Source organism: Oceanisphaera sp., assembly GCF_048268965.1.
In the GTDB taxonomy this organism is placed as follows: Bacteria; Pseudomonadota; Gammaproteobacteria; order Enterobacterales; family Aeromonadaceae; genus Oceanimonas.
Genome location: NZ_JBLWUK010000013.1, coordinates 1 through 57671 on the forward strand (window position 1 = coordinate 1; position 57671 = coordinate 57671).

The following is a 57671-nucleotide window of genomic DNA, read 5'->3' on the forward strand; positions in this document are numbered from 1 at the left end:
GGGATGTCATTTCCCGAGCCCCCAGGGATGGGTTTATGGCGTGTCGTGGGAGCTGACTCTGTTTCCTCTGGTACTCAACTTTAAAATAGATCATGTTTTTACTTAGATTGTTATCACTCCTCCTCACGGCCTAACCAGGCAAAAAAAAGCCCCAGCGGTTGGGCTGGGGCTATTTATTAGGTTACCAACATCAAGAGGTCGCGGTGAGCGGCGGTTTGCTCTCTTGAGCCGGTTGGCGGCGGCGTTGCAGCCACACCACCAGCATCAGTACCAGAAAGCCGGGGATCCACATCAGCTCTTTAAGCCAGCGCTCCGTCGGGGCTCTGACCAGCATGATCTCCTGGTCAAAGTCGAGGCCGGCATCGGCAGCCGGGCTGTTGAAGGCCACGCTGTCGATTAAGACCTTGCCGTCTTCTTCATAGAGCATCAGGCCCAGTTTCTGCAGGCGTTCGGCACCGCTGTCACCCGCGGGAACCGGCAGTAACATACTGAACTCCTTGGCGTCACCGACCGCGTCTATTCCCTTGATGCGCAGGCGCAGCTGACTTTCCGCGGCCACCTCGCCCATTACCTGCTCTATTTGCGTGGGTGGTACGTCACGATAGGGGTCGTGCAGCATATCCATCCAGAATCCGGGGCGGAACAGGGTAAAGGCCACCAGCAGCAGCAGTATGCCTTCGTACCAGCGACTGCGCACCAGGAAGTAGCCCTGAGTGCCTGCGGCGAAGATCAACATGGCGGCGGTGGAGATGATAAAGATTAATACCCCATGCCAGAAGCCCACATCAATCAGCAACAAGTCGGTGTTGAAGATGAACAGGAAAGGTAGGGCGGCGGTCCGCAAGCTGTAATAAAAGGCGGTAATACCGGTTTTTATCGGATCGCCTTTAGACACGGCCGCGGCTGCAAACGAAGCCAGCCCCACCGGCGGTGTCACGTCCGCCATAATGCCAAAGTAAAACACAAACAGGTGCACGGCGATCAGGGGCACGATCAGGCCGTTTTGCTGGCCCAGGGTCACCACGACGGGAGCCAACAGGCTGGAGACCACTATGTAGTTAGCGGTGGTGGGTAAGCCCATGCCCAAAATAAGGCTGAACACGGCAATCAGCACCAGCATCAGCAGCAAGTTGCCCATCGACAGCAGTTCCACCAGGTCGGCCAATACCAGGCCGACACCGGTTTGTGAGACCGCACCGACAATCAGGCCGGCGGCTGCGGTGGCAATACCGATACCAATCATGTTGCGGGCACCGGCCAGCAAGCCTTCACGCAAGTCGACCAGGCCGTCCACGAAGTTACCGTGATCGTGCTGACCGTCGGTGCGCATCCAGCTGAGCAGCGGGCGTTGAGTCAGCAGAATAAATACCAGCATCACGCTGCCCCAAAAGGCAGACAGGCCAGGGGATAACCGCTCCACCATCAAACACCAGACCAGCACTACCACGGGGAGCAGGAAGTGCAAGCCGGACAAGAGCACGGCACGGGGCTGGGGTAGTGAATCGAGCGGGGCATTCGGATCTTCCGGTGGCAGCGGTGCCACACTGGCGGCTATTTTCAACAGCCCCAGATAGGCTATTGCCAGCAATACGCCGACGCCTTCCAGCACATAGTCGCCCAGCACGGGTTTGAGCCAGCCCAGCCCGTAATACACCGCCAGTGACAACCCACTGATCAGGGCTGCCCCAAAGGCAAAACCGGTCAGGCGGCGCAGCCAGGGTTTGGGCTGATAACCGCCAATGGGCTGTAAACCCAATTTAAGCGACTCCAGGTGCACAATATAGAGCAGGGCAATATAGGAAATGGCGGCCGGCAAAAAGGCATGCTTGATGATTTCAACATAAGGCATGCCGATGTATTCAACCATCAAGAAGGCGGCGGCGCCCATGACCGGCGGCATGATCTGGCCGTTCACCGAGGAGGCCACTTCGACTGCGCCGGCCTTTTCGGCAGAAAACCCGGTGCGCTTCATCATGGGAATGGTAAAGGTACCCGTGGTGACCACGTTGGCAATGGACGAGCCCGAGATCATGCCGGTCAGGCCGGAGGCCACCACGGCTGCCTTGGCAGGGCCACCCCGAAAGTGCCCCAGTAAACTGAAGGCCAGTTGTATGAAGTAATGACCGGCACCGGCACGTTCCAGCAGGGCACCAAACAATACAAACAAAAACACGAAGCTGGTGGATACCCCTAGCGCAATGCCGAACACGCCTTCGGTGGTAATCCACTGGTGGTTGGCCAGGGCGCTGAAGGAGACGCCACGGTGCGCCAGCAGGCTGGGCATATAAGGGCCGGCCAGGCTATAGGCCAGAAACACCAGGGCGATAATGGCCAGCGGAGGGCCCAGCGCACGTCGGGTCGCTTCCAGCAACAGGGTAATGCCAATGCAGGCGGTGACCAGATCGGCCGTGGTTAAATTGCCAGGGCGCTGGGACAGCTCCTGGTAAAAAATAAACAAGTAGGCGGCACTGGCTGCGGCTATCAAGCCAAGGGCAATATCGAGCAAGGGGACGCGATGGCGTGGTGACGATTTAAAGGCAGGAAACACCAGAAAAGCCAGCATGAGTGCAAAGGCCAGGTGAATGGAGCGGGTTTCCGTGCTGTTGAGTACCCCAACCCCAAACAGGAAGGGCAGGGGAGAAGCAATCCAGAGTTGGAATAATGACCATAACAGAGCCAGGCCGGCGCTCACCTTGGCCATAATGCCACCGGGAGTACGGGCCCCCACATCCTGGGCAATCAGCTCTTCTACGGAGAGTTTTTTTTCTGACATAGGGTGATACCTGTCTTGATGTTGCAATAGAGAAGAGCAAACCTCTTCCGGGGTAACAGAAGAGGTTTGCTTTATGATAAGGATACATCAATTAGGCAGAAAGCCTGAAAGTGATTGTCTCATTTGTCTCTGCTATAAGCAGGAGACGGTTATAGCCAGCCTTTTTCTTGGTAGTAACGCTTGGCGCCTTCATGCAGAGGTGCGGTAATACCGGCACTGATCATGTCTTCGGCTTTTAAATCGGCAAAGGCGGGGTGCAGACGCTTGAAGCGATCCAGGTTATCAAACACGGATTTCACCAGCTGATAAACGACTTCAGGATCGGTTTCTTCGGTCGTGGCCAGTACCGCTTTGCCACCCATGGAAGAAATCGGCTGGTCGACACCCGGGTATAAACCGGCAGGAATGTCGGCACGAGTGAAGTAGGTGGCTTCAGCCAGCAGCTTGTCAACACCTGGGCCGGTCACGGGGATCAGCTTGGCATCGGCGGTGGTCAGCGCTTCTTGAATGGCACCACTGGGGTGGCCTACTACATAGGTGATGGCATCCAGGTTGTTATCACCCAGAGCGGCTGCCATTTCGGCAGGTTTCAGCTCGGCGGCAAGAGAGAAAGTGTCTTTATCCCAACCGTTGGCCTGCATCAGCTCTTCAAAGGTATCACGGCTGCCAGAGCCGGGTACGCCTATGTTGACGCGCTTGCCTTCCAGATCAGCCAGGGCATCGATCTTGCTGTCGTTACGGACCACGATAGTCAAAATTTCGCTTTGCAACGAGAACACGGCACGCAGGTTTTCTACCGGTTTCTTGTCAAACGGAGCCTGACCTTCCAGGGCCTTGAACTGGTGATCCGACTGAATAAAACCAAAGTCGTAATCCTTGTTTTGCAAGGCAACGATGTTGCCTACGCTACCCGCGGATGAAGGAGCGTTACACTTGATGTCATGCTCTTCTGCGCCACGGTTCAAGAAGCGGCACACGGATTGTCCCGCAGTATAGTAAACGCCGGTTTGACCACCGGTACCAATGGTAACATAGCGGGCTTCGGCACTGACTTGCGTGCTGAGCAAGAGGGCGGTCATGGCGCCGGTCATTAGTTTGATCATCTTATGATTCTCCATTTCGGATCTTTGGGTTATCTTCCAAATAACATCGACATTCTTCCTATGACCAGCACATTGTTTAATGTGTAGCCATATGAGCCGAATACGTTAATGTAATCCTGAACCTTTTGCTAATCAAATATCGTCAGGCGAGAAATTGCGCCTGAAAAACGATCAGTGAGGCAGCTGTAATCCGGTTAATGTAATCTCTGCTGGCTCCTGGCTAATTAAATGGGCCAGGCTGGAAGCGCTGCCACAAGCCAGGGTAAAGCCCAGACTGCCATGGCCAAGATTCAGCCACAGGTTCTTGATGCCGCTCCTGCCCAGCAAAGGGGTGCCCTGGGGAGTCGTGGGCCGCAGCCCGGCCCAGGCCTGAGCCTGCTGATAATCCCCCGCCCTGGGAAAGCTTAGCTGAGCCTGGCGGCGTAGCGAGGCAATTCTGTCGGCATCCAGTTCAGTACTGGCGTTACCAATGTCGACCATGGCGGCCACGCGCAACTGATCATCGAGGCGTGCATACACGATTTTTCGGTCATAATCGGTGACATTGGTTTGCGGTATAGTGGCGTGATCCTGAACCGGCAGGGTCAGGCTATAGCCCTTCAAGGGGTACAACGGCACCTTGACGCCCACCGACTTCAGCAGGCCGACGCTGCCCATGCCGGCGGCCATCACCAGGTGATCGACCGCCACCTCGTCATTGTTTAGTCGCAAGCCGCGAATTTGTCCATTTTCCACCACGAGTTTCTGCACCGTTTGGCCGGTGTGCAACCTGAAGTTCGGGTGGGCGCTCAGCTGTTGCAATAGCTGCCGACAAAACCGATGACAGTCACCCACTTCATCACCAGGCGAAAAAATGCCTCCCTGTAACTGCGGCGCCAAATCGACGAGTGACGGCTCAGTCTCGACACACTCTTGGGGAGTCAGCACTTGCTGCATGGATGACTCGACTACTTTGCCGGCGGCATGACTGAAATGGTGGCTATCGCGATAAATCACCAGTTTGCCATTGGCGCGCCAGGCGAAGTCCGTCAGCCCAAACTGTGCCTGCCAGTCATGGAGTACCGCCTGACTGTGCAGTGCCAGGCGCAACAGATGAGCGGTATTGGCTTGATTGACGCTGGTACGACAGGCGAGCAAAAAGTCCAGACACCAGCGCCATTGGCTTATGCTCATGCGGGGCCGAAAACGCAGCGGCGAGTCTTTTTTGAACATCCAGCCCAATGCCTGCCAGGGAACGCCGGCATCGGCCAGTGGAGACACATAGCGATAGCTAAGCTGGCCGCCATTGGCAAAGCTGGTGGCCATGCCGACGGCATCATGCTGCTCGAATAAATCAACACTATGTCCTTTGTTGATGAGGGCATAGGCGGTGGTCAAGCCGATTACCCCACCGCCAATAATTGCAACGCGCATGCCGGTCTCCTGTAAAACGCAATGGCCTCAGCATAGGTATTGTGGTGTCAAACGAACAATGAAAAGATAAGTCGCGGGTATAACCATAGGTTATACCCGCTTTCATGGGGGAGATAATGCGGTTACGTCATATAGAGTTGTTTCAAGCCATTTTACAAACCGGCAGCCTGACGGCAGCGGCCGAGCTGTTGCATATTTCACAACCGGCGGTCAGCAAAAGTCTGCAGCATGCGGAGCAGCAGCTGGGGTTTGCCCTGTTCCATCGCGTACGCGGCAAGCTGCAGCCGACCGCCGAGGCCTTGATGTTGCAGGCGCCGACCGAACAACTTTCGTCGGACTTGCAAAGTCTCAGGCGACTGGCCGCCAATCTGCGCCACGCCAATGCCGCCAAGCTACGCCTGATGTGTACGCCGACCCTGGCGCAAAGTTTGTTACCCCGGGCGCTGGGGCAATGGCGCCGGCAGTATCCGGACATCGAATGTGAGCTGGCCACCCAGCATACGCGGGAAATGGTACAGGCCTTGTTGCTGCAAGAGGCAGATCTGGGGCTGACTCTGATGCGTGTTGAGCATCCCAGCTTGCAGGTAGATACGCTGGCGCACAGCCGCTTGATGGCGATAGCACCGGCCGGTTGGTGGTCTGACGCGCAATGCCGTACCCCATTGCGGCTGCAACACCTGGCAGGGCTCAGCCTGATAGGACTGGATAGCCGGGATGGTCTGGGGGCCTTGCTGCAAGGTCACTTGCAGGAGCTGAAGCCTGCGGTAAGGATGATGACGCGGGTACAAACCTATCAACTGGCGCGGCTGATGGTGGCCGCGGGGCAGGGGCTGGCGTTGGTGGATCCCTTTACCGCCTTGATGGACGCCTCGGGCGAAGTACAAGTCCGCCCGCTGGAGCCCAAGCTCGGCGTCACGCTGTATGTGTTACGCCGAGCCGGTGAAACACCGGTGGCGGCACAGCAATATCTGCTGGAGCAGATACAAAACACCGCCACCGAATTATTACAAACCGCAGGGGACTAGCGGTATTACCACCACGTATTACCACCACAAGGTGGTCACGCCCAGAGTGAGAAAGAGCAGGGCGCTGGCACCGTGTACCCAGGCCATGGGAAGGCGCTCGGCGCCTTTTTTGCCAAGCAGCACCACGGGCACGTTGGCGGCCATCATGCCCAGGGTGGTGCCTAGCACGACCCACCAGAACTCTTCAACAAAGCGAGCGGCCAGCAGCACGGTGGCCAGTTGGGTTTTGTCGCCCATCTCTGCAATAAAAAACAACACAAAGGTGGTTAAAAAAGGTCCGTAGCGGCGGAACCCGCTGCTTTCATCATCCAGCTTATCGGGAATAAGCATCCAAATGGCCATGGCGAAAAAAGATGCGGCCAGCAGGTAGCGTAGCCACAGGGGGTCGAGCCAGTGTTGCAGCCAGACTCCTAGCCAGGCAGCCAGGCCGTGGTTGAGCAGGGTGGCAAGGAGAATGGCGGTAATGATAGGCAGTGGTTTTCTGAAACGACAGCTTAACAGCAGAGCAAGCAGTTGGGTTTTATCGCCTATCTCGGCAATAGCGACCGCCAGGGTCGAGGTAGTTAATGCTTCCACAGAGTGTACCGGGGGACGAGAATTTATTAACCGATGAGCAGACCGCACCAACCCGTCCCCGGTTTTGGCAGCAGCCTGTCAAAGGTCTCGTCAAATTCGGGTTATTTTGTATTGAATAACAAAATAACCCGAATCACGGCCACCATGGTGATTGCACCAAGCATGTTGATGACCGTCTCGTGAGAGAGACTACTCCCCCTTGCGCAGGAAAAGCCATTTTAAAGCCGGTATTGATAAATGCAAGCCGGGTTAGCCACCTACCTGCTTTACCTTCAAGCCGGCCTTGCCGAGCAGTGTCTGGATTTGTGCCAGACGATCACCCTGGATCTCGATCACTCCTTTCTTGACTGCGCCGCCGGTACCCAGCTGCTTTTTCAGCTGCTTGGCCAGGGCTCCCACGTCTTTGGCGGGCACCCCATAAATACAAATGACCCCTGCGCCTTTGCGACCTTTGGTTTCGCGGCGCAGCCTGATCACCCCATCGTCGGGAAACAGACTGTCTTGCGCAGCCGGTGACGTTGCCGGATCCTGCCAATCGGGATCCGTGCTATAAACCAATTTATTCATAACGCTAACCTGTTCGCATGATTAAGATGACGGTTTTTTTACTTTTACTCGGTAAACTGCCCGTTTACCAAGGTATTTTTAACGGATAAATCTTCGTTTAATACCACTAAATTAGCGACTTTCCCCACGGAAATCGAGCCCAGATCCTGATCTTTACCCATGGCGCGGGCCGGATACAGGCTGGCCATGCGCAGCGCTTCTGCCAGCGGCAGGCCGATGCGCTCCACCAGGTTACGCACGCCGGCTACCATGGTCAGCGAGGAGCCGCCCAGGGTGCCGTGTTCATCAAGGCACTGGCCATCGCGCACCAGCACGCGGGTGCCACAAAAGTCGAATTGCGTTAACTCTGGCCCGGCGCCGGCGGCGGCCGTAGCGTCGGTCACCAGACACAGCCGTGAACCCAGTACTTTGTGTGCCAGGCGCACGTTGGCGTCATGCACATGAACCCCATCGACAATAATACCGGCGTAAATATCGGGACTGTCGTATACCGCGCCGACTACCCCGGGCTCGCGGCCGTTGCCGGTCGGCGTCATGGCATTGTAAAGGTGGGTGGCAAAGCCAATTCCGGCGGCAATGCCTTGCATGGCTTCATCATAGCTGGCGGCGGTGTGCCCCAGGGCGACCATGATGCCGGCGGCCTTCAGCCGGGCAATGTGCTCGGGCTGATTACACTCGGGCGCCAGCGTCATTTTGGCGATGACGTCCCCATGCCGGCACAAAAAGTCCAGCATGGGCTCGTCCAGAGGGCGTATTTGCCGGGCCGGATGAATGCCTTTCCGCTTGAGGTTGGTGTAGGGGCCTTCAAGGTGCAGCCCCAATACCTGATTGGCATGCTTGGCCATGTAGGCATGAGTGACGGCCACCGCCTGGCGCATGTCCGCATCGGGGGAGGTGATCAGCGTGGGCAAAAAACTGGTGGTGCCGGAGGCTAAACTCGTGCGTTGCATGGTTGCCAGCGTGGCCTCGCTGATATCGCCGTTAAACATGACGCCACCGCAGCCATTCAGCTGCAAGTCAATAAAGCCCGCACTGAGCAAGGCCCCATTCAAGTCATGGCTGGGGAGTTCAGGCGCAAGACTGCCCCTGGGAATGACGGCGCTAATCCGGCCATGGTCGATGACCACCGCATGGTCGAGCAACCATTGTTCACCAGTGAATATCTGGCAGTCGGTTAACGCAAACACGGGCGACTCCTCAAGCTTGGGATAATTATACGGCGACGGCGGCATCGTGAAGATTCGGACTGTTCGTCAGGGTAGCGGTGGCGGCCTGGTCGCAAACAATCATGCTGCGTTCATGTAACCGCAGGCAGGAGATGGGCCACAGTGGTGTTATGTCCCCCTCAACCGCGGCTTGCAGCGCCTGAGCCTTGTGCTCACCGGTGACCAGCAGCATGACTTCTTCTGCATCCAGCAAGGTGCCCAGACCCACAGTGATTGCCTGCGTCGGCACCAAAGACACATCATTATCAAAAAAGCGTGAGTTATCCTGGCGGGTAATGTCGGTGAGACGGGTGATCTGAGTACGGGAATCAAATGCCGTCATCGGTTCGTTAAAGGCAATATGACCATTACTGCCCACGCCACCCATAAATAAATGAATGCCACCGACCTGACGTATCGCATCTTCATATTGTTGACACTCAGCCACCATGTCGACGGCGTTACCGTTGGGAATATGGATATTGGCCGGCAATATATCGATATGCCGAAAGAAGTGCTCATGCATAAAGTAGTGATAGCTGTGCGGGTGAGTCGCAGGCAGGCCTATGTACTCATCCATATTAAAGGTCACCACGTGGCGAAAACTCAGGGACCCGGCCTGGTGCAGGCGGATCAGCTCCTGATAGGTGGCAAGTGGCGTGCTGCCGGTAGGCAGCCCGAGTACGAAGGGGCGATCGGCGGTGGGCGCAAAGGCCTTGATACGATCGGCAATATAGTGTGCCGCCCAGTGGCAGACTTGTGCTGGGTGAGCAAAGGGAATTAAACGCATGGCTATTGTGGTCTCGTCATATAGTGCCGAAAGACTATCATAGTTTGCCGGTACATGAATAAAACTGCGTGGCTACAGGCGACAAAAAATACAGTGTTTTCACTTTATTATTACTTCAGTGCATATATGCGGTTAACTGGGCAAAAAAAGCATTTAAGTCGGCTTAAACAGGATGTAACACATAAGTTAATTGTAAATGAGAGGCGGGCCAAGATAAAAAGATCGGATTTATCGGCTGGCAGTCAAGTCCATTTTTTGCCGGGTCAAAACAGAAAAGGTTATGCACAGCGGCGCCGAGCCAGCAGGGGTCAGGCTTGGCACGACTTATCCACCATTTCTGTGGATAAGGCTGTGGATTAGCTCCCCATAACTCGTGCAAAGCCAGTGGTGGCAGGCTTCTCGGATAAGGCGGTAATTTTTTGACCAAAAAATAAATACTTTAAAATCAAAAACTTGGAAAAAGACATGCGAAATTGTCGTTCATTATCTAACCGATAATAACGATATTAGAGCAAAAGCGCAAAATGTGGGTTTTTATGTTAAAGCAAGAGATTGCTAGTGGATAAGTCTGAAGATGTGTTGCTAAATTGGCTCCCCCTGCTGGACTCGAACCAGCGACATACGGATTAACAGTCCGGCGTTCTACCAACTGAACTAAGGGGGAATCTCGTGAAGAGGCCGCAGATGATACGCAGCCTGACCGATAGGGTCAAGGGTAAAATAGAATTTTTACTCCTTATGGCGGCAGGTGCAGTTTTTGCTTAAATTTACTGCTCCACAGGGGGTAAACTGGTCATTAAGATGAAAGGAGACTGTAAATGAGCAAAGACTTCCAACTGGTCAGCGGGTATCAGCCCGGAGGCGACCAGCCAACGGCCATCGCCCAGCTGCTGGAGGGAATCGATGCGGGCCTGGCGCATCAAACCTTGCTGGGCGTCACCGGCTCGGGCAAAACCTTTACCATCGCCAATGTGATCAACACCCTGAATCGACCCACCATGATACTGGCGCCCAATAAAACCCTGGCCGCCCAGCTGTATGGCGAGATGAAGGAATATTTTCCCCATAACTCGGTTGAGTACTTCGTCTCTTACTACGATTACTATCAGCCCGAGGCCTATGTGCCCACCACGGATACCTTTATCGAAAAGGATGCCTCCATCAACGATCACATCGAGCAAATGCGACTGTCTGCCACCAAGGCGTTGATGGAGCGGCGCGATGTGATCATTGTGGCCTCGGTGTCGGCCATTTACGGCTTGGGGGATCCCCAGTCTTATTTGAGCATGATGCTGCATTTGCGTACCGGCGATATGCTGAATCAGCGTGACATGCTACGCCGCCTGGCCGAGCTGCAATATACCCGTAACGATGCGGGTTTTCAGCGCGGTACCTTTCGGGTGCGAGGCGAGGTGATCGATATTTTTCCGGCCGAGTCCGATAACCAGGCGCTGCGGGTAGAACTGTTTGATGACGAAATAGAACGGCTCAGTCTGTTCGACCCTCTGACCGGTGGGGTCTCGCAACGGCTGGCGCGTTTTACCATCTACCCCAAAACCCACTATGTGACACCGCGCGAAAAGCTGCTGGATGCCATCGAGTACATCAAGGCCGAACTGCAGGAGCGCAAGGCACAGTTGTTATCGGCCAATAAACTGCTGGAAGAACAGCGCATCAGCCAGCGCACCCAGTTTGATATCGAAATGATCCAGGAGCTGGGATATTGCTCGGGCATTGAAAACTACTCGCGCTATTTGTCCGGTCGGGAGGAAGGCGAAGCACCGCCGACGCTGTTCGACTATTTACCAGGCGACGGCCTGCTGATCATCGATGAGTCACACGTCACTGTGCCACAAATCGGCGGCATGTATAAGGGCGACCGTTCGCGCAAGGAAACCCTGGTGGAATATGGTTTTCGGCTGCCCTCGGCACTGGACAACCGGCCGATGCGCTTCGAAGAATTCGAAGCCTTGATGCCGCAAACCGTGTTTGTATCGGCCACCCCGGGCCCGTACGAGCTGGATAAGTCCGGTGATGATATTGCCCAGCAGGTGGTGCGTCCCACGGGCCTGCTTGACCCTGTCATAGAAGTGCGCCCGGTGGCGACTCAGGTGGACGATGTGTTGTCGGAAGCCCGACTGCGGATTGCGGTGAACGAGCGGGTCCTGGTGACCACCCTGACCAAGCGCATGGCCGAAGACCTCTCGGAGTATTTAATCGATCACGGCTTGAAGGTGCGTTATTTACACTCGGATATCGACACCGTCGAGCGCATGGAAATCATTCGCGATCTCCGTTTGGGCGAATTTGATGTCTTGGTCGGCATTAACTTGCTGCGCGAAGGGCTGGATATGCCGGAAGTATCCCTGGTGGCCATTCTGGATGCAGATAAAGAAGGTTTCTTGCGCTCGGAACGTTCGCTGATCCAGACCATAGGCCGGGCCGCCCGTAACCTGAACGGCAAGGCCATTTTGTATGGCGACAAGATAACCCGCTCCATGGCCGCGGCCATCGGGGAAACCGAGCGCCGGCGTGAGCTGCAGCAGGAGTTTAACCGGCAGCATGGCATCACACCGAAAGGATTGACCAAGTCGGTGACCGATGTATTGGACCTGGACGGCACCAAACGTATCGGCTCGAAACGCGCCAAGGACAAAACGGTACTGCCCGAGCACATACCTACTGCCAAAGAGCTGGACAAGCAGATCACCGAGCTGGAAAAACAGATGGTCGAGCAGGCACAAAACCTGGAGTTTGAACAAGCCGCCGCTACCCGCGACCGCATTCATGCGTTGCGCGAACAACTGATCCGCAGTTAAAACACAGGCATACGCTTTACGCCATACGCTGTAAGTGAAGACCTGGTTGCGGTGTTCGTTTTAACTTACGGCGTATGCGTAAGACGTACAACGATATTTTATGCCGTCTTCCTGAACTTGTTTCAGGATCTTGTTTATATCTTTTGTAGGCGAACGTTTACTCTCGCATTACGCCGCAGGCGTAAATTTTTAAACCATCCTGCTTCACAGAATATTGAAGCGGTCGCAGTAACGATAAAGAGTGCTGTGGGTGTCTTTAACGGATGGCGAACAGCGTAAGGCGTATAGCTTACTTCAATCCACCAGCTCTATATTCAGGCTGTATAACAGACTTGGGGCTTAGTAGCGGTAAAGTCGACGCCTTGCAGGTTGGTGCGGAGAGCCAATGCAGGTGAGGAGTCCAGAAACCATGGCTCTCAACTGTCGGCTTTCGGGTCGTCTGCAGAGCCGATAGACCCCCGTCCTTGCTTATGCGAGGTGACGTTCTTCACGAGGGTGCCGTACGGTTTTTAAGGTTGAGCCGGCGTGGGCTCTTTATAAGCCAGGGTACCCCACAAGGGGACGGTGGACATGGCGTGCTTGTAGCTGCCGCTGGTTTCCTTGGTGCTGTAGGCCAGATACAGCAATGATTGGCTCTGCTCATCATAAATTCGGCGAATTTTCAGGCTTTTCAGGAAAATGCTTTTTGATTTCTTGAACACTATGTCGCCGCTTTTGGAGCGGTCTATGGCTGCTATCATGGCCGGGGTGATTTCACCGGTTTGCCGGCAGCTGATTGACATGTCTGACGGATCGGCCAGGTTCAGGTTTGCGACTACGTTCGACATGTGACAGGTGACCCCAGGCACCAGCGGGTCGGCCAGTACTTCTATCTTGATGTCCTTGGTCGTAAACAAACCCAGAGAGACATCACCCACTTCATTGTTATCACAACCGCTGAGTACCAGGGCGGCCATGCCGCCGAATATCAGTGCTTTCCACATCAAGAAGTCCTCGTCGCTGTTACAGCCAGCCTTTGCGTTTAAAGAAATAATAGGTGCCACAGGCCGACATCAGCATCATCACCAGTGACATGGGGTAGCCGTAATCAAAGCCCAGCTCGGGCATGATTTCAAAGTTCATGCCGTAAATACTGGCGATCAGGGTGGGCGGTAAAAACACCACGGCGGCTACCGAGAAAATCTTGATCACCTTGCTCTGCTCCAGGCTGGTAAAGCCCATGGCGGCTTCCAGCTGAAAGTTGATTTTGTCGAACAAAAACTGGGTGTGCGGCAGCAAGGATTCAATATCGTACAGCATTTCATCAATCCAGCTGCGTTGCTCGTCGTCCAGCACCTGACGTAAAGAACGTTTGATAAAACGTAATGCCCGTCGGGTATCGTACAAGGCAAGACGAATATGACCGTTTCCGTCTTCTTGCAGCATCAGATCCGACATTGTGGTGTGCAAGTCAGTTACATGAAGCACCTGCTTGGCCGTGGCTTCCAGGGTCTTGTAGCCGTCTTCAATCAAGTCGGAGACATATTCAACTTTAAGCTGAAAAATCTCCAGCAGTAGCTCGGTGGCATTGCTGGCTTCCAGACGGTCATGGCGCATATAGTGGCGCAGCAGGCGCATCAAGCCGAGATCGTCTTCTCGAAAGCTGATGAGCATGTCTTTGCGCAGGGTAAACAAGACGTTGATGCCGTCTATTTCCTTGCCCATACGTTGCGGAAACAGCGAGTGAATGTGCAGGCCGTCTTTATCGCGATAAAAACGAGCCGAGGCTTCTATGTCGTCCAGCTCGTCCAGCTCTGGCAGCTCTTCAACAAACAGCTGCTTCATCCAGAGCTGTTCTTGCTCGTCCGGCTTGAGAATATCCAGCCACAAGGTGTTGGGAGGGACAGCACTCTCTAGGTCGAGTGGCTGAATGTGGAAAGATTTTCCATCCAGGGTATAGGCTGTGATCATCAGCGCTCCAACCAATTAACAATGGGTTGCACTATATCGAGGCCAGGGACGGATGTCAGGCCATCTGTCACTTTTACTGCCCAACTCGGTGAAATAAGCCTAGACTCAAACGACTTGATTTGGTCTGCTACCTATAATACTAGTGGGGTGCTGGCAACTAACTTGACTTTCGGAGGGCTATCGTGAAACAGCTTGGGTTTGCCTTTATCTTATTGCTGGCGATGCCTGCTGTGGCCACCGAAATGGTGCTGAAGGCACGGCAAACCGTGGATATTTATGGCTCCAGTGCCCTCGAGCCCAATCTGGCCGATGTTGATTATCGACTCTCCTGGCAATTGTCGGGACAGCAAACCGAGGCCGGCTGTCTGCCGTCTCGAGTGTCGGTATCGCTCACGGCCACTGTGACCGAGCCGCTCGAATGGCCGCAAACCCCGGCCTGGCAAAACTATCGTCTGGCATTAACCGGCTATGAGCGGCTGGTGCGTGAGCGCGCCTTGCTATCCGCCGAGTGGCTCGAGCAGTCGTTATTCAGCATTGCGCCCCAAGCAAACTGCGAGCGTTTGCAGGAGGTGGCGGACAATGTGGGTTACCACCAGCTAGACATTGCCCGCACCCTGTTAAAAGACTTTCAGCACCAAAATGACTACGGACGTCATCTGGGGCTTATTCGCCCCAAATAGCCGCGCACGGTCTAGTCTACCGGCTTTCCTTTCAGTAACTTTCGCACCCAGTGACGGTTGGGATTCAAGGCCGCCAGCTGTGCCCGGGACAAGGGATAGGGCTCATCCAGCAGCTGTGCCGCGACCAACTCGGCCAGCAGGGGGGCCGAGCACAGGCCGCGAGAGCCCAGCCCCGACATGACATACAAACCCGCATAATCTGCCGGCAGCGGCAGTGCCTCACGGTGGCGGCGCGGCATCTGGTGATATTGCGCCAATTGGCCGGCTTTATCGGGGGCCATACCGACCAGGGGTAAATGGTCGCGGCACGCGGCCCGTACACTCACTCGTCCGGCACCCGCCACCGGCGTCATATCGGCAAGGGCCGGCAGGGTGCGCACCAGCTTGTTCATGTTTTCCTGTTCGTCCTGCTCCCGATAATCCAGAGCCGTTTGTCGGCGACCGTAGCTGGCGCCTATGCAGTGGCTGCCTTGCCAGGCCGGGGTCAGATAGCCTTCGTAACAGATCACGGTTTTCAGCGGGCTCAGCGTGGCGCTGGTGGGCTGATAGTTCACCTGACCGCGTACCGGCGACAAAGCCAGATGTTGGGTCTGTGGCCAGGAGGTCATTTCATGACCGTTGGCCAATACTACGTTATCGGCCATGATCACCTCGCCCTGGGTTTCAAGCCGCCACTGGTTGTCTTGCGCATGCAGCGACATGACTTTGGTTTGATAACGACACTGCAGCAAGCCGCTTTGCTGCGCCTCTTCAAGCAGGGCGGCGGTTAATTCAAACGGACAAATCCAGCCCCCCAGCGGATACTCAATGCCGGGCAGATCAACGGTAATGCCGGTGCGGGCGTTTACCTGCTCTGCCGTTAAGGGGTGTAGTAAGGCGGGTGCCAACGGGCTGGCCAGCAGCTTGTCTATTTTGGCGCTGCTTTTTTCGTTATAGGCCAGTTGTACCACGCCACACCAGTCGTGATGTACCTGGTGGCGTGTGGCTAGCGCAGGCAGGGTGCGACGACCATATAAAAAGGCCTGCAGAAAAAACTGGCTCAGGGTATCGTGCTCGCCATTGAGCAGGGGATATATCGCCGCCTGACGATTACCGGACGCGCCCCGGGCGGGAGCCTGGTTCTGCTCCAGCAGGGTCACCCGCTGGCCGCGGCGAGTGAGCGCATGGGCCAGGGTGGCACCGGCAATGCCCGCCCCCACAATCACGGTATGGCCAGAGCGGCCGGGCCGGCGCCAATACCAGGGGCTGGGGTAGGGGGCGCGCCCTTCACAGCGGCGGCTGCCTGCCAGCATCTCGCGTTTGCGGCCAAAGCCTTTGACCCGTGTCACATTGAAGCCGGCTTCGTTGAGCCCCCGCCGTACAAAACCGGCGGCCGTAAAGGTGGCCAGGGTGGCGCCGTTGCGGGCCAGGCGAGCCAGTTGCTGAAACAGCTCCGGGGTCCACATCTCGGGGTTTTTACTCGGCGCAAAGCCGTCCAGATACCAGGCATCGACCTTGCCAGCCAGGCCGGCTTCCATTTGCGGAAGCACCTCGGCCACGTCGCCGAGCCATAAATCCAGGCTCACATTGTCGTCCAGCCACAACCGGTGGCAACCGTTTACGGCAACAGGATATTCAGCTAACAAACGTTCGCTTAAAGTGCTAAGCTCTGGCCACTGGCCTAGGGCCTGCTTTAAATCGGCGTGGGTAAGTGGAAACTTTTCTACACTGATCATGTGCAGACGCTGGGCGTTACCTTGCGGATGTTGCCGACGATAGTCGATAAAGGCTTGCCAGGTGGCCAGCATATTCAAGCCGGTACCAAAGCCGGTTTCGGCCACCACAAACAGCGGCCGATCGTGGTGTGCCCAGCGGTCAGGCAAGCCATTTTGGCCCAGAAACACATAACGGGTTTCGGCCAGACCATCGTCGTTGGAAAAATAGACATCGTCGAACGCAGCGGCGACCGGCGTGCCCTGGTCATTCCAGTCCAGACGCGCGGTTGTAATGAAGTGGGGTGACACTGAACCTCCGGGGCCGTAAAAACGGCTATTTTATGTGAAAGCAGACCACTTTGACCATTGTTTATGGTTAGAATTGGCGCTAAATCAATACAGTAGGAAGGATCGATGAGAAGAGCAGTCATTACCGGTATCGGTGTGGTGTCCAGCATTGGTAACAATCAGGAAGAGGTTTTGGCCTCACTCAAAGCTGGCCGCTCCGGTATTAGCTTCTCCCAGCAGTTTGCTGATCATAACTTGCGCAGCCATGTTTGGGGGAATATAAATATGGTTCCGTCCGAGCATATTGATCGCAAAGTCATGCGCTTCATGGGTGATGCCGCCGCCTTTGCCTATCTTTCCATGGAGCAGGCGATTGCCGATGCAGGCCTGGATGAGTCTATGGTATCTAACGAACGCACCGGTTTGGTAGCAGGTTCCGGCGGTGCTTCGTCCAAGAACCAGATTGAAGCGTGCGACATTCTGCGGACCAAGGGTGTCCGTCGAGTAGGCCCTTACATGGTGCCTCGTACCATGTCGTCCACCACCTCGGCGTGCCTGGCGACCCCGTTCAAGATCAAGGGTATCAACTACACCATCAGCTCGGCCTGTGCCACGTCTGCGCACTGTATTGGTCATGCGCTGGAGCAAATTCAGCTGGGCAAACAAGACATCGTTTTTGCCGGTGGCGGCGAAGAAGTTGACTGGACGCTGGCGCTGCAGTTTGACGCCATGGGCGCCTTGTCGAGCAAGTACAACGACACGCCAGAGCTGGCATCCCGTACCTATGATGCAGGCCGTGACGGTTTTGTTATCTCCGGCGGTGGCGGCATGGTCGTCGTAGAAGAACTGGAACACGCGTTGAAGCGTGGTGCCAAAATCTACGCCGAAATTACCGGTTACGGTGCCACATCAGACGGCTACGACATGGTTGCTCCGTCTGGCGAAGGCGCGGTACGCTGCATGCAGCAGGCCATGGCCACTGCACCGTCCCCGGTACAGTACGTTAACACCCACGGTACTTCTACGCCGGTAGGGGATGTGAAAGAGCTGGAAGCCATTAACAATCTGTTTGGTGACAATGCGCCTTTCATCTCTGCCACCAAGGCCATGACGGGCCACGCACTGGGTGCGGCCGGTGTACACGAAGCCGTGTATTCCCTGCTGATGATGGAGCACGGTTTTATTGCACCCAGCATCAACATTACCGAGCTGGACGAAAAGGCGAAAAACCTGCCTATCGTGACCGAATATCAGGAAGCCGAGCTGGACACCGTTATGTCCAACAGCTTTGGTTTCGGCGGCACCAACGCCAGCCTGGTATTCAGCAAGTACAAAGGCTAATCGCCTACTACTGCACGAGCCAATCTCGCTAAAATAGTAAAAAGGACGCCGCGGCGTCCTTTTTTGATCGTCAGGAGTAAAGGGTGAGGTGTGAGGTGCCAAACCACAAGCTCACAGACCAGGTGCTTCCCCTCACTCATTACACCTCACTTCTTACCGGCTAACTCTAATTGCTTCAGGGACGCTGGCGTATTCAGGTTGGTAAAGGCGGCTGCCTGATCGCTAAAGTCCACGGTAATCAACTCGTGCTGGGCAAACCACAGCTGTAATTTACGATCTCCCCCTTCCAGGTAGTCATTGAGTGACGGCAGCAACGATTGATGCAGCAGGGCAGTAGCAGAGTGCAGGCGTGCGCCATCATCCACGACGGCGATTTGGCCGGGGTGGGTAATGGCGGCGCACAAGCGCTCGGCCAAATCCGCGGGCACCAGGGGGCTGTCGCAGGGCACAAATAACACCCACTCGCTGGGTGCATGACTCAGGCCGGCTTCAAATCCGGCTAACGGGCCGGCAAAACCGGCCAGGCTGTCGGTAATCACGGGGGCATATTGCCGGTAGCGCTCCTGATTGCGATTGGCATTAATCATCACGCTGGCTACCTGTGGGGTCAGCCGCGCTTGCAGATGCGCCACCAGCGGCTGGCCCCACAAGCTGAGCAGCCCCTTATCGGCACCTTGCATACGGCGGCCTTCGCCGCCGGCCAAAATAACAGCAGTGATTTGCTTTGGATCTAACATCACATTCCCTATTGTTACTGCTTTAAGCCTGATATCTGCGGCTAGACCATTTGCTCTATGAGCTGACAAATCCTAACATGGATGACGTTGATTTTTCTGCCAATACGCAAACAGGCGATACACTCAGACCGCTGCAGGTCTGGGTATGTGATCGCGCCTGCCTTCTGGCCATTCATTTAATTATGCACCTTAAGGAATAATAATGACGACAAGCACGCCCTACGGACCTTTTGCCGGCCGGCCCGTTATTGCCTTGCTGGCGATAGTCGCGCTAATGCTGGCGGCCGCCAACTTACGAGGTGGCCTGGTGGTGGTGGGGCCGCTGGTGACGGAAATTCGCGCCGCGCTGGATATCAGCGCCAGTGCCTTCAGCATGCTGACCACGCTGCCGTTGCTCTGCTTTGGCGTCATGTCGATTTGTGTGCCCTGGCTGACTCGCCGCTGGGCCCCCCAGTGGCTATCGATAGTGGGGCTCATGGTGATCAGTCTGGGAGTGGGGCTCAGGCTGGTGGATAATTATGCCCTGATTATTTTGGGTACCTTGCTACTGGGCTCGGCCATTGCGGTGCTCAATGTGTTGATCCCCGGCCTGGTCAAAGCCTTTTTCCCCCACCGAGTAGGTCTGATGACAGGCTTGTATTCGGTAACCTTGACTGCGGGAGCCGGCATGGGCGTCTATCTTGCGATTCCCTTGCTGGAGCAATTTGACAACTGGCGGGTACCGGTCGCTCTGTGGGCGGTGTTTCCCCTGTTGTGTGTATTGTTCTGGCTGCCGATGATCCGGGTAAAGGGCGTCGGGCGACCCGCCAATCCGATACGGATAAGCCTGTGGCGCGACAAGCTGGCCTGGTCCATTACCTTTTATATGGGCTTGCAGTCGTTTTATTTTTATTCCATGGCCACCTGGCTGCCTAAAATTCTGCAGGAAAGCGGCCTGGACGCCCATGACGCGGGTACGGCGACCGCGTTAATCAATTTGGTCAGCATTCCCTTTAACCTGCTGGTGCCCATATTTGCCGCTAAAATGCGTCATCAGCGGCTGTTGGTATTGGCCACCTTTGCCGTTTCCTTTGCGGGTATTGTCGGGGTCTGGTGGCAGCCCACTGCCGCCCCTTTGTTATGGGCTGCGTTTATTGGTATGGGGTGTGGCTGTTCCTTGAGTCTGGCGTTGTCCTTTTTTGTACTGCGAGCCAGCAATACGGCACAGGCCACCGCCTTGTCGGCCATGGCACAAAGCATTGGCTACCTGCTGGCCGCGCTGGGGCCCGTTTCGCTGGGGTTGATGCGCGATATCAGCGGCCACTGGCAGTGGGCACTGATAGTGCTGATGGCCCTGCAACTGGGGCAACTGGTCGCCGGCTGGTCTGCCGCCCGCCCACTCAATGTCATACCCGATCAAGACCGAAAACCCAGCTGAAAGCCGTCAGCTATAAGCGATCAGCTCAAGACAAACACCGTCTCTTGTGGATGCGGCCACTCTCTACGGACTCTGTGTACCAAAAGTAGCTCTTTTAACTGTTATCGCTTTCGCTTTTCTTCCGTGGGGTCCGTGGATTCCGTGGCAAAAAAGCTCTTAAGGGTTGTTTCTTTCGGTTGCTGATCGCTTACAGCGTCAGGCTTAACGCTGCCCGAAGGACTATGCTGGGTGGTTAACGGTTGATTTTTGTACCCTTGTTTGCTTTCTGTCAGGGAGGGGAGAACATGAACAGGTTATCGCTATGGCTGCCGTTGGCACTGTTGTCGGGCACCGGATACGCCGAGGGCATAGCGCTGCCGCCGTTGCAGCTGGCGAAAGACTATCAGCAACAAGACGTCAGCCTGTATCGCGTTAGCGAAAAACTGGACGGCGTGCGCGCCTATTGGAACGGGCGTGATCTATTGTCACGCAATGGCCATCGATTTTCTGCTCCCGACTGGTTTGTGGCCGGGTTTCCCGACACGCCCCTCGATGGTGAGCTCTGGATGGGGCGGGGCCATTTTAATGCGTTGTCCGCCGCGGTACGCCGTTATCGCCCCCAGCACAGCGAGTGGCAGCAGATCCGCTTTATGGTGTTCGATCTTCCTGCCAGCGAACTGCCATTCGAGGCGCGGTTAACGGCGCTGGCACGACTGTTTTCACGTCACGATTCCCCCTATATCGAGCTGCTTGAACAGCGGCGACTGGCCGATAATGCCGCTTTGGCCGCCTATCTGGCTGAGGTGGAAGCCCTGGGCGGCGAAGGGCTGATGCTGCGCCATCGCGACAGTCTCTATCAGCCGACTCGCAACCAGGATCTGCTCAAACTCAAACGTTTTCAGGATGCGGAGGCCCAGGTGCTGGCGCACCTGCCCGGGCAGGGAAAATATCAGGGCATGCTGGGTGCGCTGCTGGTAGAAACGCCAGATGGCCGCCGCTTTAAACTGGGCACGGGGTTCAGCGACCTGCAGCGGCAACAACCGCCGCCGGTGGGCAGCGTGGTGACCTATCGTTATCGGGGCGAAACCGACCAGCAGTTGCCGCGCTTTGCCAGCTTTTTGCGCATAAGAAGTGACGAGCCAGAGCGGCCCTGAAGGCTGGTTTGTTACGGCCCTCGGGGGTAAGGTAGAGACAGTCGATATCATCTTGAGGAGCCTCACTTTTGTGTCTTATAGCCTTTTCCTGGCAGCCGGAGCAGGGCTGCCTGCACCTGCTGGCCAACCGGGATGAATTCTATGCCCGCCCTACGGCGCCGGCCCACTGGTGGCCGGATCATCCCGGTATCTGGGCCGGTCGCGATCTGCAGGCCGGGGGAACCTGGCTGGGCATGACCCGATCCGGTCGTTTTGCCGCCCTGACCAATGTGCGGGAAGTCGGGGCCCGCGACGGAGGGCGTAGCCGGGGCGAGCTGGTGGCCGATTTTCTGGCCGGCGAGCAGGATCCTGAAGCCTATTTACGACACAAGCTGGTGAGCGGTGACGATTACGCCGGTTTCAACCTGTTGCTGGGGGATCTGACCCGTGGCGAGCTCTGGTATGGCGGCAACCGTTCCGGTGCGGATGCCCGCCGGCTGGGAGCGGGGCTCTATGGCCTGTCCAACGCCATGCTAGATACCCCCTGGCCCAAGGTGGAGCGGCTCAAGCAGGGGTTGGCCAAACTGGGCCCGGTGCAGGAGGGAACGGCGTTCGGCCTGCTGGATGACGACACCCGGGCCGCGCTCGAACACCTGCCCAACACCGGCGTCGGCCCGGAGTGGGAAAGCCTGTTGTCGTCCATCTTCATTCAAAGTCCGGACTACGGCACCCGAGCCCAGACAGTGCTGTGCGTCGAACAGGGCAGAGTGGCCATTACCGAGCAGGGGCGGGGGCCGAAAGGCGCCGAGCTGGAGCGACGACAGGCAAGCTGGACGCTGCCTGAACTCAACTCCAAGCCCGAGTTCAATACGGGCCGCATCAGCCGAGACTGATACGGGGTCGGCTCTTTCCGTTAACACTTTTTTATCGCCGCCCGCCTGGGCGGCGTGTGCTTTTTGCGCCGAGAGTGCGCTCCTGGTCAAGAACGAGTGCCTCCTGCGTCAATTCTCCGGGCCTGCATCACTTTTATAATGACTGCGAAACCTGGCGGTAACAATCTTATAACCGTCATTCAGCCAGTCATAAAATGGAAGGTAGACGATGGCCACACATGTAGATCCCATAACCCTGGCGGTGGTGCGCGGAGCGCTGGAAACCACTCAGCGGGAAATGACGCTCACCCTGGAAAAGACCGGACGCTCCAGTGTATTCAACCTGGCTCACGATTACAGTAACGCCCTGTTCGACCATTTCCCCGAGATGATCCTCCAGGGCCAGGACATCCCTATTCACCTGGGTTCGCTGATCCCGGCCATGAAAGCGGTAGCCGAGTTCTTCGACGGTGACATTCAGGAAGGGGACGTCATCTATCACAACGATCCGGCCTACAAGGGCAGCCACATCCTCGACTGCTGCATGTACAAACCGGTGTTCTACCAAGGCGAGCTGGTGTTCTGGACCGTGTGCAAGGGTCACCTTACCGACATCGGCGGTCCGGTGCCGGCCGGTTATAACCCGGACGCCAAGGAAATTTACGCCGAGGGCCTGCGCATTCCACCGGTCAAGCTGTGGGAACAGGGCAAGCCCCGGACCGATGTGATCAACCTGCTGCTCACCAACATGCGAGCAAGGCGCGATCAGGAAGGGGACATCAACGCCCAGTACGGCGCCTGCCGGGTGGGTGAGCGTAACCTGATCGCCCTGCTCGACAAATACGGAGTGGACACGGTCAAGGCCTGCATCGCCGAGCTGAAAGACATGGCCGACCGACAGATGCGCTCCCTGATCCGTGACGTGCCCGATGGCGTCTACCAGGGCAGTGCCATGCTGGAAGATGCCGGTCACGGCTTCGGCGAGATGGAGATCACCAGTACCATCACGGTCACCGGCGACCAGCTGCACATTGCCGTGCAGAGTCCGCCGCAAATTCCGTATTTCATCAACTCCTACGAGGGTAACTCCCTGTCCGGCGTCTACCTGGGACTGATGATGTTTGCCCAGCTGCCGCCGCCCTACAACGAAGGCCTGTACCGCTGTGTGACCGTGGATCTGGGCGAGAAGGGCACCCTGTGCAATGCGATGGAGCCGGCGCCCCACGTCAACTGCACCACCACGCCGATGGAAACCCTGACCGACGCCGTGCGCAAGGCGCTGGAGCAGGCGGCGCCCGAGCGGGTCACCGCCTCCTGGGGCCATGCCAGCGGCATCAACATCGCGGGCATGGATCCGCGCAGTGGCGAACAGTATGTGACCATGGTGCTGGCGTCCATTATCTCCGGCGCCGGTGCCACCCAGGTGATGGATGGCTGGCATGCGGTCGGGCCCCTGTGCTGCTTTGGTGCACTCAGCTCCGGTGATGTCGAGCTGCTCGAATATTCCTACCCCATCATCATTCACCGCTACGGCCTGCTGCAGGACAGCGGCGGTGCCGGCAAATATCGCGGTGGCTCGGGCACGGCCTGGGAAGTGGAGCCGAGAGATCACGAGATGCAGGTGATCGCCTTCGGCGAAGGCCGACAGATTGCCACCCTGGGGGCGGCGGGGGCCGAAAACCGGCTGCTTGAGCCCAAGCTGGGCAAGCTGATTGTGGACAGAGCCGACGGCCAGCAGGTGCACAAGCACAACACCATACTCACCATCAAGCCGGGCGAGCGGGTGACCAACATCAACCCGGGCGGTGGTGGCTATGGTCCGGCCTTCGAGCGGGACCCCAAGGCGGTGCTGGAAGACGTGCGCAATGGTCTGGTATCGCTGGAAGCGGCCGAGCTGGAATACGGCGTGGCGCTCAACCCCGACGGCCTGAGCGTGAACTGGGCCGAGACCGAACGCCTGCGTGGCTGAACTATTTAACAGGTAAGGAAACTGATTATGCGTAGCAAATATCGTCTGGGCGTGGATGCCGGCGGCACTTTCACCGATTTCGTACTGGCCGAGAACGACGGCAACATTCGGGTATTCAAGAGCCCCTCTACTCCCGAGGACGGCACCATTGCCATCCATCACGGTCTGGGACAGATTGCCGAGGCACTCAACAAGCCGGTCAGCCAGATAGTGCAGGAATGCGATTTATGCATCAATGGCACTACGGTGGCGCTCAATGCGTTAATCGAGAAGAAAGGGGTCAAGGTGGGTCTGCTGTGCAGCACCGGCCACGAAGACAGCATAGAAATTCGACTGGGCCACAAGGAAGAAGGGTATCGCTACGAGGCCGACTTTCCGCCGGCTCACATGATAGTGCCGCGACACTTGCGCCGGGGCATAGACGGTCGCTTTCTGGGCGATGGCACCGAGTACAGTCCGCTCAACGAGCAGCAAATTATCGACGCTGTCGCCTACTTCAAGGAACAGCAGGTCGAAAGTGTGGCCATCTCTTTCTTGTGGTCGGTGCGTAATCCGGCCCATGAGCGGCGAGCCAAGGAGCTGATCGAACAGCTGATGCCCGGGGTCTTCGTGTGTACCGGCAGTGAGGTCTACCCGCAGATCCGTGAATACAGCCGCACCTCCACCACAATCGTGAACGCCTACCTGAGCCCGGTAATGCGCCGCTATGTGGAGCGTATCGACGAGTACTTCAGGAACCTGGGCGCCAAATACCCGGTGCGCTACTTTCAATCCAACGGCGGCCTGGCCATCGGTGAGGCCATGCAGGGCAGGGCGGTCAACGCCATCAACTCGGGCCCGGCGTCGGCGCCCCAGGCCGGTCTTTACGTGGCGCGCCCCTTCGACATCGAAAACGTGATTACGGTGGACATGGGCGGCACTTCGTTCGACATCACCCTGACCAAGGACAGCCAGACCAACCTGAGCAAGGACATCGACTTTTTGCGCTACCGTATCGGCGTGCCCATGATCCAGGTGGAAACCCTGGGCGCCGGCGGCGGCTCTCTCTGTCAGGTGGACGAATTCGGCATGCTGCAGGTGGGCCCCGAAAGTGCGGGTGCGACCCCCGGGCCCGTGTGCTACGGCAAGGGCGGTACCCGTCCTACCGTAACCGACGCCAACCTGGTGCTCGGCTACCTGAACCCGGACGCCGTGCTGGGGGGCACCATCCGTCTGGATCGGGATGCGGCCTGGCAGGCGGTGAAAACGCACGTGGCCGACCCGCTCGGCATCAGCGTGGAAAAGGCCGCCTACGGCATCAGCACCATAGTCAACCTCAACATGGTCAACGGTATTCGCCGGGTCTCCATCGAGCGGGGCTATGACCCACGCGACTTCGCCCTGGTCTGTGCCGGGGGAGCGGGCGGCATGCACATCAGCTCCCTGGCCGAGGAAATCGGCAGCCGTACCGTGCTGGTGCCCAAGGTGGCGTCGGTGTTCTGCGCCTTCGGCCAGATCATTTCGGACGTGCGCTACAACTACCTGGCCTCGGAGCCCATGGCTATTCACCGCGAGGCGGAACTGGGCCTGCTCAACGAGCGTTTTCACGAGATGGAAAGCAAGGGCACCGAGCACCTGCTGGCCGACGGCTTCCCGTTGGGGGACATCAGCCTGTCGCGCAGCGTGGAAATGCGCTATCAGGGCCAGATCCACGAATGTCCGGTGGAGCTGCCCGGCGGCGAGATTACTCCAGAGATCATAGATGGCCTGCTCGAGGCCTTCCACCGCCGCCACGAAGAGCTGTATACCTACAGCGAGCCGAACAACCCGGTGGAGTTGGTGAACATTGAGTCGACCCTGACCGGCAAGGTGAGCAAACCGCCGGTACAACAGCTGGCCGCCGCCGGCCGCACCCTGGCCGACGCCCTGATAGGCCACAGACCCATGCTGTTCGATGCCGACGGTCACTGGGTTGAAACCGATGTCTACAGCGGCGAGCAACTCGACGTGGGACTGGAGATCATGGGACCGGCGGTGGTGGAAGAGCCGACCACCAACATAGTGGTGCGGCCGGGCTGGTGTCTGGTACTGGAGCCCAACAACTGCTATCGCCTGACCCGCATGAGCTGAGGATCCCGTTTCAGCACGTCTGTTCTTGAGGTTACCGCCGGATCATGGTTACATGACCGGCGGTTTTTTGATCGGAACGCAATGGATTTGCGAAGGAGCGAGCATGCATTTATGTCATCTCACCACGCTGTTGCCGGTGTCGGAGCGACAGGACTACTGGCGTGAGGTGATAGGAAGCACCTATTTCGATATGGAGCTGCGTTTCACCGAACGGCAGGGCTTTTACGGTCAGCTGTGGAACTGGAACGTGGCACCCTTTGGTATCTCGTTTCTGAGCAGCTCCCCCACTCAATACCAACGTCTGCAGCAGCATATCAATCCGCACGATGATAATCATTTCCTGATCACCATTCCCGAGCGGCAGGAAGTACATTTCAGCCAGGACCGGCGCAGTGTGCGTTGTCGACCCGGCAGCTTCATCCTGGAGCGTAGCGACAAACCCTACGAATTCGAGTATCAGAGCGACAACAGCTTGTGGGTGCTGCGAGTACCCGACTCTTTGCTGCGGGCCCGGTTGCGGCTGCCCGAGCGCTACCTGTTCAGCGAGTTCGACCGTAGCCAGGGCCTGGGGGCCGTGTTCTTCGACCTTTTTCGCAGCATCACCCAGCAGGTGGCCTATCTGGACGAGCGACAGGCGGAAGCCATGCTGCGCCAGCTGATTGAGCTGTTTGCACTGACGGTGGAGGGCGATCAGCGCGCCATCGCCAGTGAAGACAGTGGCTTGCGCCAGGTGCACCTGCAGCGGGTGGAGCAGTATGTTCGCGAGCGGATCCGCGAGCCGGGTTTGAACCCGGAGCAGGTGGCGGCGGCCTGCGGTATTTCTACCCGCTACCTGCACAAGCTGTTTCAGGGCGAGGAGTTGAGTGTCAGCCAGTGGATCCGCGAAATACGCCTGCAGGGATCCGTGGCCGACATCCGCCGCAGCGGCACCGGCAGGACCCTGGCAGAGATTGCCTACAAGTGGGGCTTCAGCGACCAGGCTCACTTTTGCCGCAGCTTCAAGAAGCGGTTTGGCATGACCCCCAAGGAAGCCCGCCAGCCCGGCGGCTGAGTAGCAGAGTGGTATCGGCGATGGATGCTGGCTGATCCCCATCGCCTTATACCATGGAGCCATTAGAGTCACCCCGGTAGCTCCCCACCCGGATCAGCGCCCCCTCTTTGAAGAACACCTTGCGGGTGCCAGGCCGGGGTAGTCTGTCGTTGCGACGGCCAGGGTGTATTCTGATTGATATTTTAAGTCTCATTCGATACCGTGTCGAGATTCAGGCCACTCGAGCATCCGTTGCCGGAATAGCGGCCACCTTGTCCAATCATCGGGCACGACACCGGCCACCTTCAATGACATTCATATAAAACGGTTTTTTGATGTTATCAAGCAGTTACAACCAGGCACTCGTGGTCTGCTCCGTCATCGTCGCCATTCTGGCATCTTACACAGCCCTTAATATGGCCAGCCGGGTATCCAGTACCAGGGGCAGATCCGCCTTGCTGTGGCTGATTGGTGGCTCCTTCGCCATGGGGTTCGGCATCTGGTCGATGCACTTTATTGGCATGCTCGCCTTTCAGCTGCCCATTACACTGGGCTATGACGTCCCCCTGACCCTGGTGTCATTGCTCATCGCCATCGTGTCCTCCGCACTGGCCCTTAACCTGGTCTGCAAGGACACCTTGCCCTGGGGGCGATTGGTATCGGGCGGTGTCTTGATGGGGCTGGGTATCGCTTGCATGCACTATACCGGCATGGAAGCCATGCTGATGACACCCCGTATCATTTACGTGCCCTGGATATTTGTGCTGTCCATCGTGATTGCCATTCTGGCCTCACTTGCCGCCCTGTGGCTGGCCTTTCGTTTGCGCCAGGAGGTCAAGCGGGCAACTTATCGCCGTATGGGCGCGGCGCTGGTGATGGGCAGTGCCATCATCGGCATGCATTACACGGGGATGGCCGCCTCCAAGTTTCCGATCGACAGTTTCTGCGGTGCGGCCAACAGCGGTATCGATACCAAATGGCTGGCCGTGCTGGTGATCATTGTGAGTCTGGCGGTGTTTGCCATTGCCTTGATTGTCTCCATGCTCGATGTGCGCACGGACCGACTGGCCAATTCGCTGGATCAGGCCAATAACGAACTGCTTGAGCTGGCATTGCATGACAACCTGACTCGATTGCCCAACCGGATTCTATTGGGCGATCGACTGGAGCAGGCGATACACAGGGCCGAACGCCAAAATGGCGGTTTTGCGGTGCTCTTTATGGATCTGGACGGCTTCAAGGCCGTTAATGATATGCATGGCCACCATGTGGGGGATTTATTGCTGAAAGCAGTCGCAGAGCGTCTGCAGAATATCTCGCGAGAAAAATACACTGCAGCCAGGCTGGGGGGAGACGAGTTCGTACTCTTGATGGAGCCGGACTCTCCCGAGAACTCGGCTGTATTGGCCCAGCGGTTGATTGAAACCATAGAGCAACCTTTTCACCTTACGGGCATACCTCTGCACATATCGACCAGCATAGGCATTGCCATTTATCCTCATGATGGCAAGACAGAGCACGAGCTGATGGTGAACGCCGACGCCGCCATGTACCACGCCAAGAAGCAGGGTCGTAACGGCTATCGCTTTTTCGAGTACGCCATGAACGCCGATGTGCAGCAGCAAATGCAGTTGCAACAAGACCTGTGCCAGGCCATTCATAACAACGAACTGGTGTTGTACTATCAGCCCAAACTGGTGGCACCGGCCGGGCCCTTGGCGGGCATGGAAGCCTTGATTCGCTGGCAAAGTCCCGAGCACGGTTTTCTCACACCGGATCGCTTCTTGCCGTTGGCCGAAAGCTCGGGGCTGATTGTTCCGATTGGCAACTGGGTCATCAACGAAGCCTGTCGACAGATGAAAGACTGGTGCGATCAGGGGCTGAGTGACTGGAGTGTGGCGGTGAACCTGTCCGCCGTGCAGCTGGAACACACCAGCCTGGTAGATGTGGTACGCACGGCGCTGGAGAAACATGCGCTGGCACCTTCGCACCTGGTACTGGAAATCACCGAGTCCACCGCCATGCGCGATGCGAAGGCCAGCCTGAAAGTGCTGAATCAGCTGTCAGCGCTGGGGGTATCCATTTCCATCGATGACTTTGGTACCGGGTATTCCAGTCTGCTCTACCTCAAACAGCTGCCGGCCAATGAGCTGAAAATCGACCGCGGCTTTATTACCGAGTTGGCGCAGGGCAACGATGATGAAGCCATCATTCAGGCGATCATTGCGCTGGGCAAGACACTGGGCATGAAGATAGTGGCAGAAGGCGTAGAAACACCGGAGCAGCAGGCGCTGCTGACCCGGCTGGGGTGCGATACCCTGCAGGGCTACCTGCTGGGCAGTCCGGGTCCGGCGGATGGATTGTTCAAAGAGGCAAGCCACCCGGCACAGCTCCCGGATCTGACGCCGGTTTTTCAGTAGCCTGTCCTTTCGGCTCGTCCCGGTTTCGTATGCCAACCATGAAAAAAGGCGGACCCTTGGGTCCGCCTTTGTCGTTCTACAAGCCGTGAAGCCGGTGATTACACCAGATCGCGGTTTTCCTTTTTAGCTTCGCGCACATCCTTGAGCACCGCCTTGCAAATCAGCAGCAGTATCCACAGGGTGAGAGCGGGCCAGATCAGAATATAGGCGCCTAACATCAATTCGCTCATGAGGACTCCTTGGCAAAACGAGGGGGATTCATATTGGACTTGCCGGCCCGGGGCTTGATATCGGCTCTGTCGTCATAGTGGCCGACCCGCTGGGCAATAAGATCGAAGTCGAATTGCTCGCGGGCGAGCAGGCTCATGGTCACACACACCAGGGTGCTGACACCGTAGGCCACCAGAGATGACAGCAGCACCGTGTATTCCCGCAGGAAGCCGGTGGCAAAGAACATCATCGCCAGACCCGCCAGCAGGCCCGCCACAAAACCGGCACGGGTGCCGAAGAAGCCAAACACCATCAGGCCGATCACCACACCGCCACCTATGCTGGCCAATAGCTCGAACAGCACCGCAATGGCGCCGGTCATCGGCAGCAGTTCGAAGCGGGCGACGCAGAACATCAGCAAGCCGGCAATCACCGAGCTGGTAAAGGCGCTGTTGGTGACCCTGTTCCAGAAGCAGCTGGCGATCACCGGGAATACGATGGCGCCCCAAAGTGCGCCGACAAACACCAGCATCATCAGAATATCGAACGAGAAGCTGGCCAGCACGACGCCGACCATGGTGGCAGCCACCATGGTCAGACGGCCGATAAACAGCATGCGCTTGGGGTCTACCTTGCCCTTGGCGATATTCTTGCCATAGATGTCGGCCATCATGATGGCCGACAGGGCAGACAGATCCGAGTCGGCGGTAGACGACAGCGAGCCGATTACCAGAATAAAGAACAAGCCAACAAACAGCGGTGGCAGGTAGGTAGACACCATCTGCGGGATCAGGTTGTTCATGTTGCCGTTAAGAGGCTCAACACCCAGGGTTAGCGCCATTAAACCAATCATGCCCAAGCCGATGACGATGGCACCGTAGCCCAGAGTAGCGGTGATAAAGGTGGGTTTGATGTGCTTTTCATTCACCGCAAACAACCGCTGGGCAATGGTCTGGTTACCGATGGCGTAGGCCAGCACCGCCACAAAGTAGGGCAGGCCCTGGTGCAGCATGGCGTCGGTCGAGAACAGGTCGGCCTGTTGCAGGCTGAGCTTGTCAAAGCCATTGAGCATCTCGGTGGGGCCCCCCATGGCGAACAGCACGGCCGGGATAATGACGATGGCAATGGCCATCAGGGCGATCAGCTGGGCGAAGTCGGTGAGCACGGAGGCGCGAAAGCCGGACCAGAGAGTGTAACTGAGCACACCGGCGCCGGCGATGACCACCCCGGCCTGAAACGACAGCGGCGACAGCACCGACACCAGGGCGCCGGCGGCGGTGAAGTTCACCATCAGGCTGATGATGCTGCCGAGCAGGTTGGACATGGCCAGGATCAGCTGGCTGGAAGAGCCATGGCGGGCGTGAATGATTTCACCCAGGGTATGGGCCTTGGGCGCCAGGGCCCGAAAACGGCGACCGAAGGGATAGATGAACAGTATCATCAGCGCTCCCCAAAGGCCGTAATGCAGGGGGCCGGACACGCCATAGGTATAACCGGACGTGGCGGCGGCGTAGAAGGATGCGGCCCAGATCCAGGTGGCGGTCATGCTGGCCGCGCCTATGCCGAAGCCGACGCTCTGGTTGGAGACCATGAAGGCGTCGGTATCTTCCTGATCTTTTTTAATAAAGGTGGTTAGAAAATAGGTTCCGCCGTAAAAGGCGGCCAGCAGCAGCAACACTGTGGCGGTCGAAAATTGATAGAGTTCCAAGATCATCTCCATTACTCAAGCGAGTTGCTAAAACTCAAGCAGGTAAACGGGCAGACGCACGAACAGCAGGCACCAGAAAATGGCAGCTGTGGCGTAAGGTTAGACGACCAGGCTGGCGGCAACGGACGCGTAAATAGCGTTAATAAAACGATTCAGTAAAAACGATAACTAGAGACGTTGGCGATAGCCGGGTATTGTGTGGTCGACGACACTGAAGGTCGTGACTTAAGGTAATGCTTCGATGGCACCAATCATGGGGGTAACACCTCCTGTGGATATGCTTAGTGTACTAATGATAGGCAGACACTCTAGCGCCACCTTGGGCTGATGTCCAGTTTTGACCAATAGTGTCACTCCCCGACTAGCCGCCAAACCGCCATTTCGTTATAATTCGCGGACCCCCAGATCCACCAGAATGCTGAACGTTTTTGCAGCCTTGTAAAAACGTGTCAAACAACAGGAGTAGTCATGCAAGCAAAAGTTGCCGTCATCATGGGCTCAAAAAGCGATTGGCCCACCATGCAAGGTGCCGCACACATTATGGATACACTGCAGGTTGCCTATGAAGTGGAAGTGGTGTCGGCGCACCGCACGCCAGACCGCTTGATGGAATTTAGTCACGATGCCGTCGCGCGCGGTTTTGAAGTGATTATTGCCGGTGCCGGTGGTGCGGCGCACCTGCCCGGCATGGTGGCCTCCAAAACCCGCTTGCCGGTACTGGGTGTGCCGGTACAAAGCCGTGCCCTGAACGGCATGGACAGCCTGCTCTCGATTGCGCAAATGCCCAAGGGAGTGGCGGTAGGTACCCTGGCCATCGGTGAAGCGGGTGCCTTTAACGCCGGCTTGCTGGCCTGCCAGATCCTGGCCAATAACGATCCGGCCCTGGCTAAGCGCCTGGAGGCCTTTCGCCAGCAGCAAACCGACACCGTACTGGCCAATCCGGATCCGAGGGAAGAAGCATGAGCCGAATTTGGGTACTGGGCGCCGGCCAGCTGGGTCAAATGCTCAAGCATGCGGGCATGCCCCTGAATCTGGACGTGCAGCCGGTGGACATAGAGTCGGAAGAAACCTTTCCGCTGCAGGCCCACGAGCAGGTTACCGCCGAGCGGGAACAGTGGCCGGACACCGCCGCCACCCGTCAGCTGGCCGCCCACCCGGCCTTTGTTAACCTCGACACCTTCCCCATTCTGGCCGATCGCTTCACTCAAAAGTCGCTGATTGACAAGCTGGGGCTGGCCACCGCGCCCTGGCAGCTGGTTAAAACCGACACCAGCGCCGAAGAGCTGCATCAGAAACTGGGTGAGCGGGTACTGCTCAAGCGCCGCACCGGTGGTTACGATGGCCGTGGCCAGCACTGGCTGCGTGAGCCAGGCCGGGATGCCATTCCGGCAGACTGGCACGAGCTGGCCATTGCCGAGCAAGCCATCGACTTCGACGAAGAAATGTCGGTGGTGGGCATGCGCGGTGCCGACGGCCAGTGCTTTTTCTATCCGCTGACCTTGAACCTGCATGTTGATGGCATCCTGCTGGGGTCGGTCGCCCCGCTGCCGCGACTGGCGCACCTGCAGGCGGAAGCCGAGCGGATGCTGGGCACCCTGATGAACGACCTCGATTACGTGGGCGTGATGGCGATGGAGTGTTTCCGGGTCGGCGAACACCTGCAGATCAACGAACTGGCCCCTCGGGTACACAACAGTGGCCACTGGACTCAAGCCGGTGCCAACATCAGTCAGTTTGAGGCCCATTTGCGTGCCGTGGCCCGGTTACCCCTGGTGCAACCTACCGTGAAAAACACCAGCGTCATGGTGAACCTGGTGGGTACCGAGCGTAACGATGCCTGGATGGCGGTACCCGGTGCCGAGCTGTACTGGTATGGCAAGGAAGTACGCCCCGGTCGAAAGGTAGGGCACATCAACTTCTGCCTCGACAACCACGCGGATACCAAGGCCGCCCTCGACCAGCTGCAACCCCTGCTGCCGGACAACTACGTTCAGGTACTGGACTGGCTGCGCAGCCAGCTCGACTGAACCATAAAAGCCTAAAAGCCCCGCCGAAGCGGGGCTTTTTATTGGGTGACTGAATGCGGTGCCAGGGCTTGCTTCCCGGTTGAGGTCGGCTTTACATGTCACGCCTCACGCCTCACGCCTCACGCCTCACGCCTCACGCCTCACGCCTCACGCCTCACGCCCTTACCGGAAAGCGAGATCCCTCAGGAACAAGGCAATCGGGGGAAAGGCCACGAGCAGGACAGCGACCACTAACAGGATCAGCAAGAAGGGGGGTACCCCGCGGATGACATCAATAAACGGGCGCCGGAACACGGCCACTGCGGTGAAGATGTTGCAGCCGAAGGGGGGAGTGGCTGCGCCAATCGCCACCTGCAGGGTGATCACGACACCGACCAATACCGGGTCGAGCCCCGCCGCATTCACCAGAGGTGCGAAGATGGGGACCAGGATCAGGATCACCACCACTGAATCGACGAACATACAGCCGACGAAAAAGGCGATGTTGATGGCCACCATGGTCATGATGGGGCCCGCATCATTCAAGCCAATCGCGGCGATGAGCTGCTGGGGGATTTGTGCGTAAGACAATACCCAGGAGAAAGCAGCACCGGCGGCGATCAGGATGAAAACCACAGAAGTCACGGCGCCGGTCGACAGTGCGATATCAAACACATCGCGGATCTTTATCGAACGGAAAATGACGAGTTCCAGAATCAAGGCATAGAGTACACAGACGGCCGCCGCTTCGGTCGGACTGAAGACACCGCCGTAGATACCACCGACGACGATGGCCGGAAATCCCAGCGGCCAGACCGCGCGGCGGATGGAGGTCAGGCGTTCCGCCCAGCTGGCCTTGGGCTCAACGGGGATGTTGTGCCGTTTTGCATACCAGATGCAGTAGAGTGAAAACAGGGCAATGATCAGCAGCCCGGGTCCCAGACCGGCGATGAACAATTCGGAGATCGAGGTGCCGGAGATGACGCCATAGATAATCATGCCGATGGAGGGGGGGATCAGGTAAGCCAGATCGGCGGCATTGACAATCAGCCCGATCGAAAAGGAATCATTGTAGCCCGCCTTCAGCATTCGTGGGCGCATGGCGCCGCCGACAGCCACCACGGTTGCCTGAGTTGAGCCGCACACGGCCCCGAACAGGGCACAGGCGGCGGTCACCGAGACAGCCAGGCCTCCGCGGATGTGACCCATAAAGCGCATCACCACATCGACCAGCCGATCGGCCGAATGGCCCCGGGTGATGATATCGGCGGCAAGGATAAACATGGGGACGGCAATCAGGGCGGCCGGTTTGACCCCGCCGATCATTTGTTGCACCACGACCTGCAGGTTCAGATCCGGCATGTAGACCACAAAGGCCAGCATGGCCGCCGCCAGCAGTGGCATCATCATCGGGAAACCGGCCAACAGCAGCAGTATCATTACTGCGAACATCATCATCGTCATGATTTACTCTCCTTGCAGACGGGCTGTTTGCTCGTTGTTTTTGCTGACGGCTCTTGCTCGGTACTTTCAATATCATGATCCTGCTGGTACAGGTGCAGTACTTCGGCAATTTCGGGATCCAGATATTCATCCACGGTACTGAAGGAGATGTAGACATCTTCCTCGGACAGGTTCAGGTTTCTGAATGCCGTCAACACATACTGGATGCCGGTCACGGCGAAACCGAGCACCACCCAGATGTAGGTCAGGTAAAGGGGAATCTGCAGCGCAGGAGTGACCCGTCCCCGACTGGCGAGCTTGGTGACGTACTCGAGGGCATACCAGGCCAGGGTGAACATGGCGACTGCGGTCAGGGAGGCAATCAGGATCATCAGCAGTTTCTTGTACCGTGTCGACAGCAGGTCATAGAGGGCGGACATTCGGATATGACGGCCCTTGCGGGTGACATAACCCAGGCCGATAAAGGTGATGATGACGATCAGGAACTCGTTGAGCTCTTCGGTGAAATAGATACTTTGCGAAAACAGGTAACGACCAAACACATTGGCAATGGTGTTAACGGCCATGATGATGATGCCCCAGCCAAGCACGTATATCTCGGCTTTGCCGATGAGCTTGTCGGTGAGGGTCAACATCCTGGACAGGGCGGTATATAAGGGCATCGGCTTGACCTCGGTCTGGGGAAGCGGGGGGGTAAAGCCTGCCCCTTGCCGGGCATGGGGCAGGCTGGCAGCTTAACGCTTCATCGTGTCGACCTCGGCCAGCAGCGCATCGAGTAATTCTTGTCCTCGCTTGCCGGTGATGTCGATGTAGGCAGAATGGGTGTCCTTGCTGCGCTCGCGGAAGGCTGCGCGTTCCTCCTCGGTCAATTCAATCATCTTGATATCGGGTCGGGCGGCCTTGATCCTGGCCAGCTTGTCTTCATTGAACTGCTCGACCACGTCTTCTATGAAGTCCTGCATCTCGGCGGTGGTCTCGCTAATCAGTTGCTTGCGCTCGGCCGGCAGGGTGTCATACCAGTCGGTACCCGACATGACCGAGGTCACCAGCTCCTGCTCGCCGGCCCAGATCATATAGTCGGTTACTTCGTAAAACTTCATTTCTTCGATGGCCGGTACCGGGTTGATCTGGCCGTCTACCTGCTTGAGCTGCAGGGCACCATAAACTTCGCCGAAGGGCAGGGGAGTTGGGCTGGCACCCAGATCTTCGTAGGCCTTGAGCAGAATGGGAGAGACCATGACCCGCATCTTGAAGTTATCGAAGTCGGCGGGAGTACGAATTTCGCGGTTGGTGGTCCAGACCTGCGGACCTTCCGAGTACATGGTATGCAGTTTCAGTCCCTTGGTTTCAAAATCCTTACCGAGTTCACCGTAAATCATCTGGCTCGAAGTCAGTAATTCAGAGATGGCGTTCGAGTCCGAGGGCAAGGTATAGGTCAGCAGAAATATCTGTGACTCGGGTACTATGGTGCCCAGGTTACCCACCGAGACGTTGGCAAATTGTACGACGCCGTCGGCAACCAGTTCGACCAGCTCGGTGGGCGTGCCCAGAGAGCCGAGGGGATAGACTTTGATGGTAACATCACCCTGGGTCTTGTCTTCGATACGTTTCTTGAACTCCTGGGCGTAAGCATCCATGATCGAGCCGGGAATTTCCTCGATGGCGAACTTCCATTCTTCGGCCATGGCGAGGGCGGGGGTCAGGGCGATGGAAGTCGACAGTGCCAGCGCTTTCAGTCGTTGTTTAAATTTAGATGTAGTCATGCTTATCATCTCCTTTGATTGCCAAGCACTACTTTATGTAACCAAGATGTTAATTCCATTGGGGTGGTTGCAGTATTGCAAACCCCTATTCATCCAAGAATATAAATTTTAATATGTATACATTACAAAAATTAATGTAATTTTTGCTCATGGCAACAAGGACGTCCGGAGGACTAATGTCACGTTACTCGATGAAACATATGCAGACCTTCTGCACGGTGGCGGAATATGGCGGCTTTGTCGGTGCCGAGTCGGTACTGGGGATGAGCCAACCGGCGATCAGCACCCATATTCGAGACTTCGAAATCCGGCTCGGATTCCAGCTGTGCCATCGCGGGCGGAGCGGGTTCAGCCTGACCGAGAAGGGGCAGGCTGTGTATCGCAAATGCCGCGAGATGCTCAACAACATTGCAGACTTTGAAGCCGAGCTTGGCGAGCTGCGCGATAAACTGACCGGCACGCTGCGGCTGGGATTGATTGACAGCACCATTACCAATCATGCCTTCCCCATTTCCGACGCCATCCATCGCTTCTACGCGCGCAAGAACGACGTCTCCCTCAAGTTGGTGGTGTTGCCCCCCGAAGAGCTGGAACGAGAGCTGCTGAACGGCAACCTGCATATTGCCCTGGGGTTGTTTCATAATCGGCACAAGGGGCTGAGTTACCAGCACCTGTGCATGGAAGCACACGGTTTTTACTGTGGGCGCCGTCATCCGCTGTTTGGGCTGGCGGATACCGAGATCACCCTGGATACTCTCAGACACTATCCGGTGTCTTCTCGCACCTATCTGCAGCATGCCGAGCTGCAGGGACTGATGAAAGCCCGGGATGTCGCCATGGTCTCCAATATGGAAGCACAGGCCATTCTGATCACCAGCGGCAGCTTCCTCGGTTTTCTGCCGACCCATTACGCAAGGCAATGGGTCGAACGTGGCGAGATGCGCACGTTCGATCATCTGGGTCTGTCCTGGCAATCGGAGTTCAGCATGGCGATGCGGGCCTCTCCCGACCCGCAGGATATCGTCAGACTGTTTGCCGAAGATGTAGAAGCCACTGTCAAGGCTGCCACCATCAGCGCGCCAGAACAGTCGACCTGAAGCGAACCACAGATCATTTGCTAAACATCCCATTCACAAGTTACATCATAAAATTTAATGTATACATCATAAGTTTTATATTTTTTGATTTGTATGCTCCTGCAATACTGAGTCCATTATCAGACGCTCAGACCTTCATCGGTGTTCGGGCGTTTTATCAGGCACAGCACCGGTCGGTCAGGCCGTTGGTCAAACAGGGGTAGATAAACCATGAGTGAAAATGCTTACGAAAAAGGTCGTTTGAACCTGCCGTTTGTGGGTTTCTGCACGTTCGGGAAGAAGCGGATCTGCGAAGACTGGGATAACATCAAGGCGGACGTTGCCTTCATGGGCGCGCCCTTCGACTGCGGTACCCAGTGGCGTTCCGGTGCGCGTATGGGGCCGCGCGCAGTCCGTGAAGCATCCACACTGTTTTCTTTCGGCCACGGTGGTGCTTATTCCTATGAAGAGGATTTGATGTACCTGGATGGCGTCGATATCGTCGATATCGGCGATGCGGACATGGTGCATACCAACACCGAAAAATCCCATGCCAATATCGAATACGGTGTGCGCAAGATACTGGAATCCGGTGCCTTGCCGGTGGTGGTCGGTGGTGACCACTCGGTCAATGCCCCCTGTATTCGCGCCTTCGAGGGCCGTGGACCCATTCATATTATCCAGATTGACGCCCATCTCGACTTCGTCGACGAGCGTCATGGTGTTCGCTACGGTCACGGCAACCCGCTGCGTCGCGCCTCCGAGCAGGAGTTCGTTACCGGCATGACGCAGCTTGGCATCCGTAATGTCTCCTCGTCCAACCGTGCGGATCACAAGGCGGCAGAAGATGCCGGTTCTACCATACTGTCCGTGCGCGATGTACGCCGACTGGGCGTAGAGGGTGTGCTGGCGCTGATCCCCAAAGGGGTCAATTATTACATCACCATCGATATCGACGGCTTTGACCCCTCGATTGCCCCCGGTACCGGCACCCCGAGTCACGGTGGCTTCACCTATTATGAAGTGATGGAGATCCTGCAGGGAGTGGCGTTCGGTGGTGAGGTAGTGGGTATCGACCTGTGCGAAGTCGCCCCCGATTATGATCATACCGGCACCACCAGTGTGCTGGCGGCACAGGTACTGATGAACCTGATCGGCTATGTTTTCCACGGCCGCGAGCTGCGTAAACAAAGCGCATAAGATGATAAAGAAACCCTATGCCGGTGTTATGACCGACATAGGGTTATTGGCCAGTGGCTCACCGAGCATCAGGTAACCATTATTGCCCGATGCAGCTGTTCATCAGATTGAGAACCGGACTGAACCGCCTCAAACCAGCTGGCCAAACAAGTCAATAAAAGCCCCTATCAGCTTTGCCTGATAGGGGCTTTCTTAGTTCACTCACTCGTCACTCGTACCAAGTAAGATGCGAGTTATACCAATCTAAATAAAAATATGATCTATTTTAAAGCTGAGTACCAGAGGAAACAGAGTCAGCTCCCACGACACGCCATAAACCCATCCTTGGGGGCTCGGGAAATGACATCCCTGTCATTTCACGGTCGTGGGAGCCGAACTCTGTTGCCTCTCCACAAGCACCGAGTTGTCTGTAGATAGCACCTACAGGCAACTCCGCAGCTTGGGGCGGATGAAGGGATCTACTCCACCGACCATCACATGACAAGGATGTCATGTGTTTGAGCGCTACAGGGATGTGCTTGCAGCGTGTCGGTGGAGTAGACCCTTCGTTCGGCCTTTACTGAGCAGCTAAATAGACCAGTTACTTACTCAGTTTGGTATTAGAACAGAGAAATAAAAAAGCCGGTCATTAAGACCGGCGTAAAAAGGAGACTGGCAAAAGTCAGTCATATTACCTGTGGTGGTACTTCTTTTCTTATTCAACTACTAAACGACAAGTCTGGTCGACAGGGACCTTCCCTTATTCATTGCTCAGCTTTGTGCTTGTACCAGAGTCAGAATGTCGTAGCTGGCTACCAGTTCATCGCGCTGGTTCTTGATCTTGATATCCCAGACGACCACGCCCTGGGGCAGATCTTCCGGATTGCGCTGTGGTTTGCGGGTTTTCTGCTTGCAGGTGAACTCCACCTGTATGGTGTCACCAATCTTCACCGGCTCGATAAAGCGCAGATCGTCCATGCCGTAGTTGGCAATCACCGGGCCTGGGGCTCCGTCCACGAACAGGCCGGCGGCGGCGGATACCACGAAATAACCGTGGGCTACCCGTTCACCAAACAGGGATTCGGCCGCGGCCACCTTGTCCATGTGGGCGTAGAAGTGGTCACCGCTCAGGCAGCCAAAGTTGACCAGGTCTGCTTCGGTCACGGTGCGTCGAGCCGTCTTCAGCTGTTCACCAATGGCCAGCTCGTCGAAGTATTTTCGGAACGGATGTACCCGGTCGTTGATCACAGGTGCACCCTGGTTCCAGCTATGGGTGATTTGGCTCATGGCGCCAGGAGAGGACTGAATGGCGGTGCGCTGCATGTAGTGCTTGACCGCCCGCAGGCCGCCCAGCTCCTGGCCGCCACCGGCGCGACCGGGGCCGCCGTGTATCAGGTGGGGCAGGGGGGAGCCGTGACCGGTACTTTCCTCGGCACTGATCGGATCCAGCAGGTGCAGGCGGCCATGCCAGGGGCCCAGACGGCCAACCAGCTCGGAAACATCCTGGCCGGCGTTGAACACCAAAGAGGCCACCAGGCTGCCTTCGCCCAGAGCAACCAGCTCGACCAGCTCGTCTTCGGAGTCGTAGGGCAGCAGGGTACAGACGGGGCCAAAGGCCTCGGTAGTATGGACCGCAGGACTTTCTTTCGGCTGGTTACACAGCAGCAGAGTGGCCGGATAGAAGGCGCCGGCCTCGGGGTTGTCGGCCAGTACCTCGAATGGTTCCAGATGGCCACCGCACAAAATTTCGGCCTGGGCCGACAGCAGTTCGACTCGTTTCGAGACATCTTTCAGCTGACGTTGGCTGGCCAGCGGACCCATGGTCACGCCTTCTTTTGCCGGGTCGCCGAGCACCACTTTACCCAGGCGAGCCAGCAGCGCCTCTTTTACCTGGGGTAGCAGAGAGCGAGGCACAAAGGCACGGCGGATGGCGGTACATTTCTGGCCGGCCTTGGTGGTCATTTCCCGCACGACTTCCCGTACAAACAGTGCGATGACATCGTCACCCGCTCCTTCGGCCAGAATGGCACTGTTCACCGAGTCCGCTTCCATGGTGAAGGGAATGGACTGGCGGTTGAAGTTGGGGTGGGTGCGCAGGGTCTGGCCGGTCTGGGCCGAACCGGTAAAGGTGACCACATCCTGGGGACCCAGCAGGTCCAGCAGGTTGTTCACCCCGCCACAGATGATCTGCAGGGCGCCGGCGGGCAGTATGCCGGACTCAACGGCCGACTTGACGACCGCCTGGGTCAGCTGGGAACCGTCGGTTCCCGGCTTGATGATGGCCGGCATACCTGCCAGCAGGGTAGGAGCCAGCTTTTCCAGCATGCCCCAGATCGGAAAGTTGAAGGCGTTGATGTGCACCGCCACGCCGGGCTTGGGAGTGAGGATGTGCCGAGCACCGAAACCACCCTTGCGGGACAGGGGCGTCCAGTCGTCTTCGATCAGGATACGCTCGTCACTCAGATCACGACGTACCAGGCTGGAATAGGTAAAGAGGGTGGCGAAGCCGCCTTCAATATCGATCCAGCTGTCCTTGCGAGTAGCGCCGGTGGCGCCGGAAAGCGCATAAAAGTCTTCTTTTTGTGCAGCCAGATGGCTGGCAAGGCTTTTCAGCATCAGCGCCCGCTGGTGAAAACTCATGGCCGCCAGCTCTTTACCGCCTTGTCTGGCATAAGCCAGCATGGCTGCCATATCCAGCCCTTCGCTGGTCACTTCATACAGCGTTTCACCGGTGACGGCATGTTGAACCGGGCGACTTGCTCCGGTTCCTGCCTGCCATTGGCCGGCCACATAGCTTTGCAGCTTTTCCATTGATTCCTCTCCCTCTCAATCTGACACAGTAAAGCATCGATTTAACAAAATGATGTTACATAATTTGTTTTCTTTTGCGGTCAATGTCAACAGGTGTTGTTGTGCGTTGCGGTTATTTATTGTTGTTTTATTCATTATCACTTTGATTTTACTGAGTATTTCAGCTTGGTTAAAATGATTCACTAAAAAAGTTATTGAAATGATTTCGGTGTCATATTACCTTGTTGTTATGTTTTATGGATGTTACATCAATTGGTATTGGAGGCTGAGTGGTGGAGAACGCAGAACAACAGGCGAGGTTTGATCAGACTATTGCGGCTGATATCAGCATCGAGCCCAGAGACTGGATGCCCGAGGCATATCGCAAGACCCTGATCCGTCAAATCGGTCAGCATGCTCATTCCGAAGTAGTCGGCATGTTGCCGGAAGGTAATTGGATTACCCGAGCCCCGACCTTGCGCCGCAAGGCGGTGTTGCTGGCCAAGGTGCAGGATGAAGCGGGTCATGCTCTTTATTTGTACAGTGCTGCCGAAACCCTGGGTGCCGACCGGGACGACATGGTGGAAAAGCTGATTGACGGCAAGATGAAGTATTCCTCCATCTTCAACTATCCCACCCTCAGCTGGGCCGATGTGCCCGCTATTGGCTGGTTGGTGGACGGCGCCGCCATCGTCAACCAGGTGGCTCTGTGTCGCGCCTCTTACGGTCCTTATGCCCGAGCCATGGTGCGGGTGTGCAAGGAGGAAAGCTTCCATCAACGCCAGGGTTTCGAGGCCATGATGGTGTTGGCCAATGGTAGTGAACAGCAGAAGCAGATGGCTCAGGATGCGGTCAACCGCTTCTGGTGGCCGGTGCTGACCATGTTCGGCCCCAGCGACGATAACTCGCCCAACTCGGCCCAGAGCACGGCCTGGAAGATCAAGCGTTTCAGCAACGACGAGCTGCGTCAGAAGTTTGTCGACAACACGGTTCCCCAGGTGGAAGCCCTCGGCCTGACCGTGCCGGATCCGGATCTGAAGTGGAACGAGCAAACCGGCCATTACGAGTTCGGCGAGATCAACTGGGATGAGTTCTATGCGGTGGTTGCCGGCCAGGGGCCCTGCAACCACGAGCGGCTCGCCACCCGTCGCAAAGCCTGGGAAGAAGGCCGCTGGGTGCGAGACGCCGCCAGTGCCTATGCCGCCCGCCGTCAGAAAGCCGCTTAAGGAGAAAAGAGATGAAAAGCAATCAATGGCCGTTATTCGAAGTATTTATTCGCAGCAAGCAGGGTCTGCATCACCGTCATGTGGGCAGTCTGCGCGCCGCCGATGAAACCATGGCGCTGGAAAATGCCCGGGATGCTTATACCCGTCGACGTGAAGGCATCAGCATCTGGGTGATCAAGTCAGAGCTGATCACCGCCAGTCAGCCGGACGACAAGGACGCTTTCTTCGATCCTGCCGACGACAAGGTGTATCGCCACCCGACGTTTTACACCATCCCCGACGGCATAGGCCATATGTAGGAGGCCTCATGAACAAGGCATTACAAGATTCACTGTTTATTTACCTGCTGCGCCTGGGCGACAGCCAACTGGTATTGTCCCACCGCCTGTCAGAGTGGTGCGGTCATGCGCCCGAACTGGAACTGGACATCGCCCTGGCCAATATCGCCCTGGATACCCTGGGCCAGGCGCGCACCCTGCTGACCCTGGCCGGAGAAGTGGAAGGCGAGGGCCGTGACGAAGACCAGCTGGCCTATTATCGCAGCGAGCGGGAGTACAAAAACCTGCTGCTGTGCGAGCAGCCCAACGGCGATTTTGCCCAGACCCTGGTCCGTCAGTGGTTTATGGATCACTACCATCAGTTGTTGTTCACCGAGCTGAGCCAGTCCGGTTACGCGCCACTGGCCGCCTTCGGGGTCAAATCGCTGAAAGAGGTGAATTATCACCTGCGCTTCTCCAGCGGCTGGGTTCAGCGACTGGGACTGGGCACCGAAGAAAGTGCCCGTCGCACCCAGGCGGCGATTGACGAGCTGTGGCGCTTTACCGGCGAGTTGTTCGTGACTGACGAGGTGGAAGACACTCTGGTCGAAGCCGGCATTATCCCCGAGCTGTCGACGCTGGCGCCTCAGTGGGCCGCGCGGATTGCCGGGGAAGTCAAAGAGGCCGAACTGACACTGCCCGAACAGGCACCCTATCGCCAGGGTGGCAAGCAGGGCCTGCACACCGAACATCTTGGCTTCCTGCTGGCGGAAATGCAGAGCGTGCAGCGCAGCTATCCCAACATGAGCTGGTAAGGAGGTTTCAGGTGCAGATTTCCGATCACCGTCTTCCCCGTTGCTGGGAAGTGCTAAAAACGGTTGCCGATCCCGAGATACCGGTGCTGTCGATTACCGATCTGGGCATGATCCGGGGCGTGGACATCAGCGAGGACGGCAGCGTGAGCGTTCGCCTGACGCCGACCTACAGCGGTTGTCCGGCCACCGACATACTGGAAGCCGACATTCTGGCTGCTCTGGACGATGCAGGCTTGAGCCCGGCCCGGGTAAAACTGGACTTGTCCGAGGCCTGGACCACTGACTGGATGAGTGCCGATGGCAAGCGCAAGCTCAGGGAATACGGCATAGCACCGCCCCAGGGGCCGGCCTGTGGTTCGCACCTGATCCCCTCCGATGGAGTGGCCTGTCCGCAATGCGGTAGCGGCCATACCCGACTGATCAGTGAATTCGGCTCGACCCCCTGCAAGGCACAGTACCAGTGTCGGGATTGCCTCGAGCCCTTCGATTATTTCAAGTGCATTTAGCCCTCAACCGCACAGGGAGCAGAGTCATGAATCAATTTTATTCGTTGCGGGTTAAATCCGTACAAGAGCAGACCAGAGACGCCATCGCCATTTCCTTCGAGCTGGACGGTGACAATCAGAACCGTTTTCGGTTCAAGCCCGGTCAGCATCTGACCCTCAAGCACCAGCATGAGGGCGAAGAACTGCGCCGCTGCTATTCCATCTGCAGCCGGGAAGGTCACGAAGATCTGACCATAGCGGTCAAGCGCATTCACGACGGCCGTTTCTCCAACTGGGTCAACGACCACCTCAAACCGGGTGATGTGCTGGACGTGATGCCGCCCCAGGGCGTGTTCTTCCAGCAGGCCGAAAAGCTAGGCGGCGCCCGCTATCTGGGCTTTGCCGCCGGCAGTGGCATCACGCCGTTGCTGTCTATCGTCAAGACCCTGCTGGCCAGCCAGCCAGATGCCAGTTTTACCCTGGTGTACGGTAATCGCAGCTGGGGCCAGACCATGTTTGCCGACGAGCTGGCGGATTTGAAAGACGCCTATCCGACCCGTTTCCAGTTTATCTGTATCTTCAGCCGGGAGCAGGGCGAGAGCGACATCCTCAACGGCCGCCTGGATGAAGCCAAAATCCGGGCCCTGCTCGAGCACAAGCTGTTATCCGCCGACGTCGACCATTGCTTCGCCTGTGGCCCGGAAGAAATGATGAATGCGGTCGAAGGCGTACTGCCGGAATACGGCCTGGCCCGCGATCGCGTTCACACCGAGCGCTTCAACACAGGGCCGGCCCGTCCGCTCAGCGCCGAACAGCGTGCCAGCCGCAGCCAGGGTGAGGTCAGTATCATCCTCGACGGCCGGGAAATGCAGATAGAGGTGCGTGCGGAAGACGACAGCATTCTGGATGCGGCACTTAATGCCGGTGCCGATCTGCCTTATGCCTGCAAGGGCGGCGTTTGTGCCACCTGCAAATGCAAGGTGGTGGAAGGCGAGGTCGACATGGCGCTCAACTATAGTCTGGAGCAGGACGAGCTGGACGCGGGTTATGTACTGAGTTGCCAGGCGCGACCCAAGGGTGGCGTAGTGCGTATCAGCTTCGACGATTAAGGAAGAACGATGAACTGTCAGGATATTCTCGTCAGCCCGGTGGATGCCGGGGTATTGACCATCACCCTCAACCGACCCGAGCGACGCAACGCGCTGCGTAACCAGACTCTGGCTGAGATTGGCGAAGCGCTGGCAGGTGCTGCTGCCAACCCCGAGGTGAGAGCCGTGGTGATCGGTGGCAATGCCCGTTGCTTCGCCGCCGGTGCCGACCTGGAAGAAATGCGTCACCTGGACGCGGTCGGCTTGCAGCAAGACATACGCCCCTCGCTGTGGAAGCGCATCGATGACTTCAACAAGCCGCTGATTGCCGCCGTCAACGGCTATGCCCTGGGCGCCGGCCTGGAGCTGGTGCTGCACTGCGATCTGGTGGTCGCGGGCGAGGGGGCCTTGTTGGGGTTGCCGGAAATCAAGCTGGGTATCATGCCCGGCGCCGGCGGTACCCAGCGGCTGAGCCGCCAGATTGGCCAGCAGACCGCCATGAAGATGGTACTGACCGGCGAGCCGATGACCGCCGAGCGAGCTTACGATCTGGGGTTGGTCAGCCAGCTATGTGTACCGGCGCTGACCGATGAATATGCGCTCAAACTGGCCCGCCAGATTGCCGGCCAGGCACCGCTGGCGGTACAGGCCGCCAAGGGCGCCATCAAGGCCTGCCAGGAAACCAGCCTCAGCCAGGGGCTGCGCCAGGAACGTCAGGCCTTTGTCTGGCTGGCCGGCACCGAAGACAGAAATGAAGGCATCAATGCCTTCCTGGAAAAACGTGCACCTCAGTACCGGGGGAAATAATGGAATATCAACATATCGAATGCTATCAGGAAGGCGCCGTCGGCGTCCTGATATTGAACCGCCCGGCACAGCTCAACAGCTTCAACGAAGTCATGCATAAAGAAGTGGCTGCTGTGCTCAAGGGTTGGGAACACAACTCGGACGTGCGTGCCATCCTGATCACCGGCAACGGCCGCGGCTTCTGTGCCGGTCAGGATCTGGGTGATCGGGCGGTCAACAATGGTGATGAAGCGCCGGATTTGGGGCAGTCCATCGACCGTTACTACAATCCGCTGATCAAGCGCATCACTGGGATGCCCAAGCCGGTGATTTGTGCGGTGAACGGCGTGGCCGCTGGCGCCGGAGCCAATATCGCCCTGGCCTGCGACATAGTGATCGCCGGCCGCAGCGCCTCCTTTATTCAGGCCTTCTGCCGCCTGGGGCTGGTGCCTGATTCCGGTGGCACCTGGCTACTACCACGGTTGGTTGGTCGGGCTCGCGCCATGGCCCTGACCCTGCGGGGTGACAAGGTCAGCGCCGATCAGGCCCGGGAAATGGGCATGATCTGGCAGGTAGTGGAAGATGAGCAGCTGCAAAGTGAAGCCATGCAGCAGGCCCAGCAGCTGTCCCGTCAGCCGACCTATGGCCTGGGCTTGATCAAGCAGGCCATCAACAGCGCCGCCGACAACAGCCTGAACGAACAGCTGGAGCTGGAGCGTGACCTGCAGCGCCTGGCCGGGCGCAGTGAAGACTACCGGGAAGGGGTGGATGCCTTCCTCAACAAACGTACTCCCGAATACAAGGGCCGTTAACATGAGCAGCAGCGTCAATATTCAACAGGTGGCGGTGATCGGTGCCGGTACCATGGGCATGGGTATCGCCCAGGTGGCGGCTCAGGCTGGCCATGGGGTACGTTTGTATGATACCAACCCGGCGCAGACCGCCCGGGCACTGGATGACTTTGCCAGCCGGTTGGCCAGTCGGGTGGCGCGCGGCAAGCTGAGCGAGCAGGATGCCACCGCCTTGCGTGCACGCATCAGCCCGGCCGAGAGCCTGAGCGAACTGGCCGGATCCGATCTGGTGATCGAGGCCATTATCGAGCGGCTGGACATCAAGCAGCAGTTGTTTGCCGAGCTGGAAGGCATCTGCGGCGAGCAGTGCATACTGACCTCCAATACCTCCTCTATTTCGATTACCGCCATCGGCGCAGGCCTGGCTCGTCCCGAGCGGCTGGCCGGCCTGCACTTTTTCAACCCGGCTCCGGTCATGAAGCTGGTAGAAGTGATCTCCGGTCTGGCCACCACGGCAGAGGTGCGTGACACCCTGCTGACGCTGGCCAGAGACTGGGGCAAGGTAGCGGTGCACGCCAGTTCGACGCCGGGCTTTATTGTTAATCGTATTGCGCGTCCCTATTATGGCGAAACCCTGCGCGCCCTGCAGGAAGGGGTGGCCACTCCGGAAGTGCTGGATACCCTGATGCGCAGCTGTGGTTTTCCCATGGGAGCCTGCGAGCTGACCGATCTGATTGGTCAGGACGTGAATTTTGCGGTGAGCAGCAGCGTGTATCGCGCCTTTCACGATGAGCCGCGCTATCGGCCGTCGCTGGTGCAACAGGCGCTGGTAGATGCGGGTCGCTTTGGTCGCAAGAGTGGTCAGGGTTTTTATACCTACGAGGCCGGAAAGGCCGTACTCACCACCTTGCCGACGCCGGTCGGACAGGCGCCTAGCCAGGTAGTCGTATTCGGTGATTGGTCCGGACTCGAGGGCGCCGACGCCCTGTTGGGTCGCTACCAGGGCGAGGCGGAGCGGCGTGACGGCAGCCCGGCGCTGTTGATTGACGGCGTGTGGGTCGAGCTGACTGATGGCCGTAGCTGTGCCTTGCGTCGACCGGGTCAGGCCGCGATGGCGCTGGACTGGGCAGACGACTACGAGAGCGTCAGCCATATCGCCCTGGGGGTGTCTGCCAGCTGTACCGAGCAGCAGGTTGCCGCCGTGGTCGGCTTTTTCCAGAGCCTGGACAAGCAGGTGATACTGTTGTCGGATCATCCGGGCATGCTGGTGCTGCGTACCATCGCCATGCTGGTTAACGAAGCGGCAGAAGCCTGCCTGCATCAGGTAGCCAGCCCCGAAGATATCGATTTGGCAATGCGCTTTGGCGTCAATTATCCCAAGGGTCCCGTGGCCTGGGGGGCAGACATTGGCTATCAGCGCCTGCTAACTCTGCTTGATCACCTTCAGGCCGTCTACGGCGAGGAAAAATACCGGCCCTCGCTGCAATTGCGGCACTGGGCAAGCATGGAGACAAGCCATGACTGAACAATCAGCAGATGAGCTGGCGCTGCACTGTGCCCAGACCATGTTTGCCACCGATCCCTGCAGCCAGCATCTGGGCATGGAAATTGAAAGCGTGGCAGCCGGCAAGGCAGTGATGACCATGCGGGTACAGCCCTGGATGCTCAACGGCCATGGCAGCATACAAGGGGGCATGCTGTTTACCTTTGCCGATTCGGCCTTCGCCTTTGCCTGCAACGGTTACAACAAGGTGACCATAGGCCAGGGCTGCAGCATAGATTATCTCAAACCCGCCTTTGCCGGTGAGTTTCTGCGGGCCCGCGCCCGGGAGTTGCACCGGGGCGGACGTACCGGCACTTACGATGTGGTGGTAGAAAACGAAGCGGGAGAAACGCTGGCCCTGTTCCGGGGGCGTTCCTACCAGGTGAAGGGAAGTATTTTAAAGGAAGAAAACAATGACTGACGCCTATCTGTGTGACATGGCCAGAACTCCAGTGGGCCGCTATGGCGGTGCCCTGAGCGCGGTACGCGCCGACGATCTGGCCGCCATCCCGCTGCGCCAGCTGAAGGAAAACAATCCGCAGCTGCCCTGGGACAAGATTGATGAAGTGATCATGGGGTGTGCCAACCAGGCCGGTGAAGACAACCGCAACGTGGCCCGCATGGCCGCACTGCTGGCCGGCTTGCCGACCACGGTGCCCGGCACCACCGTCAACCGCCTGTGCGGCTCGGGCCTGGATGCCATCGGCTTTGGTGCCCGTACCATCAAGGCCGGCGAAGCCAGCCTGGTGCTGGCCGGCGGGGTCGAGTCCATGTCCCGCGCCCCCTTCGTGATGCCCAAGGCTACCAGCGCCTTCACCCGGGCCAACGAGGTATATGACACCACCATCGGCTGGCGTTTCGTCAATCCGCTGATGCAGCAGGAATACGGCACCGATTCGATGCCGGAAACCGCCGAAAACGTGGCCGAGCGTTTCAATATCAGCCGGGAAGATCAGGATCTGTTTGCCCTGAGCAGTCAGCAGAAAACCGAACAGGCGCGCCAGGCCGGCATTCTGGCCCAGGGCATGGTGCCGGTCGTGATCCAGGGTCGCAAGGGCAAGGTCACGGAAGTGACCCAGGACGAACATCCGCGAGCGGAGACCGCACTGGCGGATCTGAGCCGGCTATCGACCCCGTTCCGGGCCGGTGGAACTGTGACCGCGGGTAATGCCTCGGGCGTCAACGACGGTGCCGCTTGCACCTTGCTGGCAAGCAAGCAGGCCGTCGCCGATTATGGGCTGACGCCCAAGGCACGGATACTGGCCTTGGCCAGTGCCGGTGTCGAGCCGAAATACATGGGGATAGGCCCGGTGCCTGCAGTACGCGCGGTGCTGGAAAAGACCGGCCTGTCTCTGGAAGATATGGACGTGATCGAGCTCAACGAAGCCTTTGCCGCTCAGGCCCTGGCGGTGTTGCGCGAACTGGGTCTGAAAGATGACGATGCCCGGGTCAACCCCAACGGCGGCGCTATTTCCCTGGGACATCCCCTGGGCATGAGCGGCGTGCGGCTGGTGATGGCGGCGGTCAATGAACTGAAACGAACCAATGGCCGCTACGGCCTCTGTACCATGTGTGTCGGTGTTGGCCAGGGTGTCGCGCTGATCGTGGAAAATATCGACTAATTTGGCCAAAGGGAAGAGGCAATCATGACTAAAATGGAACATATCGAGCAGGCATCAAGAGACGAACTGCAGGCCCTGCAGCTGGAGCGACTGCAGAAGACACTGCATCACGCCTATGAAAACGTGCCCATGTACAAGCGCAAGTTTGACGAGGCGGGTGTGCATCCATCCGACTGCAAGACCCTGGAGGATCTGAACAAGTTTCCGTTCACCACCAAACAGGATCTGCGTGATAATTACCCCTTCAACATGTTTGCCGTGCCCATGGAGCAAATCGTGCGCCTGCATGCTTCGTCCGGCACCACCGGCAAGCCGACCGTGGTGGGTTACACCCAGAAGGACATTGATACCTGGGCCGATGTAGTGGCGCGCTCCCTGCGCGCCAGCGGCCTGAGCAACAAGGACAAGATCCATATTTCCTACGGCTATGGTCTCTTTACCGGCGGCATGGGTGCTCATTACGGCGCCGAACGCCTGGGGGCGGCTGTCATTCCCATGTCTGGCGGCCAGACCGAAAAGCAGGGGCAGTTGATCCAGGACTTCCAGCCCGATGCCATCATGGTGACCCCGTCCTACTGCCTGAACATCATCGACGAACTGGAAAAACAGATGGGCGGTGACGCCAGCAACTGTTCGCTGCGGGTCGGCGTGTTCGGCGCCGAGCCCTGGACCAACGCCATGCGCCAGGAAATCGAGCAGCGCCTGGGCATCGATGCCCTGGATATCTATGGCCTGTCCGAAGTCATGGGGCCGGGTGTGGCCATGGAATGCCTGGAAAGCAAGGACGGTCCGACCATTTGGGAAGATCACTTCTATCCCGAGATAGTCGATGCCCACAGCGGTGAGGTGCAGGCCGATGGTGATCTGGGCGAGCTGGTGTTCACCTCGCTCACCAAGGAAGGTATGCCGGTGATCCGCTATCGCACCCGGGATCTGACACGCTTGCTGCCGGGAACGGCGCGCACTATGCGTCGTATGGACAAGATCACCGGCCGCAGCGACGACATGCTGATCATCCGCGGTGTGAACGTGTTTCCTTCCCAAATCGAGGAGCAGATACTGCAGTTCTCCCAGCTGACAGCCCATTATCAGCTGGAAGTGAGTCGTCACGGCCATATGGACTCGCTGCGGGTAAAAGTCGAGTTGCGCAACGATCACGCCAATGCCGATCTGCATTCCCTTGAGCATCATATCAAGCACCGCATCAAGGCGATGATCGGCATTTCCACCCAGATAGACATAGTGGCCGAAGGCCAGTTGCCACGCTCCGCCGGCAAGGCACAACGGGTGTTGGATCTGCGTAAAATTGCCTGAAAGAAATGATACGTAAAAGTGGCGGAGACGCCACTTTTTGCTTGATATCAGCTGGTTAACCGAGGTGTAATAGCTCCTTGCATTGTATGAGACAGGTTGACTTTCTGCCCTCGCAATACATGCTGTAGGTTTGGGCCTTGACCCGACAACTCACACAATCTGGTAATAAACATCTTCATGGACTCCCGATTACATTCGCTTATTCAGCAGGCCCTCGATTACGAAACCATCAGTGGTACCTCGCTGATCATGACTATCTTTGGTGATGCTATCAGCCATCGTGGCGGTTGTATCAGCCTGGCCAGCCTGATCGACATGGTTTCCGACTTCGGTTTTAATGAGCGCTTCGTACGCACCTCGGTGTTTCGCCTGTCCAAGGATGAGTGGCTGAGCTCGGAACGTATCGGTCGGCTGAGCTTCTATCGGGTCACCGAGCGCAGTGTACACCGCTTCCAGCAGGCCGAAACCCGTATCTATGATATGGAGCAGAAGCCCTGGGACGGTCACTGGGATCTGGTGCTGCTCAGCTCGCTGGAGCTGGAAGCCAAGGCACAATTGAAAAAAGAGCTGGAGTGGCTGGGCTGCGCCAGTATCGCCCCCAACCTGATGGCCTATCCGGGGCTGGAGCAAAGCAAGTTGCGTCAACTGCTACTCGAGCTGGACATGGGGGATCAGGTGGTGGTATTTCGGGCCAGTACACTGGATCTGGGGCTGGGAACACCACCGCCCTTGCCCCGTATGGTCAGCGTCAACTGGCCGCTGGAGGATATCAGTCGGCGTTATGAAGAATTCCTGACCTTGTACCGTCCCCTGCTGGCTCTGCTGGAAGGAAACAATAAGCTGGACCCCAGCCAGGCTTTTCAATTGCGGATCCTGCTTATTCACCATTATCGTCGCATACTGCTGCGTGATCCGCAGCTGCCAGGGGCGCTATTGCCCAGAAGCTGGCCGGCCATGGCTGCCAAGGCCCTGTGCGTCAATATCTACAACCTGCTGTATCAGGCTGCCGAGGAATATCTCTGGCACAAGGGGCGCACCGCGGAAGGACCGCTGCCTCCGGCCGATGCCGGATTTTACCTGCGTTTTGGTGGCTTGAGACGCTAGTTGCTTAATGGAGTAACAAGATGCACTGCTATGAAATAGACGGCATCCGCCCTGTGGTGGAAGAGGGAGCCTACGTGCACCCCACCGCCGTGCTGATCGGTGATGTCATTATAGAGCGCGGCTGCTATATAGGGCCGCTGGCCTCGTTACGGGGCGACTTCGGGCGCATCCATGTTCAGCACAACGCCAATATCCAGGACAACTGCGTGATGCACGGCTTTCCCGACGCCGACACCTTGGTGCGTCCCTGGGGTCATGTGGGCCATGGCGCCATACTGCACGGCTGTGTAGTGGGTGAAAACGCCCTGGTTGGCATGAATGCGGTGGTGATGGACGGAGCCGAGGTGGGGGAGCACAGCTTTGTTGCCGCCCACTCTTTCGTCAAGGCCGGGATGCAGATACCGCCCCGGGTGCTGGTGGCCGGTACCCCTGCAAGGGTGCTGCGTGAGCTCCGGGATGAAGAAATTGAATGGAAGCGCCAGGGCACCCAGAGCTATATCGAGCTGACCGAGCGCTGCCTGCACAGCATGCGCCAGGTCAGCCCACTGACGGCGGTAGAGCCCGACCGCAAGCGGCTGTTTCAGGATGCGGACTACTTGCCGAAATACAAGGCTTGAAGGCCGAGTAGAGACAGAGTCAGGACAAGATGAAACAAAGAGCGGGCAATTTGCCCGCTCTTTGTTGTTAAGGGACTGCCTTTTAACGCTTAACCGTCAGCACGGTTTCGCTCTGGCTGGCGGCGGTAACGTCTTCTTGCTTGAGCCACACCGGTTTCAGCCTGAACTCGATAAAGTCGTCGAGTTGATCCCGGTAATGGGGGGAGCGGGTACCGTCCGGCGCGATAAAGCCGGACTGGCCCGGTGCCGCCACTTCATAGGCTGTCACTTCGGTGCCGTTGAGTACCGTCATGTTGTTTTCGGTACCCCGGTTCATGGCAATGGGAGTACGCACTGCCTCGTCCGGGTTGGCCTGGGGCACACCGATATAGTTCTTGTGTCCGAATTCCAGCACATCGACCTGGCTCAGCCACTGGCGGCTGTCGGTACCGTATTGCTGACTCAGCTTGTCGATGGCCTGCTGCAGGGCGGACAGCTGCAATGTGTCGCCATCGCGCCCGGAAAGCAGGTCGGTGTTCACTACACTGCGGTTAAGCCAGGCGCCCAGGGCCTTGGTACCGGTGCTGATGTTATAACCATTGTCTACTATGCCATCGGCATCGCCGTAACCGGGGCCTGTATACCAGGGTAGGTTACTGGTCGGGAGCAGCGGTTGATAGGTCTGGGACAACATGGCTTGCAGCCAGGCGCGGAACAGGGCGGAGGCGGGATGGTCGTAGCGGCCATCACGGTCCTCGTCCGTGTTCAGGTAATCCCAGTCGGCCAGCAGGCGGGCGGCCTGCTGCAAGTGCGGGTTCTGGCTGTTACCGGCCAGTTTCACCAGGTGGGGAACAAAGAAGCGGGCATTGGGATCGGCCAGCGAGGCTTCCATCATCAGATCCCAGGCCTGATCCGGGGTCAGCTGGTCGACGGCCTCTACCCGGGTGTTGATTTCCAGCACCCTGTCAATGGTGTTCCAGCTGTACCACCACTGATCCGGGTTGGGGAAACCTTCAGCCGGACGGTTGTTCCAGTTGGCGATATAACCGCTGGAGGGATTGTACACCTGAGGGTTGGTATCGAACGGATACAGGCCAAGCCAGTCGGCACTGCCGTCTCCGGGGGTCGGCAGGCGACCGTCCTGACCCGGATGACGTACCGGGTAATGGCCGCCGAGGGCATAACCTATGTTGCCGTCCTGATCCGCATAGTACCAGTTGACGTTGATGGCGCTGTCAGACACATGCTCGCGCCATTGCTGGTGGTTTTTGGCCTTGCTGACCTTGTTCCAGGCCATCAGGGTGGAGACCTCCTTGCCGGCCCAGCCTCGTTGCTTGGCATAGGCGATGCCCTCATCCGGACGGTAGTCGACCACGGGACCGTAAACGGAACGGTAGACGGTAATGAGGGTGTCGTCGGCGTCTTTTACCTTGATGCTCTGCTGCTCTTTTTCCAGCGACCGGTATTTTCCTTTGTACAGGTATTGCTCCGGGTTGTCCGGGTTCAGTATCAGGCGGAACAGATCCACGTTGTCGCCGGCGCCCCAGGTGCTGCCCCAGGAAATATGGCCATTATGGCCGAACTCGACCATGGCATAGCCGGTGGGGGAGTTACCCACTGCCTCATAGCCGGCGCCGTGCAGACCCACCGAATAGGTGTAGGCGGGCTGGTAGAAGCCGAACTGGGGGCCGTTGATCAGCACGGCGCTGGCGTCTTTGGTCTTGTCCTTGCCAAGCACCAGGATATTGCTGAAGGGCGCTTCGCGAAATCCTTGCCAGCCCAGGGTGCCCTGGCGGCTCAGACCCGAATGGTTCATGGCCAGAAGCGGGTTCTCATCCTGCCGGGCAGCGGGAGTCAGGCCGGCAGTCAGCCGACGTTCCACGGCCTCACGGCCGGCAGGAGACCAGTCGCCGTCGGCTATGGTATCGGGAGCCTCGCCACTCAGGTAGGGCAAGAGGGTGTCGAACAGCAGGCGTGCCTGCGGACGACCGTGCTTTTGCTCCAGAGCCGCCAGTAGCTGCTGGTTTTCCAGCTCGGTATTGTAATCGCCGAAGCGGTTGATCATGGAACCGATAAACAGCATGGCCACATCAAACTCGTTCCAGGGCGCCGGGGTAAAGCCGTAGTCGATAAATTGCTTGGGCATCAGCGTGTCAGGTTGCTGCTGCACCCTGGCCTGCCACTGGTTGAGGCCGGCGGCATAGCCGCTGAGGATATCCCGGTCGGCGGCGGGCAGGGCATCCAGTTGAGCCTGAATGGCGTGGGGGTTATAGTGCTGGCGTACCCTGATATCCAGTGGCAGAAACTCTTCACCCAATACCTCGGCCACTGTACCCAGAGCACTGCGTCGGGCCATCTCCAGCTGGAACAGCCGATCCTGGGCAATGGCGTAGCCGTAGCCATAGAAGAGGCCATAGGTGGTGTCGGCATAAATATGGGGAGTGCCGTGCTGGTCACGTTTGATGGTGATTTGCTCAGCATCGGGCAGGGTGGTGCAGCCGACGAGCAGGGAAAGGCCGGCCAGCGCGCTCAGCCGGAAAACGGTTTTTTTAGGCATGGTAATCCCTTACAGGTTTCCTGATGAAGATAGGGTTGTGAAAGCAGGTCGGCCAGAAAGGCCGACCTGTAAAGCATTGTTATGAGTTGACTTATCGGTAAAGCAGTTCCGGCAGCCAGAGGGTAAGGGCCGGCAGCATGATCAGCAGCGCCAGGCGCACTATGTCGGCACACCAGAAGGGGGTGACGCCGCGGAACACGGTGGCGCTGTTCAGATCCTTGACCATGCCGGTCAGCACGAACACGTTCATGCCGACTGGCGGGGTGATCAGGCTGATTTCGGTGGCCACCACCACTATGATGCCGAACCAGATGGGATCCATGCCCAGGCTGTGTATCACAGGGAAAAACACCGGTACCGTGAGCAGCATCATCGACATACTCTCGAACACGGCACCCAGTACCAGGTAGATGGCGATGATCATCATCAGCACCATCATCGGCGACAGCGAGAAGCTGGTGATCATCTCGACCAGATGATCGGGCAGGCCGGCGCGATTGACGAAGTTGGAGAAGATGAGCGCGCCGATGACCACGCAGAACAGCATGGCCGAGGTCCGCGCCGTTTCTATCAGTACTTCTTTCAAGTCCTGCAGGCTCAGACTACGACGCTTGATGGCGATGACCAGAGAGCCGGCGGCACCGATGCCGGCGGCCTCGGTAGGGGTAAAGACGCCCAGGTAGATACCTCCCATCACCAGGGTGAACAGGCTGAGAATTCCTCCGACGCCTTTGAAGGCCTGCCATTTTTCGGCACGACTCATGGCCTTGCCGGGTGGACCTGCCTTGGGGTCGCGCCACACCACGTAGCGCACCGCGCCCAGATAGAGCAGTACACCCAGTACGCCGGGAATAAAGCCGGCGGCGAACAGATCACGAATGCTTTGCTCGGTAAGAATGCCGTAGATGATCAGCGCGACACTGGGCGGGATCAGTATGCCCAGGGTACCGCCGGCGGCGATGGCTGCAGAGGCCAGGCTGTCGGCATAGCCATACTTGCGCATGGGCGGTATGGCTACTTTGGACATGGTGGCGGCGGTCGCCAGGCTGGAGCCGCAGATAGCGGAGAAACCACCGCAGGCGGTGATGGCCGCCATGGCCATGCCGCCTTTGCGATGGCCAACCAGCGCATGGGACGCCGTGAACAGCTCATTGGACAGGCCGGAGCGGCTGATCAGGTTACCCATCAGGATAAACAGCGGGATCACACTCAGGCCGTAATCCTGAGCGGTATCCAGCAGCCGTCGGGCGCTGATCGACAGGGCGGCAGTGAAGTTGAAGTCCATCAGGGCCGCATAACCCACCACGCCCACGGTGGCCATGGCAAAGGCGATGGGGACGCGCAAGAAAATCAGCGACAGCAAGATGCCGAAGCCAAGCAGAGATTCCATCATAACGCAGG

Annotated in this window: 48 protein-coding genes, 1 tRNA gene and 1 riboswitch (1 of these 50 running past the window's edge); of the genes, 28 read left to right on the forward strand and 21 right to left on the reverse strand. The window is 57.7% G+C overall.

Features of this window, described 5'->3' with window-relative positions; all coding sequences use genetic code 11:
- Positions 1 to 190 precede the first annotated feature (190 nt).
- The 3 genes from ACN0VL_RS07755 to ACN0VL_RS07765 all read right to left on the reverse strand — a co-directional run bounded on the left by ACN0VL_RS07755 (position 191) and on the right by ACN0VL_RS07765 (position 5289).
- A complete protein-coding gene (locus ACN0VL_RS07755) occupies positions 191 to 2773 on the reverse strand; it encodes a TRAP transporter permease (RefSeq protein ID WP_417616141.1) in 2583 nt (860 codons plus the stop codon).
- A gap of 149 nt (positions 2774 to 2922) precedes the next feature.
- Positions 2923 to 3876 carry a TAXI family TRAP transporter solute-binding subunit gene (locus ACN0VL_RS07760; protein ID WP_417616143.1) on the reverse strand — a complete coding sequence of 318 codons (954 nt, stop codon included), beginning with the start codon at positions 3874 to 3876 and terminating at the stop codon, positions 2923 to 2925.
- A gap of 171 nt (positions 3877 to 4047) precedes the next feature.
- Entirely contained in the window at positions 4048 to 5289 is a 1242-nt protein-coding gene (locus tag ACN0VL_RS07765; RefSeq protein ID WP_417616145.1) for a D-amino acid dehydrogenase, read from the reverse strand.
- A gap of 116 nt (positions 5290 to 5405) precedes the next feature.
- Between ACN0VL_RS07765 and ACN0VL_RS07770 the strand changes: the two genes are divergently transcribed.
- Positions 5406 to 6314 carry a LysR family transcriptional regulator gene (locus tag ACN0VL_RS07770; protein ID WP_417616146.1) on the forward strand — a complete coding sequence of 303 codons (909 nt, stop codon included), beginning with the start codon at positions 5406 to 5408 and terminating at the stop codon, positions 6312 to 6314.
- A gap of 18 nt (positions 6315 to 6332) precedes the next feature.
- On the opposite strand, the gene ACN0VL_RS07775 is transcribed toward ACN0VL_RS07770, so the two are convergent.
- The 5 genes from ACN0VL_RS07775 to ACN0VL_RS07795 form a co-directional block, all read right to left on the reverse strand.
- Entirely contained in the window at positions 6333 to 6890 is a 558-nt protein-coding gene (locus ACN0VL_RS07775) for a TMEM165/GDT1 family protein (protein ID WP_417616148.1), read from the reverse strand.
- 93 nt (positions 6891 to 6983) lie between these two features.
- A riboswitch (yybP-ykoY riboswitch) is annotated at positions 6984 to 7100 on the reverse strand.
- Between the two features lie 39 nt (positions 7101 to 7139).
- Positions 7140 to 7457, reverse strand: coding sequence for a translation initiation factor (locus tag ACN0VL_RS07780; protein WP_417616149.1), 318 nt, complete (start codon positions 7455 to 7457; stop codon positions 7140 to 7142).
- Between the two features lie 44 nt (positions 7458 to 7501).
- Entirely contained in the window at positions 7502 to 8644 is a 1143-nt protein-coding gene (gene nagA / locus ACN0VL_RS07785; protein WP_417616150.1) for an N-acetylglucosamine-6-phosphate deacetylase, read from the reverse strand.
- Between the two features lie 25 nt (positions 8645 to 8669).
- Positions 8670 to 9452, reverse strand: a complete 783-nt coding sequence (gene nagB, locus ACN0VL_RS07790) for a glucosamine-6-phosphate deaminase (RefSeq protein WP_417616151.1) — start codon at positions 9450 to 9452, stop codon at positions 8670 to 8672.
- 588 nt (positions 9453 to 10040) lie between these two features.
- A tRNA-Asn gene (locus ACN0VL_RS07795) sits at positions 10041 to 10116 on the reverse strand.
- Positions 10117 to 10270: 154 nt separating this feature from the next.
- On the opposite strand from ACN0VL_RS07795, the gene uvrB reads away from it, so the two are divergent.
- The gene (uvrB, locus tag ACN0VL_RS07800) at positions 10271 to 12271 is read left to right on the forward strand and encodes an excinuclease ABC subunit UvrB (protein WP_417616153.1); all 2001 of its coding nucleotides are present in this window, start codon (positions 10271 to 10273) and stop codon (positions 12269 to 12271) included.
- A gap of 509 nt (positions 12272 to 12780) precedes the next feature.
- Here the strand turns inward: uvrB and ACN0VL_RS07805 are convergent.
- Both ACN0VL_RS07805 and corA read right to left on the reverse strand, forming a co-directional pair.
- Positions 12781 to 13254, reverse strand: coding sequence for a CreA family protein (locus ACN0VL_RS07805; RefSeq protein ID WP_417616155.1), 474 nt, complete (start codon positions 13252 to 13254; stop codon positions 12781 to 12783).
- Between the two features lie 19 nt (positions 13255 to 13273).
- Positions 13274 to 14221 (reverse strand): magnesium/cobalt transporter CorA, encoded by a 948-nt coding sequence (gene corA, locus ACN0VL_RS07810; RefSeq protein WP_417616156.1) that lies wholly within the window; start codon positions 14219 to 14221, stop codon positions 13274 to 13276.
- 182 nt (positions 14222 to 14403) lie between these two features.
- On the opposite strand from corA, the gene ACN0VL_RS07815 reads away from it, so the two are divergent.
- Positions 14404 to 14901 carry a DUF922 domain-containing protein gene (locus ACN0VL_RS07815; protein ID WP_417616158.1) on the forward strand — a complete coding sequence of 166 codons (498 nt, stop codon included), beginning with the start codon at positions 14404 to 14406 and terminating at the stop codon, positions 14899 to 14901.
- Positions 14902 to 14912: 11 nt separating this feature from the next.
- On the opposite strand, the gene mnmC is transcribed toward ACN0VL_RS07815, so the two are convergent.
- Positions 14913 to 16904, reverse strand: a complete 1992-nt coding sequence (gene mnmC, locus ACN0VL_RS07820) for a bifunctional tRNA (5-methylaminomethyl-2-thiouridine)(34)-methyltransferase MnmD/FAD-dependent 5-carboxymethylaminomethyl-2-thiouridine(34) oxidoreductase MnmC (RefSeq protein WP_417616160.1) — start codon at positions 16902 to 16904, stop codon at positions 14913 to 14915.
- A 105-nt stretch (positions 16905 to 17009) separates the two neighbouring features.
- On the opposite strand from mnmC, the gene fabB reads away from it, so the two are divergent.
- Positions 17010 to 18224 (forward strand): beta-ketoacyl-ACP synthase I, encoded by a 1215-nt coding sequence (fabB, locus tag ACN0VL_RS07825; protein ID WP_417616162.1) that lies wholly within the window; start codon positions 17010 to 17012, stop codon positions 18222 to 18224.
- A 146-nt stretch (positions 18225 to 18370) separates the two neighbouring features.
- Here the strand turns inward: fabB and mobA are convergent, their stop codons facing one another.
- A complete protein-coding gene (gene mobA / locus ACN0VL_RS07830; protein WP_417616164.1) occupies positions 18371 to 18961 on the reverse strand; it encodes a molybdenum cofactor guanylyltransferase MobA in 591 nt (196 codons plus the stop codon).
- Between the two features lie 202 nt (positions 18962 to 19163).
- Here mobA and ACN0VL_RS07835 point away from each other — a divergent pair, with 202 nt between their 5' ends.
- The 7 genes from ACN0VL_RS07835 to ACN0VL_RS07865 all read left to right on the forward strand — a co-directional run bounded on the left by ACN0VL_RS07835 (position 19164) and on the right by ACN0VL_RS07865 (position 29890).
- On the forward strand, positions 19164 to 20378 hold the full coding sequence (locus ACN0VL_RS07835; protein WP_417616166.1) for a CynX/NimT family MFS transporter: 1215 nt from the start codon (positions 19164 to 19166) through the stop codon (positions 20376 to 20378).
- Between the two features lie 284 nt (positions 20379 to 20662).
- Complete coding sequence (locus ACN0VL_RS07840; protein ID WP_417616168.1) at positions 20663 to 21511, forward strand: DNA ligase; 849 nt, start codon at positions 20663 to 20665, stop codon at positions 21509 to 21511.
- A 68-nt stretch (positions 21512 to 21579) separates the two neighbouring features.
- Positions 21580 to 22383: an NRDE family protein gene (locus ACN0VL_RS07845; protein WP_417616170.1), complete on the forward strand. Its 804-nt coding sequence runs from the start codon at positions 21580 to 21582 to the stop codon at positions 22381 to 22383.
- 208 nt (positions 22384 to 22591) lie between these two features.
- Positions 22592 to 24331, forward strand: coding sequence for a hydantoinase B/oxoprolinase family protein (locus tag ACN0VL_RS07850; RefSeq protein ID WP_417616172.1), 1740 nt, complete (start codon positions 22592 to 22594; stop codon positions 24329 to 24331).
- A 27-nt stretch (positions 24332 to 24358) separates the two neighbouring features.
- Complete coding sequence (locus tag ACN0VL_RS07855; protein WP_417616174.1) at positions 24359 to 26440, forward strand: hydantoinase/oxoprolinase family protein; 2082 nt, start codon at positions 24359 to 24361, stop codon at positions 26438 to 26440.
- Between the two features lie 103 nt (positions 26441 to 26543).
- Positions 26544 to 27491 (forward strand): helix-turn-helix domain-containing protein, encoded by a 948-nt coding sequence (locus tag ACN0VL_RS07860; RefSeq protein ID WP_417616175.1) that lies wholly within the window; start codon positions 26544 to 26546, stop codon positions 27489 to 27491.
- Positions 27492 to 27805: 314 nt separating this feature from the next.
- Positions 27806 to 29890 carry an EAL domain-containing protein gene (locus tag ACN0VL_RS07865; RefSeq protein WP_417616177.1) on the forward strand — a complete coding sequence of 695 codons (2085 nt, stop codon included), beginning with the start codon at positions 27806 to 27808 and terminating at the stop codon, positions 29888 to 29890.
- A gap of 98 nt (positions 29891 to 29988) precedes the next feature.
- Here ACN0VL_RS07865 and ACN0VL_RS07870 read toward each other — a convergent pair whose 3' ends face one another.
- Together ACN0VL_RS07870 and ACN0VL_RS07875 are read right to left on the reverse strand one after the other, a co-directional pair.
- Positions 29989 to 30120: a putative transporter small subunit gene (locus ACN0VL_RS07870; protein WP_417616179.1), complete on the reverse strand. Its 132-nt coding sequence runs from the start codon at positions 30118 to 30120 to the stop codon at positions 29989 to 29991.
- A complete protein-coding gene (locus tag ACN0VL_RS07875; RefSeq protein WP_417616181.1) occupies positions 30117 to 31814 on the reverse strand; it encodes a sodium:solute symporter family protein in 1698 nt (565 codons plus the stop codon). The genes ACN0VL_RS07870 and ACN0VL_RS07875 overlap by 4 nt, the downstream gene beginning before the upstream one ends.
- Before the next feature lie 462 nt (positions 31815 to 32276).
- Between ACN0VL_RS07875 and purE the strand changes: the two genes are divergently transcribed.
- Both purE and purK read left to right on the forward strand, forming a co-directional pair.
- A complete protein-coding gene (gene purE / locus ACN0VL_RS07880) occupies positions 32277 to 32771 on the forward strand; it encodes a 5-(carboxyamino)imidazole ribonucleotide mutase (RefSeq protein WP_417616183.1) in 495 nt (164 codons plus the stop codon).
- Complete coding sequence (gene purK, locus ACN0VL_RS07885; RefSeq protein ID WP_417616185.1) at positions 32768 to 33835, forward strand: 5-(carboxyamino)imidazole ribonucleotide synthase; 1068 nt, start codon at positions 32768 to 32770, stop codon at positions 33833 to 33835. Before purE ends, purK begins: the two co-directional genes overlap by 4 nt.
- Positions 33836 to 33997: 162 nt before the next feature.
- On the opposite strand, the gene ACN0VL_RS07890 is transcribed toward purK, so the two are convergent.
- The 3 genes from ACN0VL_RS07890 to dctP all read right to left on the reverse strand — a co-directional run bounded on the left by ACN0VL_RS07890 (position 33998) and on the right by dctP (position 37041).
- The gene (locus ACN0VL_RS07890; protein WP_417616187.1) at positions 33998 to 35272 is read right to left on the reverse strand and encodes a TRAP transporter large permease; all 1275 of its coding nucleotides are present in this window, start codon (positions 35270 to 35272) and stop codon (positions 33998 to 34000) included.
- A gap of 2 nt (positions 35273 to 35274) precedes the next feature.
- Positions 35275 to 35940, reverse strand: a complete 666-nt coding sequence (locus tag ACN0VL_RS07895) for a TRAP transporter small permease (RefSeq protein ID WP_417616189.1) — start codon at positions 35938 to 35940, stop codon at positions 35275 to 35277.
- Between the two features lie 72 nt (positions 35941 to 36012).
- Positions 36013 to 37041, reverse strand: coding sequence for a TRAP transporter substrate-binding protein DctP (gene dctP, locus ACN0VL_RS07900; protein WP_417616191.1), 1029 nt, complete (start codon positions 37039 to 37041; stop codon positions 36013 to 36015).
- Between the two features lie 176 nt (positions 37042 to 37217).
- Here dctP and ACN0VL_RS07905 point away from each other — a divergent pair, with 176 nt between their 5' ends.
- Positions 37218 to 38138, forward strand: a complete 921-nt coding sequence (locus ACN0VL_RS07905) for a LysR family transcriptional regulator (protein WP_417616193.1) — start codon at positions 37218 to 37220, stop codon at positions 38136 to 38138.
- Positions 38139 to 38348: 210 nt separating this feature from the next.
- Entirely contained in the window at positions 38349 to 39317 is a 969-nt protein-coding gene (locus ACN0VL_RS07910) for an agmatinase (RefSeq protein WP_417616195.1), read from the forward strand.
- A 750-nt stretch (positions 39318 to 40067) separates the two neighbouring features.
- On the opposite strand, the gene paaZ is transcribed toward ACN0VL_RS07910, so the two are convergent.
- A complete protein-coding gene (gene paaZ / locus ACN0VL_RS07915; RefSeq protein WP_417616197.1) occupies positions 40068 to 42107 on the reverse strand; it encodes a phenylacetic acid degradation bifunctional protein PaaZ in 2040 nt (679 codons plus the stop codon).
- 269 nt (positions 42108 to 42376) lie between these two features.
- On the opposite strand from paaZ, the gene paaA reads away from it, so the two are divergent.
- From paaA to ACN0VL_RS07980, 13 genes are all read left to right on the forward strand, one after another.
- Positions 42377 to 43312, forward strand: coding sequence for a 1,2-phenylacetyl-CoA epoxidase subunit PaaA (gene paaA / locus ACN0VL_RS07920; protein WP_417616199.1), 936 nt, complete (start codon positions 42377 to 42379; stop codon positions 43310 to 43312).
- An 11-nt stretch (positions 43313 to 43323) separates the two neighbouring features.
- Positions 43324 to 43611 carry a 1,2-phenylacetyl-CoA epoxidase subunit PaaB gene (paaB, locus tag ACN0VL_RS07925; RefSeq protein WP_417616201.1) on the forward strand — a complete coding sequence of 96 codons (288 nt, stop codon included), beginning with the start codon at positions 43324 to 43326 and terminating at the stop codon, positions 43609 to 43611.
- Positions 43612 to 43619: 8 nt separating this feature from the next.
- Positions 43620 to 44384, forward strand: a complete 765-nt coding sequence (gene paaC, locus ACN0VL_RS07930) for a 1,2-phenylacetyl-CoA epoxidase subunit PaaC (protein ID WP_417616203.1) — start codon at positions 43620 to 43622, stop codon at positions 44382 to 44384.
- An 11-nt stretch (positions 44385 to 44395) separates the two neighbouring features.
- Positions 44396 to 44890, forward strand: coding sequence for a 1,2-phenylacetyl-CoA epoxidase subunit PaaD (gene paaD, locus ACN0VL_RS07935; RefSeq protein ID WP_417616205.1), 495 nt, complete (start codon positions 44396 to 44398; stop codon positions 44888 to 44890).
- A 26-nt stretch (positions 44891 to 44916) separates the two neighbouring features.
- A complete protein-coding gene (gene paaE / locus ACN0VL_RS07940; RefSeq protein ID WP_417616207.1) occupies positions 44917 to 45978 on the forward strand; it encodes a 1,2-phenylacetyl-CoA epoxidase subunit PaaE in 1062 nt (353 codons plus the stop codon).
- Positions 45979 to 45987: 9 nt separating this feature from the next.
- On the forward strand, positions 45988 to 46764 hold the full coding sequence (locus tag ACN0VL_RS07945) for an enoyl-CoA hydratase-related protein (RefSeq protein WP_417616209.1): 777 nt from the start codon (positions 45988 to 45990) through the stop codon (positions 46762 to 46764).
- A complete protein-coding gene (gene paaG / locus ACN0VL_RS07950; protein ID WP_417616211.1) occupies positions 46764 to 47555 on the forward strand; it encodes a 2-(1,2-epoxy-1,2-dihydrophenyl)acetyl-CoA isomerase PaaG in 792 nt (263 codons plus the stop codon). Before ACN0VL_RS07945 ends, paaG begins: the two co-directional genes overlap by 1 nt.
- Position 47556: 1 nt before the next feature.
- Positions 47557 to 49059, forward strand: a complete 1503-nt coding sequence (locus ACN0VL_RS07955) for a 3-hydroxyacyl-CoA dehydrogenase (protein WP_417616213.1) — start codon at positions 47557 to 47559, stop codon at positions 49057 to 49059.
- Positions 49052 to 49498, forward strand: coding sequence for a hydroxyphenylacetyl-CoA thioesterase PaaI (gene paaI / locus ACN0VL_RS07960; RefSeq protein WP_417616215.1), 447 nt, complete (start codon positions 49052 to 49054; stop codon positions 49496 to 49498). Before ACN0VL_RS07955 ends, paaI begins: the two co-directional genes overlap by 8 nt.
- The gene (pcaF, locus tag ACN0VL_RS07965) at positions 49491 to 50699 is read left to right on the forward strand and encodes a 3-oxoadipyl-CoA thiolase (RefSeq protein ID WP_417616217.1); all 1209 of its coding nucleotides are present in this window, start codon (positions 49491 to 49493) and stop codon (positions 50697 to 50699) included. Before paaI ends, pcaF begins: the two co-directional genes overlap by 8 nt.
- Positions 50700 to 50723: 24 nt before the next feature.
- Entirely contained in the window at positions 50724 to 52013 is a 1290-nt protein-coding gene (paaK, locus tag ACN0VL_RS07970; protein WP_417616218.1) for a phenylacetate--CoA ligase PaaK, read from the forward strand.
- Between the two features lie 177 nt (positions 52014 to 52190).
- Positions 52191 to 53117: a phenylacetic acid degradation operon negative regulatory protein PaaX gene (gene paaX, locus ACN0VL_RS07975; protein WP_417616220.1), complete on the forward strand. Its 927-nt coding sequence runs from the start codon at positions 52191 to 52193 to the stop codon at positions 53115 to 53117.
- Positions 53118 to 53137: 20 nt separating this feature from the next.
- The gene (locus ACN0VL_RS07980; protein ID WP_417616222.1) at positions 53138 to 53734 is read left to right on the forward strand and encodes a hypothetical protein; all 597 of its coding nucleotides are present in this window, start codon (positions 53138 to 53140) and stop codon (positions 53732 to 53734) included.
- An 82-nt stretch (positions 53735 to 53816) separates the two neighbouring features.
- On the opposite strand, the gene ACN0VL_RS07985 is transcribed toward ACN0VL_RS07980, so the two are convergent.
- The 3 genes from ACN0VL_RS07985 to ACN0VL_RS07995 form a co-directional block, all read right to left on the reverse strand.
- A complete protein-coding gene (locus ACN0VL_RS07985) occupies positions 53817 to 56270 on the reverse strand; it encodes a penicillin acylase family protein (RefSeq protein ID WP_417616224.1) in 2454 nt (817 codons plus the stop codon).
- Positions 56271 to 56361: 91 nt separating this feature from the next.
- Positions 56362 to 57663, reverse strand: coding sequence for a TRAP transporter large permease (locus ACN0VL_RS07990; protein WP_417616226.1), 1302 nt, complete (start codon positions 57661 to 57663; stop codon positions 56362 to 56364).
- Positions 57660 to 57671, reverse strand: partial view of a TRAP transporter small permease gene (locus tag ACN0VL_RS07995; protein WP_417616228.1) — the end only. It continues 528 nt past the right edge of the window; only the last 12 of its 540 coding nucleotides appear in the window; the start codon falls outside the window, past its right edge; its stop codon occupies positions 57660 to 57662. The genes ACN0VL_RS07990 and ACN0VL_RS07995 overlap by 4 nt, the downstream gene beginning before the upstream one ends.

Bases quoted from the DNA above. Each gene is read 5' to 3' on its own strand.
- ACN0VL_RS07755 (WP_417616141.1), bottom strand. From the start codon at position 2,773: ATGTCAGAAAAAAAACTCTCCGTAGAAGAGCTGATTGCCCAGGATGTG.
- ACN0VL_RS07760 (WP_417616143.1), bottom strand. From the start codon at position 3,876: ATGATCAAACTAATGACCGGCGCCATGACCGCCCTCTTGCTCAGCACG.
- ACN0VL_RS07765 (WP_417616145.1), bottom strand. From the start codon at position 5,289: ATGCGCGTTGCAATTATTGGCGGTGGGGTAATCGGCTTGACCACCGCC.
- ACN0VL_RS07770 (WP_417616146.1), top strand. From the start codon at position 5,406: ATGCGGTTACGTCATATAGAGTTGTTTCAAGCCATTTTACAAACCGGC.
- ACN0VL_RS07780 (WP_417616149.1), bottom strand. From the start codon at position 7,457: ATGAATAAATTGGTTTATAGCACGGATCCCGATTGGCAGGATCCGGCA.
- nagB (WP_417616151.1), bottom strand. From the start codon at position 9,452: ATGCGTTTAATTCCCTTTGCTCACCCAGCACAAGTCTGCCACTGGGCG.
- uvrB (WP_417616153.1), top strand. From the start codon at position 10,271: ATGAGCAAAGACTTCCAACTGGTCAGCGGGTATCAGCCCGGAGGCGAC.
- ACN0VL_RS07805 (WP_417616155.1), bottom strand. From the start codon at position 13,254: ATGTGGAAAGCACTGATATTCGGCGGCATGGCCGCCCTGGTACTCAGC.
- corA (WP_417616156.1), bottom strand. From the start codon at position 14,221: ATGATCACAGCCTATACCCTGGATGGAAAATCTTTCCACATTCAGCCA.
- fabB (WP_417616162.1), top strand. From the start codon at position 17,010: ATGAGAAGAGCAGTCATTACCGGTATCGGTGTGGTGTCCAGCATTGGT.
- mobA (WP_417616164.1), bottom strand. From the start codon at position 18,961: ATGTTAGATCCAAAGCAAATCACTGCTGTTATTTTGGCCGGCGGCGAA.
- ACN0VL_RS07835 (WP_417616166.1), top strand. From the start codon at position 19,164: ATGACGACAAGCACGCCCTACGGACCTTTTGCCGGCCGGCCCGTTATT.
- ACN0VL_RS07840 (WP_417616168.1), top strand. From the start codon at position 20,663: ATGAACAGGTTATCGCTATGGCTGCCGTTGGCACTGTTGTCGGGCACC.
- ACN0VL_RS07850 (WP_417616172.1), top strand. From the start codon at position 22,592: ATGGCCACACATGTAGATCCCATAACCCTGGCGGTGGTGCGCGGAGCG.
- ACN0VL_RS07855 (WP_417616174.1), top strand. From the start codon at position 24,359: ATGCGTAGCAAATATCGTCTGGGCGTGGATGCCGGCGGCACTTTCACC.
- ACN0VL_RS07860 (WP_417616175.1), top strand. From the start codon at position 26,544: ATGCATTTATGTCATCTCACCACGCTGTTGCCGGTGTCGGAGCGACAG.
- ACN0VL_RS07865 (WP_417616177.1), top strand. From the start codon at position 27,806: ATGTTATCAAGCAGTTACAACCAGGCACTCGTGGTCTGCTCCGTCATC.
- ACN0VL_RS07870 (WP_417616179.1), bottom strand. From the start codon at position 30,120: ATGAGCGAATTGATGTTAGGCGCCTATATTCTGATCTGGCCCGCTCTC.
- ACN0VL_RS07875 (WP_417616181.1), bottom strand. From the start codon at position 31,814: ATGATCTTGGAACTCTATCAATTTTCGACCGCCACAGTGTTGCTGCTG.
- purE (WP_417616183.1), top strand. From the start codon at position 32,277: ATGCAAGCAAAAGTTGCCGTCATCATGGGCTCAAAAAGCGATTGGCCC.
- purK (WP_417616185.1), top strand. From the start codon at position 32,768: ATGAGCCGAATTTGGGTACTGGGCGCCGGCCAGCTGGGTCAAATGCTC.
- ACN0VL_RS07890 (WP_417616187.1), bottom strand. From the start codon at position 35,272: ATGATGATGTTCGCAGTAATGATACTGCTGCTGTTGGCCGGTTTCCCG.
- ACN0VL_RS07895 (WP_417616189.1), bottom strand. From the start codon at position 35,940: ATGCCCTTATATACCGCCCTGTCCAGGATGTTGACCCTCACCGACAAG.
- dctP (WP_417616191.1), bottom strand. From the start codon at position 37,041: ATGACTACATCTAAATTTAAACAACGACTGAAAGCGCTGGCACTGTCG.
- ACN0VL_RS07905 (WP_417616193.1), top strand. From the start codon at position 37,218: ATGTCACGTTACTCGATGAAACATATGCAGACCTTCTGCACGGTGGCG.
- ACN0VL_RS07910 (WP_417616195.1), top strand. From the start codon at position 38,349: ATGAGTGAAAATGCTTACGAAAAAGGTCGTTTGAACCTGCCGTTTGTG.
- paaZ (WP_417616197.1), bottom strand. From the start codon at position 42,107: ATGGAAAAGCTGCAAAGCTATGTGGCCGGCCAATGGCAGGCAGGAACC.
- paaB (WP_417616201.1), top strand. From the start codon at position 43,324: ATGAAAAGCAATCAATGGCCGTTATTCGAAGTATTTATTCGCAGCAAG.
- paaC (WP_417616203.1), top strand. From the start codon at position 43,620: ATGAACAAGGCATTACAAGATTCACTGTTTATTTACCTGCTGCGCCTG.
- paaE (WP_417616207.1), top strand. From the start codon at position 44,917: ATGAATCAATTTTATTCGTTGCGGGTTAAATCCGTACAAGAGCAGACC.
- ACN0VL_RS07945 (WP_417616209.1), top strand. From the start codon at position 45,988: ATGAACTGTCAGGATATTCTCGTCAGCCCGGTGGATGCCGGGGTATTG.
- paaG (WP_417616211.1), top strand. From the start codon at position 46,764: ATGGAATATCAACATATCGAATGCTATCAGGAAGGCGCCGTCGGCGTC.
- ACN0VL_RS07955 (WP_417616213.1), top strand. From the start codon at position 47,557: ATGAGCAGCAGCGTCAATATTCAACAGGTGGCGGTGATCGGTGCCGGT.
- paaI (WP_417616215.1), top strand. From the start codon at position 49,052: ATGACTGAACAATCAGCAGATGAGCTGGCGCTGCACTGTGCCCAGACC.
- pcaF (WP_417616217.1), top strand. From the start codon at position 49,491: ATGACTGACGCCTATCTGTGTGACATGGCCAGAACTCCAGTGGGCCGC.
- paaK (WP_417616218.1), top strand. From the start codon at position 50,724: ATGACTAAAATGGAACATATCGAGCAGGCATCAAGAGACGAACTGCAG.
- paaX (WP_417616220.1), top strand. From the start codon at position 52,191: ATGGACTCCCGATTACATTCGCTTATTCAGCAGGCCCTCGATTACGAA.
- ACN0VL_RS07980 (WP_417616222.1), top strand. From the start codon at position 53,138: ATGCACTGCTATGAAATAGACGGCATCCGCCCTGTGGTGGAAGAGGGA.
- ACN0VL_RS07985 (WP_417616224.1), bottom strand. From the start codon at position 56,270: ATGCCTAAAAAAACCGTTTTCCGGCTGAGCGCGCTGGCCGGCCTTTCC.
- ACN0VL_RS07990 (WP_417616226.1), bottom strand. From the start codon at position 57,663: ATGATGGAATCTCTGCTTGGCTTCGGCATCTTGCTGTCGCTGATTTTC.